54 protein-coding genes and 3 pseudogenes are annotated in these 54,171 nt (G+C 58.2%); 15 read left to right on the top strand and 42 right to left on the bottom strand.

The annotated features are described in order from the left end of the window. The first annotated feature begins 277 nt into the window (after positions 1–277). The 3 genes from C486_RS00715 to C486_RS00705 all read left to right on the top strand — a co-directional run bounded on the left by C486_RS00715 (position 278) and on the right by C486_RS00705 (position 3,923). Complete coding sequence (locus tag C486_RS00715) at positions 278–1,315, top strand: Cdc6/Cdc18 family protein (protein ID WP_008451878.1); 1,038 nt, start codon at positions 278–280, stop codon at positions 1,313–1,315. Between the two features lie 42 nt (positions 1,316–1,357). Next, complete coding sequence (locus C486_RS22085; RefSeq protein ID WP_008451874.1) at positions 1,358–1,828, top strand: DNA polymerase I; 471 nt, start codon at positions 1,358–1,360, stop codon at positions 1,826–1,828. Between the two features lie 700 nt (positions 1,829–2,528). Beyond that, positions 2,529–3,923: a Cdc6/Cdc18 family protein gene (locus C486_RS00705; RefSeq protein ID WP_008451872.1), complete on the top strand. Its 1,395-nt coding sequence runs from the start codon at positions 2,529–2,531 to the stop codon at positions 3,921–3,923. 131 nt (positions 3,924–4,054) lie between these two features. Here the strand turns inward: C486_RS00705 and C486_RS00700 are convergent, their stop codons facing one another. From C486_RS00700 to C486_RS00640, 13 genes are all read right to left on the bottom strand, one after another. Then, positions 4,055–4,378: a hypothetical protein gene (locus tag C486_RS00700; RefSeq protein ID WP_008451870.1), complete on the bottom strand. Its 324-nt coding sequence runs from the start codon at positions 4,376–4,378 to the stop codon at positions 4,055–4,057. 57 nt (positions 4,379–4,435) lie between these two features. Then, complete coding sequence (locus C486_RS00695) at positions 4,436–5,260, bottom strand: hypothetical protein (RefSeq protein WP_008451868.1); 825 nt, start codon at positions 5,258–5,260, stop codon at positions 4,436–4,438. A 112-nt stretch (positions 5,261–5,372) separates the two neighbouring features. Continuing rightward, positions 5,373–6,299: an ArdC-like ssDNA-binding domain-containing protein gene (locus C486_RS00690; protein WP_008451867.1), complete on the bottom strand. Its 927-nt coding sequence runs from the start codon at positions 6,297–6,299 to the stop codon at positions 5,373–5,375. A 405-nt stretch (positions 6,300–6,704) separates the two neighbouring features. Continuing rightward, positions 6,705–7,052, bottom strand: coding sequence for a hypothetical protein (locus C486_RS00685; protein ID WP_008451862.1), 348 nt, complete (start codon positions 7,050–7,052; stop codon positions 6,705–6,707). A 77-nt stretch (positions 7,053–7,129) separates the two neighbouring features. Next, positions 7,130–8,134, bottom strand: a complete 1,005-nt coding sequence (locus C486_RS00680) for a DUF6610 family protein (protein WP_008451859.1) — start codon at positions 8,132–8,134, stop codon at positions 7,130–7,132. Between the two features lie 181 nt (positions 8,135–8,315). Further along, a complete protein-coding gene (locus tag C486_RS00675; RefSeq protein WP_008451857.1) occupies positions 8,316–8,582 on the bottom strand; it encodes a hypothetical protein in 267 nt (88 codons plus the stop codon). 10 nt (positions 8,583–8,592) lie between these two features. Further along, a complete protein-coding gene (locus C486_RS00670; protein WP_008451855.1) occupies positions 8,593–9,012 on the bottom strand; it encodes a hypothetical protein in 420 nt (139 codons plus the stop codon). 160 nt (positions 9,013–9,172) lie between these two features. Beyond that, positions 9,173–9,538 (bottom strand): DUF7568 family protein, encoded by a 366-nt coding sequence (locus C486_RS00665; RefSeq protein WP_008451849.1) that lies wholly within the window; start codon positions 9,536–9,538, stop codon positions 9,173–9,175. A 2-nt stretch (positions 9,539–9,540) separates the two neighbouring features. Then, on the bottom strand, positions 9,541–9,840 hold the full coding sequence (locus C486_RS00660) for a hypothetical protein (protein WP_008451846.1): 300 nt from the start codon (positions 9,838–9,840) through the stop codon (positions 9,541–9,543). A gap of 54 nt (positions 9,841–9,894) precedes the next feature. Continuing rightward, complete coding sequence (locus C486_RS00655; RefSeq protein WP_008451844.1) at positions 9,895–10,116, bottom strand: hypothetical protein; 222 nt, start codon at positions 10,114–10,116, stop codon at positions 9,895–9,897. 48 nt (positions 10,117–10,164) lie between these two features. After that, positions 10,165–10,443 (bottom strand): DUF7389 domain-containing protein, encoded by a 279-nt coding sequence (locus C486_RS00650; RefSeq protein WP_008451842.1) that lies wholly within the window; start codon positions 10,441–10,443, stop codon positions 10,165–10,167. A 23-nt stretch (positions 10,444–10,466) separates the two neighbouring features. Continuing rightward, a complete protein-coding gene (locus C486_RS00645) occupies positions 10,467–10,868 on the bottom strand; it encodes a DUF6166 domain-containing protein (protein ID WP_008451840.1) in 402 nt (133 codons plus the stop codon). A gap of 80 nt (positions 10,869–10,948) precedes the next feature. Beyond that, positions 10,949–11,344 (bottom strand): DUF7567 family protein, encoded by a 396-nt coding sequence (locus tag C486_RS00640; RefSeq protein ID WP_008451835.1) that lies wholly within the window; start codon positions 11,342–11,344, stop codon positions 10,949–10,951. 341 nt (positions 11,345–11,685) lie between these two features. Here C486_RS00640 and C486_RS22545 point away from each other — a divergent pair, with 341 nt between their 5' ends. Together C486_RS22545 and C486_RS00635 are read left to right on the top strand one after the other, a co-directional pair. Next, positions 11,686–11,808, top strand: coding sequence for a hypothetical protein (locus tag C486_RS22545; protein WP_275039785.1), 123 nt, complete (start codon positions 11,686–11,688; stop codon positions 11,806–11,808). Positions 11,809–11,849: 41 nt separating this feature from the next. Next, positions 11,850–12,275, top strand: a complete 426-nt coding sequence (locus C486_RS00635; RefSeq protein WP_008451829.1) for a hypothetical protein — start codon at positions 11,850–11,852, stop codon at positions 12,273–12,275. A 38-nt stretch (positions 12,276–12,313) separates the two neighbouring features. Here C486_RS00635 and C486_RS00630 read toward each other — a convergent pair whose 3' ends face one another. From C486_RS00630 to C486_RS00575, 12 genes and pseudogenes are all read right to left on the bottom strand, one after another. Continuing rightward, entirely contained in the window at positions 12,314–12,679 is a 366-nt protein-coding gene (locus tag C486_RS00630; RefSeq protein WP_008451827.1) for a DUF7568 family protein, read from the bottom strand. A 3-nt stretch (positions 12,680–12,682) separates the two neighbouring features. Continuing rightward, entirely contained in the window at positions 12,683–13,174 is a 492-nt protein-coding gene (locus C486_RS00625) for a hypothetical protein (protein ID WP_008451825.1), read from the bottom strand. Positions 13,175–13,373: 199 nt separating this feature from the next. Next, on the bottom strand, positions 13,374–13,811 hold the full coding sequence (locus C486_RS00620; RefSeq protein ID WP_008451820.1) for a hypothetical protein: 438 nt from the start codon (positions 13,809–13,811) through the stop codon (positions 13,374–13,376). Between the two features lie 87 nt (positions 13,812–13,898). Next, positions 13,899–14,279 (bottom strand): hypothetical protein, encoded by a 381-nt coding sequence (locus tag C486_RS00615; RefSeq protein WP_008451818.1) that lies wholly within the window; start codon positions 14,277–14,279, stop codon positions 13,899–13,901. 93 nt (positions 14,280–14,372) lie between these two features. Beyond that, a complete protein-coding gene (locus C486_RS00610; RefSeq protein WP_008451816.1) occupies positions 14,373–14,561 on the bottom strand; it encodes a hypothetical protein in 189 nt (62 codons plus the stop codon). 135 nt (positions 14,562–14,696) lie between these two features. Continuing rightward, positions 14,697–15,572 (bottom strand): biosurfactant protein 1, encoded by an 876-nt coding sequence (locus tag C486_RS00605; RefSeq protein WP_008451815.1) that lies wholly within the window; start codon positions 15,570–15,572, stop codon positions 14,697–14,699. A 100-nt stretch (positions 15,573–15,672) separates the two neighbouring features. Further along, positions 15,673–16,599, bottom strand: coding sequence for a transcription initiation factor IIB (locus C486_RS00600; protein ID WP_008451813.1), 927 nt, complete (start codon positions 16,597–16,599; stop codon positions 15,673–15,675). Positions 16,600–16,824: 225 nt separating this feature from the next. Next, positions 16,825–17,688, bottom strand: a complete 864-nt coding sequence (locus C486_RS00595; RefSeq protein ID WP_008451811.1) for a hypothetical protein — start codon at positions 17,686–17,688, stop codon at positions 16,825–16,827. 681 nt (positions 17,689–18,369) lie between these two features. Then, a pseudogene (locus C486_RS22720) lies at positions 18,370–18,938 on the bottom strand (hypothetical protein). A 9-nt stretch (positions 18,939–18,947) separates the two neighbouring features. Further along, complete coding sequence (locus C486_RS00585) at positions 18,948–19,655, bottom strand: DUF7437 domain-containing protein (RefSeq protein ID WP_008451808.1); 708 nt, start codon at positions 19,653–19,655, stop codon at positions 18,948–18,950. A gap of 106 nt (positions 19,656–19,761) precedes the next feature. Beyond that, a complete protein-coding gene (locus C486_RS00580; protein WP_049909971.1) occupies positions 19,762–20,085 on the bottom strand; it encodes a DUF7558 family protein in 324 nt (107 codons plus the stop codon). Continuing rightward, positions 20,085–20,375, bottom strand: coding sequence for a hypothetical protein (locus C486_RS00575; RefSeq protein ID WP_008451806.1), 291 nt, complete (start codon positions 20,373–20,375; stop codon positions 20,085–20,087). Before C486_RS00575 ends, C486_RS00580 begins: the two co-directional genes overlap by 1 nt. Positions 20,376–20,752: 377 nt before the next feature. Between C486_RS00575 and C486_RS00570 the strand changes: the two genes are divergently transcribed. Continuing rightward, complete coding sequence (locus C486_RS00570; RefSeq protein WP_008451805.1) at positions 20,753–21,688, top strand: NAD-dependent epimerase/dehydratase family protein; 936 nt, start codon at positions 20,753–20,755, stop codon at positions 21,686–21,688. Positions 21,689–21,722: 34 nt separating this feature from the next. On the opposite strand, the gene C486_RS22540 is transcribed toward C486_RS00570, so the two are convergent. From C486_RS22540 to C486_RS19740, 15 genes and pseudogenes are all read right to left on the bottom strand, one after another. After that, positions 21,723–21,857, bottom strand: a complete 135-nt coding sequence (locus C486_RS22540) for a hypothetical protein (RefSeq protein ID WP_275039784.1) — start codon at positions 21,855–21,857, stop codon at positions 21,723–21,725. 127 nt (positions 21,858–21,984) lie between these two features. Further along, positions 21,985–23,337, bottom strand: a complete 1,353-nt coding sequence (locus C486_RS00565) for a phage NrS-1 polymerase family protein (protein ID WP_008451803.1) — start codon at positions 23,335–23,337, stop codon at positions 21,985–21,987. A 349-nt stretch (positions 23,338–23,686) separates the two neighbouring features. Continuing rightward, a complete protein-coding gene (locus tag C486_RS00560) occupies positions 23,687–28,006 on the bottom strand; it encodes a primase-like DNA-binding domain-containing protein (protein ID WP_008451800.1) in 4,320 nt (1,439 codons plus the stop codon). Then, positions 27,999–30,291, bottom strand: a pseudogene (locus tag C486_RS00555) (VirB4 family type IV secretion system protein). The gene C486_RS00560 and the pseudogene C486_RS00555 overlap by 8 nt, the downstream one beginning before the upstream one ends. Then, positions 30,284–31,405: a hypothetical protein gene (locus C486_RS00550; RefSeq protein ID WP_008451798.1), complete on the bottom strand. Its 1,122-nt coding sequence runs from the start codon at positions 31,403–31,405 to the stop codon at positions 30,284–30,286. Before C486_RS00550 ends, C486_RS00555 begins: the two are co-directional and overlap by 8 nt. Before the next feature lie 2 nt (positions 31,406–31,407). Next, positions 31,408–32,523 carry a hypothetical protein gene (locus C486_RS00545; protein WP_008451797.1) on the bottom strand — a complete coding sequence of 372 codons (1,116 nt, stop codon included), beginning with the start codon at positions 32,521–32,523 and terminating at the stop codon, positions 31,408–31,410. Beyond that, the gene (locus tag C486_RS00540; protein ID WP_049909969.1) at positions 32,516–33,361 is read right to left on the bottom strand and encodes a hypothetical protein; all 846 of its coding nucleotides are present in this window, start codon (positions 33,359–33,361) and stop codon (positions 32,516–32,518) included. Before C486_RS00540 ends, C486_RS00545 begins: the two co-directional genes overlap by 8 nt. 3 nt (positions 33,362–33,364) lie before the next feature. Beyond that, positions 33,365–35,101 (bottom strand): hypothetical protein, encoded by a 1,737-nt coding sequence (locus C486_RS00535; RefSeq protein WP_008451794.1) that lies wholly within the window; start codon positions 35,099–35,101, stop codon positions 33,365–33,367. Positions 35,102–35,127: 26 nt separating this feature from the next. Continuing rightward, positions 35,128–35,547, bottom strand: coding sequence for a hypothetical protein (locus C486_RS00530; protein WP_008451792.1), 420 nt, complete (start codon positions 35,545–35,547; stop codon positions 35,128–35,130). A 6-nt stretch (positions 35,548–35,553) separates the two neighbouring features. Then, positions 35,554–35,832 carry a hypothetical protein gene (locus C486_RS00525; RefSeq protein WP_008451791.1) on the bottom strand — a complete coding sequence of 93 codons (279 nt, stop codon included), beginning with the start codon at positions 35,830–35,832 and terminating at the stop codon, positions 35,554–35,556. 1,115 nt (positions 35,833–36,947) lie between these two features. Then, positions 36,948–38,120, bottom strand: a complete 1,173-nt coding sequence (locus C486_RS00520; RefSeq protein WP_008451789.1) for an ISH3 family transposase — start codon at positions 38,118–38,120, stop codon at positions 36,948–36,950. Between the two features lie 223 nt (positions 38,121–38,343). Then, the gene (locus C486_RS00515; protein WP_008451787.1) at positions 38,344–40,008 is read right to left on the bottom strand and encodes an O-antigen ligase family protein; all 1,665 of its coding nucleotides are present in this window, start codon (positions 40,006–40,008) and stop codon (positions 38,344–38,346) included. 1 nt (position 40,009) lies between these two features. Next, entirely contained in the window at positions 40,010–41,083 is a 1,074-nt protein-coding gene (locus C486_RS19745; protein WP_160164282.1) for a glycosyltransferase family 4 protein, read from the bottom strand. 72 nt (positions 41,084–41,155) lie between these two features. After that, positions 41,156–42,628, bottom strand: a complete 1,473-nt coding sequence (locus tag C486_RS00505; protein WP_008451777.1) for a lipopolysaccharide biosynthesis protein — start codon at positions 42,626–42,628, stop codon at positions 41,156–41,158. A gap of 60 nt (positions 42,629–42,688) precedes the next feature. Then, positions 42,689–43,324, bottom strand: a complete 636-nt coding sequence (locus C486_RS19740) for an IS6 family transposase (protein ID WP_008451775.1) — start codon at positions 43,322–43,324, stop codon at positions 42,689–42,691. 555 nt (positions 43,325–43,879) lie between these two features. Here C486_RS19740 and C486_RS00495 point away from each other — a divergent pair. The 9 genes from C486_RS00495 (at position 43,880) to C486_RS00450 (ending at position 52,333) form a co-directional block, all read left to right on the top strand. After that, positions 43,880–45,022, top strand: a complete 1,143-nt coding sequence (locus tag C486_RS00495) for a glycosyltransferase family 4 protein (protein ID WP_008451773.1) — start codon at positions 43,880–43,882, stop codon at positions 45,020–45,022. Positions 45,023–45,118: 96 nt separating this feature from the next. Next, positions 45,119–45,817 carry a glycosyltransferase gene (locus tag C486_RS22080; protein ID WP_193787463.1) on the top strand — a complete coding sequence of 233 codons (699 nt, stop codon included), beginning with the start codon at positions 45,119–45,121 and terminating at the stop codon, positions 45,815–45,817. Then, positions 45,817–47,013 carry a glycosyltransferase gene (locus C486_RS00485; protein ID WP_008451760.1) on the top strand — a complete coding sequence of 399 codons (1,197 nt, stop codon included), beginning with the start codon at positions 45,817–45,819 and terminating at the stop codon, positions 47,011–47,013. The genes C486_RS22080 and C486_RS00485 overlap by 1 nt, the downstream gene beginning before the upstream one ends. Positions 47,014–47,467: 454 nt before the next feature. After that, a complete protein-coding gene (locus C486_RS00475) occupies positions 47,468–48,766 on the top strand; it encodes a tyrosine-type recombinase/integrase (protein ID WP_008451756.1) in 1,299 nt (432 codons plus the stop codon). Between the two features lie 66 nt (positions 48,767–48,832). Then, positions 48,833–49,417, top strand: coding sequence for a DUF7437 domain-containing protein (locus tag C486_RS00470; protein WP_008451753.1), 585 nt, complete (start codon positions 48,833–48,835; stop codon positions 49,415–49,417). A 14-nt stretch (positions 49,418–49,431) separates the two neighbouring features. After that, positions 49,432–49,962 (top strand): hypothetical protein, encoded by a 531-nt coding sequence (locus C486_RS00465; RefSeq protein WP_049909963.1) that lies wholly within the window; start codon positions 49,432–49,434, stop codon positions 49,960–49,962. 12 nt (positions 49,963–49,974) lie between these two features. After that, positions 49,975–50,400 (top strand): winged helix-turn-helix domain-containing protein, encoded by a 426-nt coding sequence (locus C486_RS00460; RefSeq protein WP_008451751.1) that lies wholly within the window; start codon positions 49,975–49,977, stop codon positions 50,398–50,400. 518 nt (positions 50,401–50,918) lie between these two features. After that, complete coding sequence (locus tag C486_RS00455) at positions 50,919–51,788, top strand: ParA family protein (RefSeq protein ID WP_049909961.1); 870 nt, start codon at positions 50,919–50,921, stop codon at positions 51,786–51,788. Further along, positions 51,785–52,333 (top strand): hypothetical protein, encoded by a 549-nt coding sequence (locus tag C486_RS00450; RefSeq protein WP_008451749.1) that lies wholly within the window; start codon positions 51,785–51,787, stop codon positions 52,331–52,333. The genes C486_RS00455 and C486_RS00450 overlap by 4 nt, the downstream gene beginning before the upstream one ends. Before the next feature lie 76 nt (positions 52,334–52,409). On the opposite strand, the pseudogene C486_RS19730 reads toward C486_RS00450, so the two are convergent. Together C486_RS19730 and C486_RS00445 are read right to left on the bottom strand one after the other, a co-directional pair. After that, positions 52,410–52,616, bottom strand: a pseudogene (locus tag C486_RS19730) (hypothetical protein); the annotation flags it as partial. Continuing rightward, complete coding sequence (locus tag C486_RS00445; protein ID WP_008451748.1) at positions 52,616–54,061, bottom strand: hypothetical protein; 1,446 nt, start codon at positions 54,059–54,061, stop codon at positions 52,616–52,618. The pseudogene C486_RS19730 and the gene C486_RS00445, both read right to left, overlap by 1 nt. Between the last annotated feature and the right edge of the window lie 110 nt (positions 54,062–54,171).

The following is a 54,171-nucleotide window of genomic DNA, read 5'->3' as shown; positions in this document are numbered from 1 at the left end:
CCCATGCCTGGATCTACCACCATAATACAGATTTTCCGAGGACGTTTCCCGAAACGCGAACGCGTCATGTAGCCATCTCTTCTGATCGAAGCGCAGATGTCGCAGATTCTGGAAACCTCGAATTTCCGGAAAGATCCGGAAACAGATCTCTGTTATAGGGTGAAAAAGGGACATACACAACGTGAGGAAGCCAATCACGGAAGCGTGAGAATCAGTTTCCGGAAACAACCCGGTTACGTTTTTATAATTTGATGGAAAACCAGTCAATCACGCAAAGATGATCCGCGATGCTCGCGTCCTCCGGGCCGGGTTCGTTCCTCGCGAAGTCGAGCATCGCGACGCCGAAGTCAACCACCTTTCCAGCGTCCTCGAACCAATCACGAACGGGGAGCCCGCCGACACGGCTATCGTTACCGGACCCAGCAGGACTGGGAAAACGTGCATCTCGCAATTTGTCACCGAACGGCTCCGGGAAGAGGTCCTCGACGTCGAGACCACCTACGTCAACTGCTGGCGCAACTATACTCGATTCCGAACCCTCTATCAAATCCTCGACGATTTCGGTGCGACCATCGACATCCACCGCCAGTCGACACCCCACGACGAACTCGTCGACCGTCTCCAGCAGCACGACGGGCCTCGAACCGTCGTCATCCTCGACGAAGTCGACCAACTCGAAGACCCAAGCGTCATTTACGACCTCCACAGCCTCCAACAGTTCGCCATTATCTGTATCGCGAACAAGGAAGAGGAGCTGTTCAGCCGCGTCGACGACCGCCTCGTGAGCCGCCTGCGCTCCAGCGAACACGTCCGGATGGACAAGTACCACGACGAGCAACTCTTCGACATCCTGAGTGCCCGCGCGAAATGGGGCCTCGACGAGGACGTCATCACCGACAACCAGCTCTATCGCATCGCCGACGCGGCTGCCGGCGACGCCCGCCTCGCCATCGGCATCCTCCGAACGGCCGCCGGCAAGGCAGATCGCGAGAACTGCGAGCGAATTACTGACGACATCCTTCTAGATGCCGCCGAGGATGCCCGCGCCCAAATCAAGCAGAAGAGCCTCGACTCGCTCACTCCACACCAGTGCGTCGTTTACGACATCGTTCGCGAGCATGGCCCGGTCGGGCCGAGCGAGATCCACGAGCGCTATACCGAGGAGGTCGCTGATCCACGGACCAAGCGAACCGTTCGGGCTTATCTGTCAAAGATGACTCAATACAACCTCCTCGAAGCAGACGGATCCAGCCGAGATCGGGAATACACAGCCATCGACCAACCATCTCCCACACTCGCTGAGCAGGGTGATTAAGGAACTGATAGGTCGTGTATTGTTGCTGATCTCGACTTATCGTTGGCAATAGACGCAGAGACAGCCTCTCTGAGTCCTATCGGGAAATGTCTGGTTCTCAATCTGGAAGGGGCGGTAGTCATCATTGGAGATACGTCTTACCGCGTTGTTCCGGTCGGTGAAGAGTCAGACCAGCCGGAAAATGTCCGAGAACTTAGCGTCGACGAGATACGTGCTACACTCAACGAGCTTGCTGACAACGACGACTTTCAGTCAATCGTGAACATGCTCGCGACCAAGACCGAGCGTGAGCATCCCGGACAAGACATCGAGTACGTGGTAGTCAACGACAAGAGATCATCACGAGATCGTGTCGCCCTTGCTCACGAGGATGCGGGACAGTATCATCCATCGGACTATGAGACGGAACTAGTGCGAGCTGTCGAGAGTATCATCTCGCCTCTGGGATGGGATCGGTCGGATATTCGGCAACAGTTGGCAGATACACGACCGACGAAGATTACCTCGTTCTGACCAGACAGCTACAACAAGAGACGAGCTGGGGGCACACACCCCCCTCGTTCGGAATGAGATTATACCAACTATACCACCTGATTTGAAGCTGTGTCTCCACCTGTAGGGAGGGTCGTAATGTTGAATTCGTCGAGGATACTTTCTTGACATCCAATTTATCGGGAGATTTCGGGAGATAGAATAGCTACACTTCCAGTGTTAGGCGTATTCACGAATACTTCTAACTATTTCCGTATTTGACTTAATGAGCTTTTGGAGTTACTAGGTGATAAATCATAGTGATTCTAGAACAGTGAATTCAGAAGTCTGTACTGTCTTGCGGTTTGAGGAAGACGATTTATTCTAGTTAGGAACTACCTAGCTGATTACTGGAGGACCGCCTCCATACAGTCCATTAGGCGGCATCTCATTCCGAATCAGGGGGGTGTGTCCTTCGAACTACTATCTATACTATCTTGATGAGATCGAGAACTATTGGCGAGCAGTTCGATTGGCGAGCAGTTCGGTAAACGACTCACTCCGAATCAGGGGGGTGCGGTTACCGCAAGCTATGAATTCGAACAACAACTCATTCTGAACCGGGTATCTCCAAATATGGCGGACCATCCATCGATTATCCGATTCTCAGCACTCAAAACGCACGAATCTCATTCCGAATCAGGGGGTAACGACTAAGTAGGTGCCTTTCGAGGATGAATCTATGACGGACAACGAGGGACGAGACACAGGGGGTGACACACCGACCACGGAGCAACAGCTGGATGAGTTCGATACAACCAGGATGGACACCACGGCCTCTGAAAATGCCTCTACGACGGAGGAAATCCAACGACAGGAGCCGAGCGATCCAGCAAATGACCCATTGTTCGTCCGGGAGGGCGACGAAGACGGTTCTTCAAATCAAATCTGGGCAGATCGCGATCTACTCTCAATTGGAACTGTTCCCGGTCCGGACCGCATCGTCGGTCGAGACGCGGAAATCAACTCGGTTGCTGGAGAAATCCGTCACCTCGTACACGAATCCCAACCGAATCACGTCGTCATTTATGGCGAAACTGGAACTGGCAAATCACTTGTCAGCCGGCACGTATCTGACCGTCTCGTTGATACTGCCACCGCCCGGAACGTCCCCGCTGCAAGCATCTACGTTGAGTGTAAGAAGAATAATACCGAAACTCGAGTTGCGCGAACAATCGCTCGCGCCCTAAGCGACAAATCCGATTCGGGCATCGAAATTCCTCGCGTTGGGTTGGGATCCGCTGAATATTACGATTACGCCTACGACATCATCGACGAGTACTACGATGGGCTCATCGTCATCCTTGATGAAATCGATATGGTTGATGACGCCGAGGGACTCCTCCATGAACTCTCCCGAGCTCGAGAAGCCGGACATACTGATGCCTATATCGGGATCATCGCTATCAGCAACGACATCGACTTCGGACAGAAACTTAATGCACGCGTTCAGAGTTCGATGCGGACGACTGACTTCGTCTTTGAACCATACCAAAGCGATCAAATCGAGCAGATTCTGGAGTATCGACGAGATGCGTTCCAGGACGGTGTCGTACAAGATGGCGTCCTAACTGAGACTGCCGACCGATCGGCAGATGAACATGGTGATGCAAGAAAAGCAGTCGATGTCCTGCGGATTGCGGGTGACATTGCAGATGATGACGGCGCGGAGGTCGTTAGTACAGATCACGTCGATAAAGCAGTCAAGCGTGCAGAGATTAATCGAGTCAAGGAGACGATTGAGAGTACCTCACCGCAGTCTAAACTTGTCCTCTACACTCTCGGTCGCTTGACTGGCTCGGACAACCGCCGCTTCCGTACCTCTGATATCTACAGCCAATACGAGACAACCTGCGGTGACGTCGGAGCTGATTCTCTCTCGTATGATCGAGTGAGCCAGATCCTTAGTACGCTTGCGCTAATGGGAATTTCTGAGTCACACCAAATTGGGGGTGGACACAAGCAGGGTGTCTATCTGGAACATCAGCTCATTAAGGACAAAGACGTAGTGATGAAAGCAGTAGTCGAGAGCGACGAACGGCTTTCGGAACTCCACAACGGATCCTACGAGGGATAATCAAGTCCAAGCATTCGCGCTACTTGGAATCCTACTACTGAAGCTCATTCCGAACCAGGGGTGTGGAATCTTCTGGAAGATGAACAAGCTCATTCCGAATCAGGGGGGTGGTTGCAAGAAGACTAGACTTCCTAATCGTCTGGATTGACCGGCTCCTTATACTTTGAGCGCACTTTATCGCCATCCCGCCATTGCCAGTAGTAGTACCGGTTGTCGTTGATTTCCTTGATTGTGATCGTCGCCTTCGTGGGGACGTCGTCTGGAAGATTATCGGGACGTTCTTCGATATCGTCCTCGCCCGATTCCTTCTCAAGACGAGCCTCCCGTTCTCTGTGTTCGGCTAGCCCCTCAGCGTAGCGGGCTACGTCCCGAAGCTGTTCCGGCGGTGATTCGTTGAGGGTGTCGACTAATTTGGCTGGAAGTCCTGCCGGTGGGGTCGGTGGCTCGTAGGGCATCGGTTGTCGTCTTGTATTAACCAACAGAACCGATCAATCCATAGTTCTGTTGGTTAATCACGTCTGGTTCGACCCGGTTGGGAGTCGACCATCCGGGCGGGGGACCCGTCCTTGTTTGATTTCGTGGTCCACACGGCGGAGGTGTTTGCATCCGCCCTCGGGCGCTCGCTGCTGCCAGTCAGGGCAGGTACACGACTCGTCAACGACGTCGACTTCGTACCGGTTCCCTGACGTGGACTGCACATCGTAACGACCACCTTTCGAGAGGAGCGAGATGTCCATCGCTTCGTCGACGGCACGCTTCGTCCGTGGCTCGAGGTCGTCCTGGCCGACGCAGGCGTCGACGACCAGCCGGTCGCGGACGTCGCCCGTCCGGCCACCGTCCGGGGCGATGCCTTCAACAGGGCCAGTAAGCCGCTCGTGGAGCAGTTCCTGGACCGGATGGCCGTCTGGCCAAAGGTAGTGAACTTCGCGGCGCTCGCGATGATCGTAGGAGCCACAGGCTGCAGCGTTCCCAGCCCACACGCGCCACGAGCCGAGCGCAGCCATCACGTCGACGATTACGCGCGGGACGATTTCGTACTCATCAGGGTAGAAGATCCGGAAACGGGTACACTCCTCTCGCGGTGGGACGATATCCCACCACTCGACGTCGTCACCCCAGCTGTCGAACATCGCGTCATCCGCTCCATACCCGACGGTCACGCCGCCGATCTCGGGCACGTCCGCAGTCGTCTCGTCAGCTTCGCCTTCGAGCAGCCGAAGGACGGCGTACCGCAGATACTCGTGCGCTGGATGGTCCGTCGACCGGGCTATTTCGTCGTGCTGTTCTGCAACTCGTTCCGCTTCCTCGAGGACAGCGGATAGATACGGGTCACTCATGGTTCGTGGAGACTGAACTGCGCCTCCGCCCCTCGGCGGGCGCTGATAAACATTAACCAACGCCACACCGTCTCCCCGTTCGATTGTTGGTTAATGAGGGGGAATCGCGTGTTCAGCTCTCTTCAACCGTGCTGATGATCTCCTGTGCGGTCGAACTGATCCGTCCGAGACGCTCCTGGATACCCGCCGTATCGTCATCCTGCCACGCGGCGAGGTAGAACGCCGATCCGCTGGTGTCGAGCCCACAGTACCGCCCGACGATGTAGGCGACGGCTTCGGCCTCGACCTCACGTTTCGCTCGCTCGGTATCGTCGTCGACATCGACATGGAGCAATGCGTGAGCGTACTCGTGAATCAACGTCACGGCGAGATCGGCTTGATTCGGGCGCGCTTTCGCTTCGATGACGGGCTGGTTCTCGTGCGCTCGGTGTTTGCAGACGCCCATCGCGTCGCCCTGGTCCCACTCGGCAGCGTCGACGACACGCACGTCGACATCGAGCGCAGCCGCCGCATCGAGGAGCGCTGGCACCAGGTCGTCAGCGTCACCAGTCGCCTCGGTCTCCAATTCGGGTAGTGGTTCGCCCTCGGTCTGGGACACGTCGAAGACAGCTGTCGGTTTGAAGCCGACAAGGCCCTTGGACCACTCGTCAGGCGGTGTCTCGTCGTACTCACAGTCGCTTTGTTCGTGGTAGCTGGGCGAATTCTCACATTCCGGGCACTGCTTGGTGATGATCGGTGCCCAGATCCAGATCGCCTGTTCGCCCTCCTGGACGTGCCGGTCGAACTCGTTCCGCCAAGTGTTGTAGCCCGCGACCGTCGTCGCCTCGGGACACTGGAGCTTGATCAGCAGCGTGTTGCGATGGGAGTAGTCGTGGAATTGGGACTGGACATCCAGCCACTCCTGGAACTCCACGCTGGCTTTCGCCTCGTCGACGTCTGTGACGAGGTCGTCGATCCAGGCTTCGATGGTGCTGTGCATCTCGTCGTTCCGTGTGTCGGTCTCTTCGAAAGAGGCCGACGTGTCACTGGTCGTAGCCATGATTTGCAGGAATTCGGTGTACGGCGACTGCATCAGTTCAGGACGCGCCGCACCCCTCGGGGGCGCACAACAAACGACGGCGCGGCTGCGGGGTTTACAACGGGGTTGCTATCGAGGGATGGAATTTAACACCGCGTGCGTCACTACCGACAAATAGATGGGTCTCGTCAAGGCGCTTCGCGGGGTCGTTGGCACTCGCGCGTCCAGCCCGTCAACCCTGTACGAGTGCCGGCACTGCGGAACTACGCTCTCCGAGGACGCCGAAACGTGTCCGACCTGTGGTGGAGAGGACGTCGCCTGCTACCAGCTCTAAGTGAACCTCGTTCCGTCTGCATCACTCGTTGTCGGAACCGCTTCTATTGACTATTGTCCGGCCGGGTACCCCACAGTGTGAATGGGAACCGCTTACCGAAGCGATTCTGTTTCGTCAGCGAAGCCGACCGTGACGAGGTATTCGAGGAACGCGTCGAACTGGTTGACGTCACTCGGCGCGTCGGTCGCGAGGTGTCGCACCCATTCGATGGCCCACTGGAACGCGGGATCGGTCCCGCCCTCGCCGTGGATGTACCACCAGCGAGCCGCTTTCAGGACGACGAGCGGATTCGTCGGTGGCTGCTCGCCGGCGAGCCCACGCGTGATCGATTCGATCTCTTCGGGCACCTCGGCAGGATCGACCTCACTTGATTGAGTGTTCGATACGTCGACTGGAATGTCGTCGATCGAGACGTCGGTCTGACGCTGTCGTTGACTCACGGAAAATCACCTTCTCGGAGGACTGTCTGAATCGAGCCCTCGCCCTCTCTGGAGGGCGTGACAAACCGATCGGGGCGTCACGCAGGTGGGAGGTAAACGCTCTGCTCGCCGGCGATCTCCTCGAGGTTATTTCGATCGCGATGGGTGAAGTAGCAGTCGTAGCTGCAGTACCCACAGATCTCACCCGTGTCGTACTCGGCGACGAATGGACTGCGTCGATTCGTCCAAACGTTCGCCCCGCATTCAGTGCAAGCGGCCTGCTCGAGATCGGCTGGGGTCGGCCCCCCGTACTCGATGTGTAACCCCCCGTCCTGGGGTGTCGAGTCGGGCCAGACACCATAGGACTGCCAGAACTCACGGACGCGGGCGAGACTGTGGCGAACGGTCTTCCGAACGGTGACGTGGTCGGCGTCGCGACCGCTGTCGTCCCAGCCGTCGGCCGTCCAGAACTCGCCAAATTGTGCACCGCGATGCAGCCCGTTCCAGTCGAGACCGACGATGTCGGCCGGTGGCTCGTCCGTGAGCGTCGGTCGGGTCAATTGCTGGATGACGTCGAGCTGTTTGGGTGGACTGCCGCCGAGAATATGGACGCGACGCCCTCGCCAATCGCTCGGCTCGGAGAACTCGTGCGCCAACCGGTCGGCGTACCCCCGCGAATAGCCCAGGACGAGGTCGTCGGGAATCGCGTCGATCACCTCTCGGCACTTCGGGACGATGACGAGGTCCGCATCTGGGAAACTGCCCTGTATCTCGCGAGCAGCAGCAACGTAGTCGTCGACTTTGTCGACGTCGTAGGCGTCGCCGATCACGCCGACCCGTGGTTCGTACCCGAAAAAGCGTTCGACAAATCGCTCCAGATCGGGATTTCGGAAATCGTTGTCGAGCATTCCGACCGGGATCTCCAGATTCGTATACTGTTGTTGTTGGTAGCTACAGTCCTCGCGAAAGCCCGTAAGAAAGCCGAGTCGGTACGCATCGAGAGCAAACGGCGCTCGATGGAGGAACGCCACTCGGTCAGCCTGCCGAGCGGCCGTAATCTCGGTAGCGATGCTGCTGGAGGTCGTACTCGCTGTGAACGCCATATCGAATCACCCCGGAGCACGCGGAATCTCTCGCCCCGCGCCCGCTCTCGGGGCGCGATAAACCTCTGACAGCGGCACAATTAACCAACAATAGAGACAGCTACACCACTATTGTTGGTTAATCAGATCAGGGCAGTACAATCGTGTCGCTCAGAACGTTTCGACCGCGTTCACCGCTACCTCAGCGGTGGTATCGTGCCGCTCGTGGCTCGATCTGTCCTGCGTGGACGAGACTTGTCTGGGTATCTCCGTCGCTAGTGAGTAGATCGACGAGAGCGAACTGCCCGCAGGCGGTGAACGAACACTCGTCATCGAGACACCAGACGTCGGCATAGGCGATGTCGGTCTGCTCGCCAGCGTACACGGGGTTGCCGATTCCCAGCTGGGAGTCACAGTCGTCGCGGGGACAATTCGGCTCGATACGCGTGAATGTCGGTGTGTCGGTCATTGATCTTACCTCAGTACGGGGAATAGGTCGGCGCGATATCGCCGGTCAGGACGCTACTCTCGATGGCATCGGTCTCGCTGCCCTCGAGGTCGACGATTCGGTAGACGGCGTCACCGCTCCAGTCACAGTCCTCGCTGGAACACGTCGCACTTGCGTACGCGCCGTTCTCCTCGTCGAGATGGACGCTCAGGAGGTCGAGACGCTCGTGACAGCGCGGACAGTCTGCCGGCACCTGCGCGTAGCGGTAGCCCGTCGCGACCGTAATGTCGTCTTGGTCGGTCTCAACGCCGTGGCGTTCCTCGAGCTGGTCACGGACCGCTGTCTTGAGATCGTCGAGGAGCGCATGGCGTCCGTCTTCGTTGATGGGAAGATCGGCGCCGTCGACGGTGATCGTCAGTCGGGACGGTGTCGTCTGATTTGTATCGTTCATTCTGGTCTCCTCTACGGGCACAGATGTCTGCGCCCGCGCCCTTTTCGGGCGCTCAAAAACTACTTCGTGATTCGCTAGTGGTGGCTGAAGACTCGCTCATCGCCGGAGTATTCTAGCGGGAATCCACACTAGCAAGCACGTGCAGGCTCCGTTTGTCCGTTCACCGCTCAGAACCGTAGATGATTGCTGAGCGGCTTTCGTAGCCGCACTCCCGGCACTCGAACGACCGTTGGATCTTCGCTCCGTCAGCACTCTTCTGGCCGACGACGACCTCGTCGTTCGGGCACTCTGGACAGCGGAGCTCCGGCTGGGGGCGTTTTTCGAGTTCGTCCCGAAGCGATGAGCCTTCCTTCGTCGCGAAGCCGCGCGACCACACCGGATAGCCCTCGACGAGGATTGCAGCCCGCCATTTGTGGACGTACGACTCCGGCGCTCGGTGTAGTACCGCTCGAGCGTTGGTCTCTGTATGTCGGTACGCCAGGGTCGGTGTACGGCTCTCTCGCGTCCAATTTGTGAGTCGTGTCATGATTACTCCTCAAAGAGACAGCGATCAGCTGCGTCGTCGCCGGCGAGCGTCTGCTGGTCCTCGGCGGTATCAGCGAAGAGACTGGCCTGATCCCCCTTGCCTGAGTCCTCGACTTCGGGTCGGTCGTCGACGCCGAACTCACTCGCTTCCGGTCGATCAAGCCGCGAATCACGGTCACGATGATCCACGTCGGCACCGAAGTCCTCGAGTGAGGTTTCGACGTTCGTCTCAGTCACTTCGAGTTGGCCATCGTCACCGAATGCGGTCTGTCGCTGAATTTCGATCTCAGGTCGATCGCTCATTTGAATCGAGCCTCCACCCACCGAGGCTCCGATAAACAGCCCCCAGCTGTCGCGTCAGTCGTTCTGTGAGCGGATTTCGCTGGCCCGATTTTCGAGCCGGCGGAGGATCTGGACGCGCTGCTGGTTCGCGTTCTCGTAGGCGACGCAGGCTCGCAGCGTCTCCATATCAGAAATCGTCACGATGCCGGCGGTAATGAGTCGCGTGTTCGGTGGTTCGAGGCGTTGTTCCGGCGACAGTTCGCTTGCGTCAGTCGATTGAACGTCAGGATTGTTCACTGATAATCGCCTCCACCACTACTGAGGCGACGAAAAACAGCGCGCCCGCTACTCGTCTGCTTCCTCGGGTTGGATCTGACGGGCGTCCTCGGCGAGGTCGTGGATGTACTCCCGGAGGATTTCCATGTCCTCGCGGGCGTCTTCGAGCGTCTTGCCTTTCGCCTTCGCGATCACCTCGTCCTGGTCACGGGTATCGGTTCCCCGTTTGAGTTTCACGGTGAGGGAGACGCCGACGTCACTGCGCTCGATGTACTCCGTTCGTGTCGGCTGCTCACTGGATTCGGCCGATTCGACATCCGCACGAGATGGCTGGGTGTGTTCTGACATGGATTGCTCTCGATGATTGGTGCTTAGATGGTCGGTGCGACCGCCTCGTCAGGCGTTTCGTGAAGGACTGCGTCGATCTCGCTGGCAGTAAGTCGCCAGCGTCCCTCAGCCCCAGCGCAGTCCAGTTGGCTCACAACCTCGGTTTTGAGCTCTTGGTAATGGTCGAGGGCGAACGCTGCGTCGTCGGTGTAGTCGAGGAGAAGCGCGAGCGCGAGTTGCGCCGGGCCGCTGCCACCATATCCCCATTCGAAGCCCGAGGGACTGTGATTCACCAGCTCGAGACTCCGTTCCGGCGTGAGTCGTTCTTGGCCGGGGCGTTTCCCCACGATGGCGTCTCCTCGACGTCGATACCCGAGATAGACGACATCGCGGTTGCTCGGTGGGCGTATCTGTTCGATCGAGTGTGTGTCGTTGGTTCTACTCATCGGTTTGTTCGGGCGATGCTCGTTCGAGCACCCCCGCACCCCTCAGGGGGCGAGAAACAGCCACGGTGACTGCGTTCTCCCTACGCGAGGTGGGAGATCTCTGCCGGTTCGTCGATGTCGTCGAACTCGCCTCGTTCGACCGGCTCCCAATCGTCGCCGGGTTTTGGACTCCACCAGTCGATGTCGTAGGCGCCCGGTGCGCCGAGGATCTTCACCCGCGCCGACCCGTCGGGCAGGTCGCGACGCAATTTCTCGTCGACGTGGAGGTTCCACGTTGAGTGGGTGTCGAAGCAGGCGAGGACGGCCTCCTCGTAGCCGCGTGTCTCTCGGGACTCTTGGAGTTCGACCTGCGTGTTACAGTGCTTGCAGAACACGCCCTCGAAGGGGATGTGGCTGAATACCTCGTGCCCACAGACGGGACACCAGAGGTACTCGAACAGTGCTTCGCTGTGGCGGTCGATGACTTCTAGACTCATCTGTGGATCTGGCCCGATTGAGACGGGCCACCCATCCCGGCCCAGAAATAAACGCTACCGGTGCCGCTGAAAATAGATCCCTCTCTCAATTGCAAACTATCACGACTGTGTTGTACTGGGCGTTGGTCTGATAGTGATTACTGCGAATAGTTTCATCGAAGGTGTCGAAAGACGACGGTTCAGCGGTTCCAATCATGGATGCGGATCATCGCGGCGGTAAAGACTCGCAGTAATCACTATGAGTGGATGCGCGTACTTTTCAGGAATTTCGTCGTGAGGGATGTTGGTTGGTGCTGTACTGCCAGCAAAGGTTTATCAGACTACACTGTGTATGGTTTTGTATGTCCGCTCCCACGGCCGGAGAAGCAGGAGACGAAGACGGTAAGGAGTCTCCTGAAGCTGTATCTGCTGAGGAGGCACTTGAGATGCTGCCTGACGAAGACGAATTCGAGGCCGAATTCTAACACTCGCTTTTATTACTCCTGTTTGCTTGCTGTTCGTATAGATGGGCCGACGATATGTCGTGTTCTTTGAGCCAGCTCTAGCGAATCTTGATGCGATGGGGAATCATATGGCGACACGGCTGGAAAACCAAATCACGGATTTTCTTGATGCCTGGCGTCCCGAGGCCGCTTTTGCAAAACCGCTCCAGAGTGATCTGTGGCAGTTCAAATGGTCACCTAGAAATGGTAGCGGTGCGAGAGCGTTCTCTGGGTACTTTGCCGGTGACGAACACGACATCGCGCTTGTGCTGGTAACGTTCAAAAAGAAGAACGAGGACAAGTTCAATCTCCAGCAGTCGGGATTCAATTCTCGTGCGAAGTCATTAACCAGAACACTTGACAGTAAATCTCCTTCAGATATCGACACTTGGCTGGATGACCAGCGGAACAATCCTGAGAGAAAAGTTCTCGACGAAACCGATATTTAGCTACCACAGAGACATCACGGTAAAGACGGGTATGTCCGTCAGCGCTCGGCGCCGTACACGATCTTTGAGGACGCTTCGTACCCACAGTTTCGACACTCGAACCAGCGCTGGACCTTCGCACCGTCAGCCGATTTACCACCGACGACCACGTCGCCGTCCAGACACTCCGGACAACTCATCTCGGGAGCAGGTTGGTCGCGGAGAACGTTCCTGAACGCTTTTGCGTCCTTCGTCTCGTACCCTCGCGACCATACTGGGTAGCCGTCGACGAGAATCGCTCCACGCCATTTGTAGCGATAGGAGTCCGGTGCTCGATGCAGGACGGCCCGAGCGCCGGTCTCGGTGTTTCGATACTCGAGTGTGGGCGTGCGGCTCTCGCGCTGCCAGTTTGTGATTCGAGGCATCTGTTAGAAATGGACGTCGGCGGGCACGATCCAGAGCTCTTCACGCTCGTTGAGGATTCGGTCCAGCTGGTCGCGATGCCGAATGCCGCTCCCGTGTTCGTCGTACAGGAACACGGAAGGGCCGTCGTACGCGCCGACCTGGTGGAAGGCGTGCCGGGCGAGATCCTCGTCACGCATGATCTCTTCGTCGCTGAGTTCGTCGAGCGCCTCCTTCACGCGGTCGAGATTCCGCTGGAACTCGTCTTCAGTGGCCACCCACCCGCGTTCGAGCAACTCCTCGCCGTCATCGGAGTCCACAGGTGCCGCGACCGGCAGGTCACCCCAGCGGGCCGAGCCGGCGACCGACGACTCGTCATCGTCGAAGGTCACGTAGTAGTCGAAGACGGCGCCGGCGTGTGGCACGGTGCCGACGAGTCGATCGAACACCGTCTTTCCGGTGGCGAGTGCGTCGTCTTCTGTCGATGCCTCTACGAGCGTGTAAATGACCATGTGCATCGGTTGTCACCTCGAACTGCCGACGCCCCCTGACTGTCCGCTACCTCTCTCCTGGGTGCGCCGGCACCCATCGCCGGCGCTCGATAAACGCCGCCGGAAGCAGCACTCGTTAGCCGTCGTCTCGCTCCGATTCACTCNCTCCTGGGTGCGCCGGCACCCATCGCCGGCGCTCGATAAACGCCGCCGGAAGCAGCACTCGTTAGCCGTCGTCTCGCTCCGATTCACTCACCTCCTCGACGGTGATCGTCAGGTCCCCGGTTGCGTAGTCCGCCTCGAACGCAACCACGAACGCATCCGATTCGTCGGCGGCGTGGTAGGCCCGGTGGCGTTGGAGTGACCCCGTCGCCTTGAAGTGGAAGAACGCCGCTGCCGTGTACGGTTTGCTCGCGGTCTCGATCTGTGTTTCGACCGATGCCGGCAAGGCGATCTGCGGCGTGTCGTTGTCGATACTCGATGCGAAGGCTCGAGCTTCGTCAACGGTGGCCTGCGAATGCTTGGGCGTCTCACCGGTCAGGACGTTCACGGGTGTCTCTGTGTCGTCGGTGAACAGGACGTCTTCGTAGATTTGGGTCCCGAGGATCGCCTCGGGGCTTAGCTCACAGTCCTCGAACGGGTCGTCGGTAGATTGTTCGGACATGGTTTTACGACCGGCCCCCGCGAGGGGGGGCGCAGCCCTTCGGCCCCCGATAAACCCTCCTGGACACAGGCGGAGGCTGGCCAGCAGCTACCCGTCGATCGGCTCGAGGGAACTGAGGTCCGCGTGAAGGACCTCACCGTCGCGAACGACGTACCGTTTCGCCAGGACCGGGAACCGGCACTTCGTGAACCCAGCCGTCTGAATATCGAGTTCCTCGTCAGCTTCGAGGTAGTCGGCTAGTGCCTGTAGGAACTCGTAGGTCACGATTCCGCCCTCGTAGTCCGGGAGACCGTTCTCCCTGGCCTCGTACATCTCGAAGTCGTCGTGTCCCCAGATGGTGAGATCGCCCTCTTCGGTGACCTCCCAGTTGAGCGTCCCGAAGCAGTAGGTCTCGCAGAGCTCACGAACTGCCTGCGGATCCGATACGATCGCGCCGGTCGACGTTGTCGCCGCTTGTAGTGTCGCCATGTCTGGACCTCACGGGGTAGCCCCCGCACCCCCTTTCGGGGGCGAAAAAACACGTTCAGGAGTACCCCCTGTGACCGGGGACGGAGACGTCGGTTAGGAGTCTGCTCGGGCGTCTGCCCCGTCACCGTCGTCTGGTCGAGTGAGGAGACTCCCCTCCTCTAGGAGGGCTCTCGCTGTCTCGACTCGTTCCTGATCTGCATCGTCCAGTCGGTCGATATCCAATCGATTGAGGTTGCTGAGCACGCAATGCATCCGGTAGCCCTGTTTGAACTCTTGCTCCATCGGAAGCGCCTCACCGCTCGTCGGCGCAGATAGACGCCACGCTGCCACTCTCGCCGGTCTCGACGGCGGGCATCCGTTAACCAACAAACCTCGAAGACGCCCGGTCTGTGTTGGTTAACTCGTCTGGTTGCTGCGCTACTCGGGGGCGGGGCCGTAGCGAGCCGTTCCACACACCCGGCACTCCCAGATCGGCTGTCCCGTCCACGTCTCGTCAGGGATCGATTCGTGGGTCTCGAACTGATGATCGGTCGCTCTCCCACAGTCCTGACAGTCGAGACGGGCCGTCGTCGGAATCGACGACGGTCGGCTGTCCGAGTCACGCTTGCCTGTTGTCGCGGTGAGGGCGATCGCTGGGACCAGCCACAGCTCGTCGTCGGCGTCGTCGACGATTTCTCTGAGGCTCGCCTCGTCACGGATGCCGTTCCCTCGCTGGTCGTAGAGCCGTGTCGGTGCTTGCTGCTGGTGCTCGACCGCTTCCTGCCCGTGCCACCCTGTCCGGTCACGGGCAGCTGCGAGCAGCTGCTCACCCTTCGCTGAGTCACGCTGTACCGCAGCGGGGATCGAGGGCCATCGGTCGGCCAGTTGGCGCGCAGGCGGCTCGTCGAGATCGTAGACCAGGGTGTAATCGTCGACGGCAGGCTCCGCCTCGTTGGCGGTGAGGAGGTTCGCTGCGGCGCCGCCTTTCGCGACGGCGCCGTAGAACGTGGTCGACTCGACGACCAGATGGATGATGCCGAGAAGCGTCGTCTCCATCGACTCATCCGTCCCGGTGACGTCGTCACTGAGATTGTTGGTGAGACAGAACCGGCACTTCGACTGGCCGCCGGGGATCGATGCTCCACAGGACTCGCACTCGGGGGCAGCCGCTATCGGGTCGTCCGGATAGCTCGCGTCGACGCCACCAGATCGCTGCCGCCGGGGCTTGCTACTACTGGCGAGTTGGTCGTCGGGAACGTGGGTCGCTTCGCCGAGCGGCCGGAGGGCCTCGTAGTCGTCGTACTGGTCGGTCATAGAGTGGTCTGGCAGTAGCATGCTTCGTCTTCCGGTTTAAACAGTAGCTCGCACATCAATCAGCCTATAGATAGACAGCCGAAAATCAACAGCGTAGGTGTTACACAGCGAGTTTGTCCAGCGTGTCGCGGTGGGTCCGCACGGTGACTGGTGAGACGTTCGCAACGTCAGCGACGTTCGACTGGGTGAGCAATTGGCCTCGTTCGTGGCCGGCCTTGTACAGACAGGCTGCGGCGAACCCTGACGGCTGAACCCCAGTGGTTGCTCCGGTCGATTCGAATGCGTCCGCCAACTGCCGGGCCCGCTGGCGGATCTGATCGGAGACGTCGAGATCCGACGCCAACCGTGGAACGAACGCACTGGGCGTCACGGGCTGGGCCGGCAGGCCAAGTTCCGTATTCAGCGTTTTGTACGCGTTCGTCACCCGCGACTGCACGACTCGCGCTGAATCGGTGACATCGTCGAGAGTTTGCGGCCGCCCGTTGCACCGACACGCGCCGTAGACGCTCGCCGCAGCCATCGCTTCGATTGACCGCCCGCGGAGGAGGTCCTCGGTTTGAGCACTGCGGAAGAGCTGGCACGCCTGGTCACGGATCGACTCGGACAGCTCGAGCCTGCTCACGATCCGGCGGACTTCACTGAGCCCGTGAGCGAGGTTGCGCTCTGCCTTCGATTGAAACCGCCCACGAGATTGTTCACGTCGCATTCGAGCGAGTCGCTGTCGCTTCTGTCCGGAGAGTTCGTTTCCATTCGCGTCGGCCCCGCGCCCGATCTCCGTTGACAACCCCCGATCGTGCCGCGTCGCCGTCAGCGGAGCGCCCGTCCGCTCTCGTTCGTCTGCGTCGAATCCTCGCCACTCCGGCCCGTGGTCGATTTGATGCTCGTCGACGACGAGCCCACAGTCCTCGCAGACGGTTTCAACCGCATTGGTGGTGACCCGGCCATCGCACTCGGGACACTGATTCGACTCCGTGTCGGTCTGGACGTCTTCGTCGAACGACGTCTCGTAGATGTTTCTCGTTGCCATGGATACGCACGAGGGGACTCACGCGGATCGCGTCTCTCGGAACGCCCCTCACCCATCGAGGGGCACATACACATCACACGGTTCGGCGCTGACACCGTTGGGGCGCGGTGGCGAAAGCCCGGCCGCGCAACGGCGCACAGCGCCGTGAGCAGCCCGGACCGTGGAGGCGGTGGGAGGTGGCGGTGACGCGTACACACCAGCAAAAAAAGGGGCGCGTCGCCCCGGCTATTCCCACCAGCGGCCGCGCTCTGGGAATTCGATACGCGACCACCCGGTCAGCGCGATTGAGCACCGGCCTTCGTACCAATTCTTGGCTGCTGCCCGGAACCTGACCGTCTGCCCTTCACGCACAACTGTCTGCCCGGATTTCTCCCAGCAGGTGAACTTGATTTTCCCGCTATCATCCGCTATCAGCCCGACTTGCTGGATGCTTGAGGAGGAAGGCTCCCAGAGGGTCTCGATTGTTCCTTCGACCGTCACCTCACCGACCGCGATGTCCGGCACATCCGCAATGGGCACGACTGCTCCCGGCGTTGCCTTCAGTTCGTCTACCAACTCTAACACCGCCTTCGTGATGTCCTGACCGCGCTGCACCCGCTCGGCCAACTGCTTCGCGACGACCGCTCTCACCCAGCCGCCCTGCACTTCGTCGCTGATTCGCATCGCTTGCGTGTTCACCTCCGCAAGTTCGTCTTGCGTCAGCTCCTCCCGGGGATCCGTCCGCTCCACCGACGCCGGCTCGTCACGGCCACACAGCTCGCTGACGACCTCCCGTGTGCGCTGCTCGCGACCGTCCTGCGTCCCGAGTTCGGCCTGGGCACTGATGCGCTCCAGTTCGGCTTCCCGCGCCTGAATGCGCTCCTCCTGTTCGAGGGTGACGCCGTGAATCCGGTCCTCGCTCGTGTCTGCGATCCCGTCCGGGTGGTTCGCATCCACTTTCGCCTGCGTCTCCTCTTTGACCGTCGCCTCGAACTCCGGTGTCTCGTCGACGACCGGAAAGCCATCTTCATCGACTGCCTGCTCGTCCGCTTGTTCGAACGCCTGTTCATCGACCGAAACGACCTTGCGACTGGAGTTAGTACTGGACATTGGAACTTCACCAAGTTCTGAAGGCGCTCACGCGCCCGACACCGCGATGCTCCTACATCGCGGATTTCCTCGACGACACCGACCGACAGATCAATCTGCGCGCTCTCGCTCGCGCCTTCGCGAGCGCCCCCTGGGGCGCGAGCGAGAGCGCGCCCGAGGCGGCCGATCATCCAGCACCGCGCGCCGACCCGCCCGAAGCGAGCGGCCAGCGCATTCCCCGTTCGCCGCGACGCAACCACTGTCCGTCGCGGTCGGCGGAGCCGAGGTCCGGAGGACCCGAACGGGTGAAGCGCTGGCGTCGAGGGCACATCCATTTTAGCCCGGAACGGGCGCGGGCGGTGTGGAGAGCGCCCGCACGCCCGGAATGGTCGGTCGCGAGCGACGCGGAGGGCGGCAGCGGCGAGCGGGGCGAGCCGTTACGAATCAACTGGTCAACCGACGTCGACGCTCCGTGCTTCAGCCGCTACCTGGTGGACTCAGAAAGGGCGAGGCCGCCTCGGCCGTCCCCCGACTCCGCAAGCACCGAGGGACGAGGCGCGCAGCGTGGGGCGCGGGACGTCGAGCGGCCGAGGGCTTTCGGAATGAGGATCACTGCTCGGTCTAGATCAGCCGCATCGAGTCGCCCGGGTCGTCGCCGATGATGTCCGCCAAGCCGTAGACGAGGGGGTCATAGAACGCTTGTCATGGGTCAGTGTGAGGTAGGTGATTAGCTGGTCGAGTATGGAAAGAGTGTCTAAAACTGGTGGTGCTCTTAATAGAGATCGCTATACTGCGGACGTGTGAACTCTTCTATGACNCCCCTGCGCTCGAACGGCGTTCTCGATCCCCTTCCTGGCCGGCTGATCGTCTGTGAGGACAACAACCCCCGTTGTCGAGCGGTCTCTCACATACTGAATGACCAGCCCCGCAAGAATCGCGTCCGTCTTCTCGACGTCGTGTTCGGCTTTAGTCGTTTCACTCGCGATGGTCCGTCTGGCGATATCGCTCGCCGCGACAGCGTCTCCGTCTGTCGGTGATGGGGCATCGATGATCTCGGCCCATTCCTCGTCGAGTGCCGTCTGGACACGATCCGTCTCTGAGCCGCCGAGTTCGTCGATCACGCGCCGGGGGAGTTTGCAGACGACGCCGGCGTGCTGGATGGCTCGGCGAAATCGTTGGTACTGCGGATTCGAGGGCCGGCCGATCGCGTAGAAGATGTTCGCGTCGACGAGGACATCCTGGTCAGCGGATAATGGCGTGTCTCGACCCATTCGACGGACTCACCTGTCGGGGGCCGACGAGTCCGTCGGGGCGTTAGCCACGTCGTCGAGATCGGGGAGGTCCATCTCGTCATGGACATCCGGGAAGAGATACTCGAAGAACGGGTCGTGCTCCCGACCGACGGCCAGTGCCGGTTTGAGCGCGTAGATGATCATCATCGCTTCCGTTTCGCGAACGTCGATGTCGCTGGCGACCATTCGTTGGGTAGTGTTCCCGGCGAAGTGGAGCCCGGCGCCGCGCAACGCGGCGATGAGCTTCCCGAGGCCGTACCGGTCCATGAAGTACTCGACGTCCTCGTCGACCTCTTGGAGCGCGAGGGCGTGGAGCACGGTCGGCGTGATGACGATCGGGACGTACTGCTCGACGATGATGATCGGGTCCGCAGTCAGCTGCTGGGGACGCGTCGAGTCGTCGCGGTCGACGAGGCCGAGGTCGACCAGTCGGTCGACGTACGCGTAGGCCGTCGATTTCGAGAGGTCGAGCGCCTCCATAGCTTCCGGTGGGGCGACCGGGCCCCAGTAGCAGATGAAGACGTAGACGCGAGTGAGTGCTGGGCGGTTGAGCAGTTCCACGACTGTTTCGAGCCGGGGCGCGTTCTCGGCCAGCGTCTCCGGCTCGAGCGTCTCTTCGGTGAGGACGTCGATCGGTGGCGGGTCCAGCGTGTCGATCCCGCCATCCGGACGAATGTGCTCGCGATCAGGAGCCATAGTAGTTAGTTCGAAGTCCGTGTACTTCACACTATCGGTGCGGCGAGTGATGCACTGCTGGCCTCATGTGAACGGACACCGAGAGACGCTCCACCGAGTTGAACGGCTACTCGACAACGTGTAATTCGAAATCTCGCGTCCAGTACGTCGCAGGTCCGCCAGGACTACACCGCGCACAGAACTGGAGTGGTCCCTCGAGATGCCCGAGTTCGACGCGAAAGCGGGTTAGTGCCGCGAGGGCGTCGACGACGAGTCCACAGCTGTCGCAGGCGTGGTGATCGCGCTCCTCGGGACCGGGCTGTTCCTGGAGCGCACAATCGACGCAGATCGGGTACGTCACCCGGTCGTCTTTCCCCCAGGTATGCGCCTCGCCCATCTCTGCGCCGGGACGTACATCGCAGAATGCACACCCAGAGAGCGTCTGTTGCATCAGTCGTCCCCCGTATCGACATCGGTGGCGGCCCGCCAGCCGCGGTGGAACACGGCGAGTTGGGTGATCGAGTCGAAGGCCTCGCCACTGGGCTCGTGGACGAGGATTCGCTGGTCAGGGATCGGCCTCACCATATCGTCCTCGAGGAGATCATTCACGAGACGGCGGGCACTCCGCTCGTCAATGTCTGCCGTCGAGACCTGGGCCGCATCACGGTCCTGTGCAACGAGTTCGGCTTCGAGCCGCTCGTGATCGTCTGTCGTGTCGTCGAGGATATCGGGTCCAGTCATAGGAACTCAACTATGGCACGCGCTTCGAGCGCGCCTCACGCCTCCTGGTGCCGATAGACACACCTGCGGCGCGGGCAGGATGTCCCACGGCAGCCACCGTCCAGTTGGGCCCCTTCCTGGCTGGAAGGGAGTATGATGCCACCCTACCAGCCTACTGTGTGCAACCCTTGCTGTCAGTAATGCGAAATCCGCGTACGCCAATCGGGCCGGGCGAACGATACGTCGAGCAAATTGAGGCGTACGTTGACACGAGCCTCGCTGATGAGTATTTCACCTGACACGCCGATCACGCACCTCAAAGAGTAATTCACCACGGACAAATCAACCAGCCGGTACCGAACCGAAGCGCTAAACCGCCGTCCCGAGGACAACCATCTATGCAGAACCAACGCGTCCTCGTCACGGGCGGCGCGGGCTTCATCGGCTCGTCTCTTGCGAACCGCCTCGCGGCCGATAACGACGTAATCGCGGTCGACGATACCTACCTCGGCACGCCCGAGAACCTCGACGACGCGGTCGGATATGTTGAAGCCTCGGTGCTGGAGGATGATTTTCCGGCCGATGTCGACGTGGTCTTCCATCTCGCGGCGCTGTCCTCGCGAAATATGCATGAGTCGGATCCACAACGCGGCTGCCGGGTGAACGTCGAGGGATTTGTAAACACGGTCGAGCGCGCCCGGAAAGCGGGTTGTGAGACGGTCGTCTATGCCTCCACTTCCTCTATCTACGGGAGCCGCACGGAGCCCTCTCCTGAAAGTATGGACGTTGAAGTGCACACCGCCTACGAAGCGTCGAAGCTCGCACGCGAGCGCTATGCCGAGTATTACGCGAACCATCACGCTATGAACGTGGCCGGATTACGGTTCTTTTCCGTCTATCAGGGCTTCGGCGGGAACGAGGCGCACAAGGGCGAGTACGCGAACACGATCGCGCAGTTCGCGGACGCGATCGCTACCGGAGAGCCCCCGGAGCTATTCGGCGACGGTACCCAAACGCGTGATTTCACCCACGTTCGTGACGTCGCCCGCGCCTGCGAACTTGCTGCCGACCACGAGCTAACGGGCGTGTTCAACGTGGGGACGGAGGAGGCCTATAGTTTCAACGAGATGGTTGCGATGATCAACGACGCCCTCGGCACGGACGTCGATCCCAAGTATATCGAGTGTCCCTTCGACGATTACGTCCACGATACTATGGCTGATGCCTCAAAATTCCGGGAGGCTACCGGCTGGGAGCCCGAAATCGACTTTGAAGACGGGGTGGAGTTAGTCTGTCGGCCGTATCGAGAGGCGGACTCGCCGGTCAACGAGTAACGAACTCCGGTCGCTTCGCCGCGGATCCTGCCAGTCAGGCGAACAGCACCACGCCCAAGGTATCACACTCGGGACAGACCAACGCGTCCCGTCCTTTGTGTGCGTCGGCATCGAACAGTCGATCACAGTTCGGACATGAAATCTCGGGAAGCGACTCCAACGTGGTCATTGTTTCCTCTCCCACACACAGCCACGTAAGTGTTTTACGCTGATGGCGGGATTGTCACAGTTTTTCACAATATCTGATAACCCCGTACCCCTGACGAGGGTTAACGACGCTCCGTCGCTGCCGCACCTTACTCCGAACTTCCGCCGAATAACTGTGCCCATACGGATTGAGACTCCGACTTGCTACTACTTTCTCTCGCAGTACTGATTTCCTCCTCGTGGGGCTGCTCGGTCTCTCGGTCACGGGTTGCGAGTTCGTCGGTGAGCCGCTCGACCTCTGCTTCGAGAGTCTCGATCCGCTCCGTCTTCTGTTCGAGCGTCGCCTCGAGTTCGTCGACGCGCTCGCTCAGCAGTCGGTTCTTCTCGGCTAGATACGCACGACTCCGATCTGCGTCGTCAGGCGTACCGCCAGCTGTGACCTTGTCCGGGGGGCTGTGGGGATCCGCGGCGTCGTCTCCGGCGTCCGGATCGTAGAACTCCGAAGTGGCCGCAATCGCACGCTCGATGGTCTTCTCCCCGTATGTCGACCCGTCAGCGTAGTGGACCTCGTCCCATTTCTCCCGAAGCAATCCTGACTGGCGGAACAGCTGGTCCATCTGCGTTCGGTCGCCGCCGGTCCAGAACGCCAGCAGGCAACACAGCGCCATGTCGGCTTCCGACTGGCTGTCGTACCCGACGGTGTTCCCGTTCCAGAGCCGCTCGAACTTCTCGCCGTTCGACGCATTCGTTGCTTTCTCTAGGAGGTCATCGTCCTCGAGGTCGACGTCGACGTCGGCTGCACCGGTCGTCGATGACTCGTCGTCGACGCCACCGCGCTGCTCGGACTCGCCAACTGTGTCACGTGTGGTCTCCTGAACGTACTCACGGTGGATCGCTGTGAGCGCGTCCTGTCGACGTGCAACGTGCGTGGGTGTCCGCTCGACGTGGTCGCCAGTGACGGTGAAAAACCGCGCCGTATCGTACAGTTCGATACTCCCGCGACGGTTCCGCCCCTCCGGGAGTTCGCCGGTGATCAGGACGTGATAGCCGGTACCGGACGGTGACNTATCGTACAGTTCGATACTCCCGCGACGGTTCCGCCCCTCCGGGAGTTCGCCGGTGATCAGGACGTGATAGCCGGTACCGGACGGTGACACCTCCGTATAGGAGTCGAGTCGTGCGATGATGTCCTGTGCGGCGTCGTCGATGTCGCCGGTTTCGGGACCGCGACAGTCGTCCAGGTCGACGCCGACGATGGGGTCGTTGTCGGTAAACACGAACCCGACGCCATCGGCGTGCTCCGTCTCGGTGTACTCGAGTGCTGTCTCGAAACTCGCCCACGTCTGTGCCTCCGTCGACGACGCGAACCCGCCAGTCCCTGGCGTCACCGGAATCTTCGCCGGCTTGCCGTCCCGCTCCTCTTCGCGCCAGCACACCCACTGCTCGCGTTCGCGCAACGTCTCCGGAATCGCCTCCGACTCGTCGATACTACGCTCACTCATACTCGTATAGCACCCCGCATGGCTCTCACTGGCTCTGAGCCCACACAGAATTCACTCCGTTCCGCTCCTCGATCCAATCCCTTGGTCCCAACGGGGACCCCCCGTTCTATACTAGTTGGTTTTGGGTGGAACATCCGCTATATCTGGGTGAAAACCGCCGGACGTGAGGGGGTTCCACCCATTTCGGCCATCTCGTTGGTGTTCCACCTATTCGGGATTTGGGTGGAACATGCCGTTGTCGGGTGATTTTTGCCCTCCAAGTCCGATGGAGTGTGGTCATAATTTATTTTGGGTGGAACCCCTCTCGAATATTTGCATACTATCGGAAATTGGGACGTGTACTTCCATTTTAGGACTGAGGTTTTTCTTCAGAGCGAATGCGGACACCTGTGTAATGCCGCACGGGTTCTCCGTCGATTCGCTTTTTTGTAGATCCAACCTCAAGATGAGTATTGAGCTTCCGCGTGAACCAACTCTTATTCATCGGGTCGTCGATGCCATGTGCCTCTGCCCAGTCGTTGTAGAGGCCGAATACGTCATCTTTTGGCACGGCTTCATCCGTGTCTTTGACGAGATAATCGCCGACGAATGATTCGAACGAGGGAGGCGATGAATCTGTTTCCTCTTCCACTGAATCATCTAGCTGGCCGGCCTGACTATTTGGTTCTTCAGCGGCCGCTGATTCGGACGACGCCGGACGGAGAATTTCCTTGGGAAGTGCCGAGAGTGGCTGCCCTTCACCGTCTGCATACAGGACCGACTCTGCCTCATCATGAAGGATAACGATACCGTACGTTGAATGTGTGTACTCTGGTACGGGGATATCATTTTCAGGGATGAATGGGCGCTTTATCTGGACCCAGTCGTCCTCGAACGCCGATTTCGACTTGTAGATCTGTTGCTCACCGTGTTTGTACACGACGTACTCGTCGGCAGCGTGGTCGTAGCTGTAGATGGCTGGCACACGGTCCTTCGAGAGGTCCGCAAGCGATGAGAGGCGGATGTGTTCCGTCCCCCCGGTGTCACGAAGGACAATCTCGTCGCCATCACGCTGCCAGATGTTCTGGATCCCGTTCTCGCTGTCGTTCGCCGGTCGAACGGCCGTCACCCCGCCGTCTTCGGTCGCCCCGCCGTTGAACGTGATATTTGAATCGGCAGTGTAGAACCGAGTATCGCCATTCTGCAACTCTCGAACGGGTTGTGTGAGAATGCCATCGACACGCTCGGCCCACTCTGTTTCGTCTGTTCCGGGGCGAACAACGAACAGCGGGATATCTCCTGCTTCCTGGGCTTTCCGAAGATTCGTGAGCACTTTCGCGGGCTTCTCGGGTGTCGTCGTTTCGACTTCGATAGCGAATCGATCGGCAACATCGGGATGACTTGCCCTCGCGTCGGGTTTCTCGCTGCCATCCTGTGTGAGGATTGAGACGGTGAAGCCGAGTGCGGTGAGCTCTTCTTCGATCTGGCGGAGTGCGGCATCGTGGTCACTCCCACCGGCGGCCTGCACGCCACCAGTATCGGGCGTCGCAACCTCTTCGCCAGCGTCGGTCAATCGAATCCGGATCTCGTCGGCGTCGATATCGACGGTCGTATCGAGATGGTGTGACCGCTCGCGGATGTCTGCTAGCTCCTCATACGACGGCGGCTCGGCGTCGACCTCCTCAAAGAGCCGTCTGAGTTCCTCGTCAACCGCTTCGACAGCTACCCATCCGTTCTCCTCGCGGCCCCCCTCTCGAAGCTGGAGACTCCGGACCACCTTCGCTAGCGCAACGTCCAGGTCGTCGCTTTCGATACTGAGCACCTCGTCTAACTCCGCAGGCGTGCTCTCTGTGGACACAGCCGATTCCGCTGGCACCCCGTAGTCGTCACTGATGTCCTCATGTATCGAGGCGAGCGTCTCTGTGAACTGTTCTTCTTCACGCTCTGTCAGCGGGTATTCACTCTCAGGGTGGCCCGGTGGGATGTCGAGCGGTTTGAGACTGAACGGATACGGACCTGTTTCTCCGAACGTTGGACTCGGTACACTGGCGATCCACTCCCCACGGGGTAACGAGCGAATCCGGTTGGCGAAATCCGCCGGGTCCATATCCTCGTGGGCCATCGCCCGGGCCAGCTCTCGGTCGACGCTGATCTTGCTGACCAGTGACGTCCCGATATTGTTCAGCGCGTTCATGTAGACTTTCCGCCCACCCTCCGCTTCCAATTGTTCGGGGAACTGCATCGAGAGGCCGACAGAGAGCCGGAAGCCCCGCCCTTTCTCGAGCAGATCGTTCATAATGTCGGAGACAACGACCGAGGCGGCTTCGTCGACGAGGAGATTCACGACGTAGTCGTCGGGGTACTGGGTGAGGTCACGCTTGCGGTCTTTGAGCGCGTCGTCGAGATTCGTCAGGATCATCCCGGTCATAATCCGGGCGGCCTCGTCACGGAGATCGCCGAGGGCGAACAGAATGACTTGGTTATCGTCAAGCACCTCCCGGAAGTCGAACTGGTTCTCAGTATTGTTGAAGATACGGCGCAGGTGGGGGTTCTGTGAGATGTAGTTGAGCCGGTGTGTGACCCCTCCCATCACGTTGTCGAAGGTGGTCGAATCGTGTTGGAATTGCCGCCGGATCATGCGGGCGACCTCCTCGTCGCTCGACCGCGGTGCGTCCGCGAGATTCGGCTGTGGCGGGCCAGCTTCCCACAGCTGGTCGACGACGTGTTCGAGCTGGCGGTGAGCGAAGTAGTCCGTCGACTCACGGTACTGGCCGTTTTCACGGCCGTATTCCTCGTCGAACAGCGCGGTAATGAGCGTCTTGATGAGGGTTGGGGCGACCGTCGCTCGCTTGTATCGCTCCTCGTCCATGACGAGTTTCAGGATCTCCTCGTAGTGGTCGGCTTTCCGCCGGACGGCATCCTCACGTCGTCGGCCACTCTCTAGCGAGGGTTCGAGATCGAAGAAGGAGAAGCCGGGAAGCACGTCCGGAATCGGGAAGTGGACGACGTTCTCCTTGAGGTCGGTCATCCCAAACCGACGTGCGTGAGCCCGCATGTAGTTCTGGGCCATGTCGTCGTTTTTCGGGATGATGATGATGTTCGGGCCCTCGGTGGTATCGTACAGCGACAGCAAATCGTTGATCAGGGCTTTCGACTTGCCTGAGCCCGTGGTGCCGAACCGTCCGTAATGCATCGGCAGCAGTCGGGGCGGAATGCGTGTCGGGACATCTTCGGGATCGCCGGTGTCGTCGAGGGCGTAGCCGATGGCCACCCCCTCGCGGAACTCGCTCATGATGTCCTGATGTGGTCGTGCGAGCGGATTCCGACTCTGTTGTTCCGCACGTGTTCCGCGTGCGCCTTCGACGGAGAGTTGTTCCGAGGAGGGCACCACCACGAAGTTCGCCAGCTCGCGGCCATCCAGCACGAACTCCGGTCGGGTTTTCCCGCGGCCGGTCGTGAGTTCGCGGTCTAAGAGCCGGTGTAGCGCGGTTCGTGCGTGCTGCTCTTTCTTGGCCTGCCGCAATCCGTTGTCGCGCAGCCGCTCGGCCCGTATCTTGTAGCACGGCCCGTCAAGTGTATTGAAGACTGACCCGAGTGACTGTAAGCGCTTGTCGAGTGCCTCACGCTCGTCCTCGTCGGATGGGACGCCGAGAGCACGAATATTCGCCGTAAACGAGCGCTTCGCGTGTTTTGCCTCGATAGCGCCGACACGATCTGCTCGTGTGCCACGCAACTCCTCCCGGCTTCGGCTATTGGACCCATCGTCAGGCTCCAAGAGAGGTCCCAAAACCCGCTGCGGCCAGGTGTCCCGCCCATCGATGATGTCTTCCGTGCGAACGTCGGCATCGCCCTGCCAGCTATCTCGCTGCTGGAAGACGACTTGGAACGCCAGTGGTGCGCTCGCCTCCGTCAAGTCATCGACGAGCGACGCGAGCGCGCCACCGGGCTGGTCGACGGCTTCAGGACTATCGTCCCCATTGTCGCCAGTGAACGGCGCGAGTGAGGTCATCCAGTCCTGCTTTCGCGTTGCCGAGCCCTGCCACCGGATGCCGAGTGGGGAGACGGTATCAGTCGCTGGCCGAGCAAGGACGGTCCCTTCTGACGTTATCGTTGGTTTCGCCAGCGTTGTGACCGGCTTGTCCCTGGGAATCGCCGCTGGTGGGGCGAGTTCGAGGCCGGTGTCTCCGACTTTCACGATATGGTCGGTAGATAGGTCGGCGGCTGTTCCTCCATCTACGGCTGATTCGACGTCTGCCGGCTCGGCCTGACTGTCGTCGTCAGTTCCGAGGTCGTAGTGCTCGTCAGGACCGAATTCGTACTGGAGACCTCCTGACTCATACTGTTCGACGAATGCCTCACGGTCGAATTCGACAGGCTGGAGGAGTCGGGATGCGACATCGACCTCGACGTGTTCGATGTCGAACGTCTCGGGATAGATCGACCGGAGCCGCTTCTTGAGGGTATCCACGTGGTCGTCGGCGCCGTAGTAGAACTCGACGGGCTCGTCTGCACCCTCGCTGAGCGCGAGGAATTCGAATCGCGGCGGTGTCTCGCTATGGAAGGGATTCAGTTTGTCAGCCAGCCCTGTCGAATCCGTTGCAGTCAGTTTGTGAAGACTCTCTACTGCCTTCGGCAGACGTTCTTGGGCGAACTGTTCGGAGGTCGGCGTCACGCGAAGATACTCACGCATTGGTATCACTCTCTTCTGAACCGCCATCGGGTTCCGCTGGCAGCTGCTCGAGCGCTGTTTCTTCGGTGTCGGTCGCTCGGGCTTCGAGATCGTCCTGGAACGCCTGGATATCCGTGTCCACAGCGTCTTCACCAGTTCCGGGGAGCGAGGTTCGCCGTTGCTCGGTCGGCTCGAAGTCGATGACCTGCTTCTCCTTGGACATCGCTTGCACTTTGAGCCCGCGCCACTCGCCGTCGACACCGACCAGCGCCTCGGAAAAACCAGCGTCCTCGTTGCCGGGCACCGCGTCCTGGACGAACCGCATCTGGGCGTAGTTCAGGCCGAACTCGTCGGCCCATTCTTCGTCCATCCCGTCGAGGCGATGGAACTGCTTGACCGCACACTGATCGAGAATTGCTTCAGACTCAGCGTGCTCGAAGAACTCGTCGACGGTCTGGGTGACCAGCCGAATCGAGAGATCGTGGTGGCGATGATGCCGGAACACCGTCTCGAGGAACGCCAGACTCGCGGCGTCCTGCATGATGTAGCGGGCCTCGTCGATGTAGAACACCACCTCCTTGTCCGAGACTTTCGCCCGCTCATACACGAGCGAGATGAGTAACTGCATCGTCAGCGCCGTGCTGCTGTCCACGCTCCCCTCTTGCTGGGCCAGATCGAGATAGATGACTTTCTCGTCCCGGATGTCGAAGTCCGATTCCTGGCCGAGATTCCCGTGACGACCGTCGTCCTCGAAGGGACGAAGCTGATCGAGCAGCCACGTCGCGTCCTCCTTGATCTTCCCCGCTTCCTCGTCGGACCGCACGACGAACTCCTCGGGGTCGTCGATCATGTCCTCGAAAACGTCCATCATATCGCGGATGGTCGGGCTTGAGTTGCTGTGCGTGGTGATGTCGTCGGTAATCCCCTTACCCTTGTAGGCGCGCTTGAGCCCGAGTTCGAGTGTCGTCCGCCGGTCGCCAAGCGAGATACCACGGAGCGCGAAGAAGTTCGTGAGGAAGCTCATCGCGTCGTCGAGCTTCTCGTTGAACGGACTCGCGTCCTCACCCATCGCCCGCTGGACGNGCGAAGAAGTTCGTGAGGAAGCTCATCGCGTCGTCGAGCTTCTCGTTGAACGGACTCGCGTCCTCACCCATCGCCCGCTGGACGTGCTCAGGCGTTTCTCGGATCTCCAGCGGGTTTAGTCCGAGTGTCCCGCCGACCGTGATGCGTTTGGCGTCGAGGGCTTCGGCGACGCCGGCCCAGTTGTTCAGCGGTTCGAGGATGATGCCGATGCGGTCTTTGCTCTGCTCCATCGACCGGATGAAGTTCTGCTTCGAACTGAACGACTTCCCCGAGCCCGTGTCACCGACCGTGAACATCGCGTACCCGTTATCCCGAGCGAACGGGTCGATGACCACGGGGCTCTGGTTGTCCTTGTGGATGCCGAACTCGACGCCACCCTCCTCGAGGATCGTCGCGTTGTGCGGCGAGGACAGTAACGCGCCGACGGCGCCGCCGAGCGCAATCGACGTGCGCCCGAACTCGTTGTCGCCGATCGGCGCCGCGGATTGGAGGGCGAGGTCTTGGCGACAGATGGCGGTCTTCGGCGTGAGGTTTGCTGGGTCGTCACGGAGCGCACTCTTGACCGTCTGGACGGCGTCCCGGAGGGCGTCTTTCTCGTCGGCCCGCACCGTGATGAACATCCCCTGGTCGAAGACGTTCGCACCGTTCTCGACGGCCGTGTACGTCGCTGCGGCTTCGTTGGCGCGCTCTTGGAGATAGGCACTCCGGATACTCTGTTCGAGATCAGCATCCACCTGGAGGTCGTCAGCGATGTCCTGCAGTTCGTTCCGGGCTCGCTCCTGATTTTTCGGCGTGATGTGGGCGGTGAGGTCAAACTCGACGTCGGTCAGCTCGAAGAGCTCGCTCAGATATCCGTCGTTGGGGTAGTCAGCATAGTTAGCGATGTACAGCGTCGTTGTCCACTGCTCGCCGACCCGTGCGGCTCGTGTTTCCCACTCGACAGCTCCGGGCGCGGTCACCGTCTTGTGTGACTCGGAGATGTCATCGAGGAGCTGACGTTCGGCATCGCCGTCCTCGAGCGTCTCCTCGTCGAGGACATCCGAGAAATCCACGGTTGGTTCATCATCTGCAGTGAAGCGGTCCCAGAGATGCTTACTGCCGACACCGAGAACGAGACCCACCACGAGAGCAAGTACTGCACCCTCCGCTGGTGTCAGGTTCTGGAGCCACTCGGTGATGGGGGCGAGCGCGCCTCCACCTGTCTGGAGGATCAGGTCACGCATCGTGTGGATCCTCCCGGCGCGAATGGCCGATGATCGATTGGTCGCGAACGACACGTTCTGCCTCGTCGTAGTCGTGTTCGCGGCCGTTCCAGAAGTCCATATTCAGAACGAACAGCTCAACCGTACTGAGCCGGCGCGCGGACCACCCCGACGCCTGCTGGATGAACTCGGATCGTACGTCGTTGACGCGGCTGTCGAGTTTCTCGAACATCTGGGCACGGCGTTCGACGTCGGTGAGGTTCTCGCGGCGGGTGACGAACGGGTTGAACAGGAAGCCGATGACGGGGAACTGCGTCAGTTTCTCGGCCGGCGTCCCTTCGTCACGGTAACGGTCGTACACTTCTATCGGGCTGACTTCAACGCCGATGTAGTACCGCACCTGCTGGATGCCGCGGTCACGCATCTCTTTGGGCCGCGTCTCCCGGTACTCCTCGAGGAGCTCTTTGAAGATCGGGTTCTCCGTGACATCCTCGTCGTTCAGGCGGTCCTCAATGGTCTCGGTAATCTGCTCGACGGGGAACGAGCGAGTGGTGGCGTGGAGTTTGAGCTTCGAGTCGAGTTCCTTGTTGGCGAATTCTTCGCCGGCGTCCTGGAGTTGCGCCCAGTCGTCGGACATGGCGAAATCCATGTTCGCCGGGTCGATCTCGATGAACGCCTCCATCGTGCCATCGTCTCGTTGGATCGTGCTAGCGCCCGGCCACGCTCGCTCGATGTTCGTGAGGTCCTGCGTTCGTTCGTCCGGTTTGAAGGGCGTGTAGTTCGCAAGTCCGCCCTCGTTTCGCTCCGTTTCGTTCGTACTACTGTCGGCTTCGGTGGGCGCATTGAACGTGATATGGGGGCGTTTGACGTACCGATAGACGTCTTTCGTCCACGTCCAGGCGTTCAGATGAGCTGGGGAGACGTAGATGACGGCGACGCCAAAGCCGAGCCCACCAGCGACGAACGGGAGGGCGAGCGATTCGATGCCGGTGAGGCCCGCGGTAAACAACCCAATGATGGGGAAGGCGATGAGCATGCCGACGTCACCTTCCTCGATATTGAGATACGGGATTTGGCTCTCCTCACCGAATTGGTCCATAATGCGCCGTGCAGCCGCGTCTTGATCTGCTGACATTGTTAGTGGATCCCTCGATCAAACTCCATCCCGCGTTCGTCACTCGTCGAGTCCGCTGTCGCTCCACCGGGATCATTCTCCGTTCGGCGGTACGACGGCGTACCATCTTCCTCGCCACCTTGCCCACCGCGGGCAGCCGCTTTTTGCGCGACGGCGTGGCCGGCGGCTGCTTTCGGCCCCCACCGTGCTGCGGTCGTCGCGACGCCAGAGCCCGCGATGTATCCACCGGCAGCTACGCCACCAATTAGGGCTGCGCCTTTCGTCGCACCGCCGACGACTTTGGCCGTCAACGGCGTCGCGTATTTGAACGTCTTCCACGTGATAAAGAGTGCAACCAGTGGAAGGGACGCAGCGACGAGATACTTGAGGAACGCTGTTCCAGGTGTAAGCGTCCCGCCTGAGTAGATCAAGTCGTATCCCTTGAGAACCATCGCAGCTGGGAGCGGGAGTACAGCCAACGGGACAAACCGTTTGCAGAACCCCATTGCGATATCGGATACGACCGGAATGTTTCCGTATGCCACTGCAATAGCAACCGGCATCCCGTACAGGTAGACATAGATCAGAATCATCCGGATGTAGAACAGCGCCTCAAGAGCCCACATTGCTATTCCGCCGACGATGGCGAACAATAGCCCTAGTCCGGGATTTGTAATGGCTGCTCCCAAGAACTCAATCATTGCTGAGGATACGGAGGAAAGCTCCGGCATCAAAGCGATAGTGAACCCATCAACGAGGTAGAGTGCAAGAGTTCCAACCCAATACCACGTAATGATTAGAAACGCTCCAACCCAGGCTGTCTTCTTCGTTTTCCGGGCTTCGTAGGCACTTCCAATATTGAAGATTCGAATCGTGTGACGCCCCTGAACGCTCATCACGAGGAGCAAGAGTGCGATCAGCATAATTTCGCCGCCGACGAGAGCATCTTGGATCGCCGACCAGGGTGCGTTGGTCGGGTCACCGAAGACAAAGGGTCCGTTCGTCTGCGGAGTCGGGGTTCCAAATATTCCCTCAGTCAGAGTGTTATATCCCGATCTGAGACCGTCCATGAACAGCTCGGTGAACCACTCAACGACGTCCTTGGCACCCTCAACGAAGACGTCAATGAGATCAACCATCGTCAGTCCCCGTGATCGTGACCGTACAGTCAGTCATCTCGTCGGAACCAGAGTACTGGATATTGTAGGTACTCGTGACTCGATTGCCACTGACTCGGGTCTCGACGATAACCGTGAACTGGCCGCTGTTACCATCTGGAGAACCCCCCATTCCGTCCTCACTCTCTGAACCGAAGGGGAACGAGTTACTGAACAAATCAGTCGTCTCGCCAGGGGAGACTACAACCTGATCAGTTTCATGCATCCCACTACCTCTGGGATTCTCAATTGGATTGGGGGCGTCTCCGGAGAAGATCAGTTCCGTTACCGCGTCCGGGCCACTCCCCGAGTTCTCTACCGTGACGAATGCCTCGCCATTCTTTATCCGGTTCGTCTCGGACTCACCATAGACTTCATCCCACGGCTTATCTGGATTGTTTCGGTAGAGTCCAACGTCGCGAATCTGAAGCTCTGGTCGAATCGCTGTGGAACTCTCTGTAATGGTCTCCCCTTCGTCCAGTGCGGTCACTTGGTACTCGCCAGGTGTATACGCGGTGCCGATCTCGAACGAGACCTGTTGCGCACCTGCAGCTACGTCACGCTGTCCGAACAGCTCGCCATTCGGTTGGATGAGGTTGACTTGATCGATGTCGACGTCTGCGGAGAGTTCGACGACGAGTGTAGTCCCCTCGACAGCGATACGCGTGAGCGGGCTGTTGCCATCTGAAGAGGACGTTCCGTCACTAGACGGCTCAGACCCGCCATTGTCGTTCAGACAGCCAGCGACGCCCACGAGCGCTGCGCCAGCGACTGTTTGGAGGGCGGTTCGCCGACTGATGTGTGGGTGGTTTCTGGTCATCGGCTATGGATTCCGCTGGAAGATGTCTTCTGGACCGAGCATTCGGAGGAGCCGCTGGCCTGCGTAGAACATCACGAAGAATGGGATAAGCTGCCAGCCGACCTCGACGATAAAGGCGAACCAGCCGTCGATGGTTCCGAGCGGATGCCAGCGAGCAGTAGCCGTCTCACTCACATACGCGGGGTTGTGCCCGAGCCACGAGCCCGGATGGTATCGAGCTGTGTAGATCCCCGGTTCGTCAATCGTCACAATCGCCACTCCGCATGCGTTGGTCTCGACGCGCTGCTCCGCGACGGTGATGTAGCCGTTTCGGGTGGTCCCGCCGATCGGATACTGTCGACCGGTATCGCTGAGAACGATTGGTACGCCGGTTTCGTTGTCCCGGAGTTCGATGCGGAGCGTGGCCTGGCTTTCGTTCTGCTGGAGAACCTCGGCAGTCAGATTACTCCGCCGAAGGTTCCGCTCTGAGCCGGCGTCTGGCTCCACAATCGAAGCGTTCACGCCCCGGACGATCCCGCCAACCTGAAGCGCGTCGCGATCGACGGTCTCGGCGCGAACAGCGACACCATACGTCGTCGTGTAGGACTGATTGACGATGTCGATATTGATGTTTTCGCCGAGAGTCTCGACGGGGGAGGGGCGGTCTGTCCCCCACGTATCGATGATCTCGGGCCCGTCACGAACGGGCTCGGCACGCGGCCCGATTCGCGATGGATACGCGTGAACGTACACGGGTATTGCGTCGGATTCGACTGCCGTACTGCTTGTTCGACCCGACCGGACGAGCCTGTCCCAGTTCGTGTTCCGAGCGGTGTAGAACCGCCAGATGCCACGCACCCGTGCATCGCCATCCTCGGTGAGCGTGTATCCTTGCCACGGCCGGGACTGGAACATAGCGACACCAGCGTCACCATTTGGATACTCGGCGTTGTAGGCGGACATCGACAGGTCGTAGATCTCGACGTCGATTCCATCCGAGACGGTGAGCGACTCGGTTTGGTACGTGACCTCGACGTCGGTCTCGTCGCCGTGATTGATTCGAGTGGTCTTCTTCAGCCGGGTATGGATCTCCGCTTCAAGCGTGAGATTCGCGCTCCAGTCATCCTCGATCTGGTAGTCGAGTGCTGGTGTATGGGACCCGTCCTGCGTCCGGATGGTCTCGCTGTCCTTCTTCAGCCGGACTTCTTCGATCTCGTGCTCCGTGAGCGACCACTCGATGGTCATGTTCCCCGAGGAACTGCCATTGGGGACACGAACGCGATAATCGACGAAGCCCCGCATCGTCCCGTTCGGTGCGATGTAGAGCGGCGTGTCACCCGACTCCAGGTGACCCCGCGTCGACGGCTGGGCTGCGAACACCGTAGCGTGGGCATCCTCGATGAAGACGCCGTCCTCGAGGTCCGCGTGGGGCGGATGCACGGAGGTATCCGCGCCGCCAGCACCGATATCCCCGAAGTCGTTTCGCGTCCACGTCGCAGCAGTCTCCGGCGGGCGCGTGAACGTGATGTCTGTCCCGTTCGCGAGCTGGTGCATCGCCGTCCGGTTCTCGCCGTATCGCTGCTGATACTCCTCCTGGTTGATGTAGCTGTCCGCGTCCCGCGACCACAACGTCGCCGACTCGTTCTCGGTGAGCCCGTTCCCCTCTGTCCCCGGCCGGGGTGGGTCCGCTGTGACGATACCCGTGACTAAGCTCGTCACGAACAGCGCGACCATGAGCACGGAGAGCTCTCGGTGGGACATGGGGGAGTTCGAGGGGCGGAAGTCGCCTACCAGGGCGCGAGGTCGACACACTGCGCCAGCGGGAGGTTCATCATCGATCCGGCAACGGTATAGAGCGGGCCAAGGGCAACCAGGATGACAGCGGACTTTAGCGCCGAGCGTTTGTGCCGCTTGAGTGCCTTCTTTTGCTCGGGCGTGATCGAGAACATCTCGATAAGGGAGTCGGCCTGCCACACGACTACGAGGCCAACAATACCCAGCGCCGTGGTAAGCTGGAAGAAGCCCTCGATCATACTCGGGAGGTTGTCTGCGCTACAGACGGCGTTACTTTGGGCGGCCACGGGTTGCACAGCGAACAGGCTCAGGAACACGACTGTGAGCGCTCCCTGCCGCGATATCTTGCCGGTCAGCTGTGACTCGGGCTCGATGCTACGCTCAGGGTCGGAGGGGGTCGTGTCCTGTGACATAGTTGGTTACTCGTCAGTGACGTCTCCAGTTGACAGCTGGCGCTGCTGGTCTTCGACGAGCGACTGGAGATCAGCGAATCGGTTGGTGTCTTCAGCGATCTCGTCGAGTGTGTACCCCTGCTCGTGGGCCCGGTCGAGGAGGTCGCGGAGTTCGTCCGGGTCGACATCGCGAACGTCCATCTCCTCGCGGAGGGCGCGACGGTAGAGAGCGGAGGCGTTGATATGATTGTTCCACATCAGGTACAAGTCATCGATGGCCTCGATGGTGACTGACCTCGTAATCATACATTCGGGTGTGGGCATGCACCGATTGAGTCTCGGTACACATTGGCATGGTAATGGGATGAATCCTAAATGCTTTCTGGCTACTAAATATCGTTATAATATAGAGTAAATTATGATCGAATTGTTTGGTTCTCGAAAAATGGTGTCGGTCTTGTGTAGAAACGTGGAATCAGATCGTTTGGTTATATGCTGCACCGATTCAAGTGAGCTGACTGAAAGGCAGATCGTCAAGAAGTGGACGGTTGGTCACCGAGAGTGCCGATTTCGGAGCCTAATAATCCAGATACGATCTGAAAACTAGCTCAGAATTCTGAGGGTAAAAGGCTTCTACTACCGATTCACAGAAAAGTAAAATCGACGAACGGCGATTATATATGCATAGTCAAAACCGACGATACAGAACACATACCGGTCGATATCACGCATTAGTGATTCACTCAATATAAATTACAGTAAAAATACAGTAAATCTTAGACTCGTTTAAATCGACGTGCACTTGGTGCACGTTGCACTCAGTGCGTTATTTCACTCTCGGAGATTAATCTGCAAACGTTTTCTAGGTCATTACGCTCCGAGATCGTCGAGGCCATCCTCACAGCATTCGTTCAATCCGAGTCAAATCACGCTGAGCGAGTAAGAGAGATCATAATTCGGAAACGAAAAGGTACACTTGGTTCTATTGAATCCGATGACAGTGTAGGATTCAGGCCTAATTGTTGCAGGTCGTTTGGGCGCGGGTCTTGACCCAATTCGCTACTATCACTGGCTAAGTTCAACGAACCACGTTCATACACCGTCTCAAGGTACCGAAAAACTAGCTCTGATCTGGACGAATTCGCCCCCCTTTGCAGATTCAATAGAGCCGGTACACTCTAAACAACTCAAATATCGTGCACCGAGTACACAACTTTCTAAGCGAGTTACTCTCTATAATCGGTAGTTCCCATCGTTCCTGATTGCTGACTCGATTTCTGAAGCAAAACAAATGCGACCAGTGCAGCCGGTCCAGTGAGTCAAAGCGAGACGGCATTCTCACTCCTGTGAGAGCGCTGTCTCTCCAGCCAAGACGCGAAGCTACCGCTCGCTCGGAGGACTGACGCTGGACGCGGGCGGTTTCAGCCCGCGTCCAGCTGGCTGTAGGTCGCCGGGATACCGACGCTGTTGGTCGGAACTTCCCACGTGCGGCGTAGCGTTTCGTCCAGAGAGTGGTCGATGAACTCCCGAAACAGCTCGAAGCGGAACCAGACGGGCAGTGCTCGTCCGCCGCGTCGCGGCGTGGCGAGCACGCCCCATCGTACGATGAGCCACAGATTCCGCAACAGGAAACCGACTAGTACGAACAACAACCGCACGACTGGATCAGTTGTACTCGTACGCGCACGCGCTTCCCGCATCGTTCGGAAGGCTGTCTCGATGGCTGAACGTTTCTGGTAGATGGCTTCGACTTCCTTCGGCGTGCGATCGGCCAGATCGCACGCCACGTATGCCCGGACGAGCAAGCCGTGTTTCCCTCGGTTGCCCTGTTGGTAGGAGACACAGACCGCGAGCGGGAAGCGCAGTTCCCGCTCGCTCCCCTCGTACATCACGTATTCCGTCCAGTAGGAGACTGCCGTATCCAGTTTTTCGGCCATCTGTTTCCCGCGACGGATGGTTGGAAGAGCGACTGGTGCGGCTGCATCCAGTCGCTTGATCGACGTACCGTCGTAGAATCCACGGTCGGCAAGGAGTCCGGCCACGCTAAACGGAAGGGCCGCGACGTGGTCGAGCAGGCGCTCGACCGCGTCGCTCTTTGGCTCGTCACCACGAACGGGTGTAACCGCGACGATGAGCGGTTTTGCTTGACAGAGGACGAATCCAGCGAGGTAGCGGTGGCACTGGGAGGTGCCATCGCGTGGCTTCGTGTGGCAGAGTTCGCCGGTTTCGGCGTGCGGACAGCCGTGGTAGTGGATGTCGACGAAGTCAAGGCAGATGATCCTCGGGACGGGGCCGAGGATCATCGCCGCCTGCTGAACGAAGAGGTCGTTGACGATGGCTTCCAGTTCGGCAGGTGGGACGGTGTGCAGCTGTGCGAGTGTGTAGTCGTCGGAGTACGTTCCGCGAGTGCTGTCGGTGACGGCCTTGATCGACTTTTGATCGACAGCAGCTTGGAGGAGTGTCTGCCGGATGACCCTGGAGTCGAAGCCGCAGCCTTCGACTCCAGGGATGGGGGCCTCCGAGAGGAGTTCAAGCGCTAAGGTTTCAAGGTCAGCAGCCGTAAGAACACTGTCTGGTTGATAGAGGAATCTCATAATCCCTCAACCAGACGTTCTCCGAGAATCTAACCTCGTCAGTCGTGGCTATCCCCTGACTTGATGGGAACTACCGATAATAGTAAAAATCCCGACTAAAGTGTGTGAATACTTCTATGACACGCTCACCCTTACATCACCTCCAGCCAGAGTGCAATGATGAGCAACAACAACAATAGGAGCACGACAATAGCGGCCTTGTTGTTCGAAAACGCGCGAACATTTATGAACCCTTCCCGGGGGATCGTTTCGTTCTGCTGATTCTCGTGTATTCTCCGAGCACGGCCCCAGCTAACATCCAAAACGGGATCAGTGACGACAGTTTGATTAACGGCAAAATATCCCAAAACCCAAACGACAGATAACCGACTATACCACAGAATATACCGACAGATAGCAACCCGTATTCGCCGATATCCGTACAGAGCTTCCCTACATTCCAGAGAATCGAGACGAGTGCCGCAATATAAAGAAGAAAACCGGGCAACCCCGTCCCTGATAGTACGGAGATATGAATATTGTGAATCGGATACGACTGAGAAAGGCCATACTGCGTGGAGAAATAGGTGAAATTCGCGCCCCCGATTCCGAATAACGGATGCTTGAAGAACAGATCGAGCCCGCCGATGTACTGCTGGAGCCGAATCCCGAGACTAGTCAAGTCGAAGTACGGAATCGACAAACTATCTATCGTTTTTCTGATGGCGGCGCCTTGAGATGCTCCCGCGGCGCTGCCCGGATCAGCGGAGTTCGTATGAGCACTACCCGTAGTGATTGATGACCTGCCGAACGCTGAAGACGGGTAAAACAGGACCACGAGCGATACGACTGTTGTCACTATAGCTGACACCATCTTTTCCACATAGGCTTCGACGGTGAGAAGGGGCCGCGTGTCCGTCTTCGAGATTCTCTCGCGGATCGCATTTCGTGACGCATAGAGGTACAGAACACCCAGCAAGAGAAGTGTAACGATGAGTCCCCCTCGGGCCGCGTCGCTCGCGGAAGCACGCAAAACTCCCATCATGACGAACGCGGCTATCAACAGTCCCGCCCGTTCCGCTCTCTTAGCGTGAACGGCCATTATGACCGTTATCGGGACAATCAGGATAATGAGGCTCGCCAGATTGAACGACATCCCGGTAAATCCGGCAACGTGGGTCCCAGTACTGAACGTCCCGAACGGCCCGAGCGAAAGCGTCGAAAGAAGCTTGTTCTCACCTTCCCCGAGCGTGGTGAGACCGAAGCTCGTCCCGTTGACGAACTGTAAAACAGCAAACAGGCTCTGTGCGAACACCGTTCCCACGAAGACCTGCAGGACCGTTCGAAAGGCCAAAATCCGCTGTTGGACCGTATAGCGGAGCAACGCGAAGGTAACGAGCGCCTGGGCCATGAACAACGAGAAATAAAGCGCCGTGTCGAATCGGGCCGTCGTACCGAACACGGCGGCGAGTACCGACCAACCGACGAACGCTGCAAAGATCCCCTCGGCTCGCGTTGCCCCGTCCAGTAGCTTCCGTGGTCCTGTCGCAAGCACCAGTACCGCTGACAGTACGAGTGGGAGCTGTACTAACCATAGCTGCGGCCCGAAATGGCCGGGAAACGACGTCAGGTACTCGTGGCTCGCCAGCGGAACGTTCGCTGCAAAAGGCGAGGTGACAACGAGTCCGATGATCGAACCGGCCAACAACCGCCGGACCAGGATCACGAGGATACCGTAGATTCCACCAATAGCAACCACGAAGATGAGCGCCGGGACACCGAGAACAATCGAGAGAACCGGCGTGAGGAACGTGAGTCCGACGATCAGCCCCGTGGCTAGTAAGAGCGCCTCATCACGGTTCGAGTAGCCGGTTTCAATCTGTGGAAGGAACTCTATCCCGCAGTACATATCAACGAAGTGTTTGCTCTACAGTTTCGCGTATGGTTCTTTTGAATCGCTTTCGCCCGAAGCGTTCCTCGATATCGCCAAGCTGGTCTCGGAGTTCGCGCCGGAGTTCAGGATCGGAGAGAACGTGATCGATCTTTTCGACCGCTTCGTCCGCCGACTCGTACAGTAGTTCCTCGCGCTCGTGGACGATCTCGCGCTGGCCGCCACCGTTCGGAACGAACGGGATCGTTCCGCCGGCTGCCAACTCCCCGACCGCCATCCCGAAATGCTCGTGATCCATACCATGAATACCGTATTTATGTGTTGATATTAACTCGACCAGTCGCTTCCGACTGACTTCCCCCTCGATGTGGACGCCTTCAGTCTGTTTAGCTTTCCGTGTCACTTGTTTCGCATATGACTTATCCAAGGGAGGTCCAACGACGTGGAGGTGCGTATCGTGGCCCCTTTCATTCAATCGTTTCACGATCTCTATCGACCGCAAGATGTTCTTGCCGGGTACGACCCGCCCGACCGTGACGAATCCGTTTTCGCGTTCGTTCCACTTTGTGCTGATGAATTCGGAGGTGTCCACCGGAGGATATACTACCTCCGGCTTCACGCCGTATGCCTGATCGGTGACGTTTGCCGTCCATTCCGAGTTCGCAAGAAGCGTGTGCGAACGGATGTTCTCGTAATCGAAACCAGAGATTTCTTTACATAATCTATCGTAAATTTTGTAGATGCTGTTGTTATGGCTGCTCTCGTCGTGCCCCATCCATCTCCTAAACTGTGGCAGATGAATATATTGGATAGATCTTGTACTGCACGTAAACTCGTTAAACGTTCCGATAATTAGATCGAAGTAATTACTTCGCTTGTTCACTAAGCGAGATGCCATTGAGTTTTTGAGTACGTGCATTCTCTCTCCAGACTTTTCATGAACGTACGGGGCAAGGGTCCCCATTGTTTTGACGTTCACATTGCTCGTGTCTACGTTCGTATTGTAATAATTATTTACCTCTTCGAAATCAGGGTGAGTAAGAGTGAGTAACGTCACGTCGTGTTTTTTCTGAAGGGTTTCTAGAATGGTCATACATACGCCCTCACCACCACCCTTGTCCCTCAAATTAGGGTGTGCAACGGCAATTCGCTTCGACTCGGACATTTAGTTATTTCTGAGTAGTGCCGAGACGGCTGTTAACTCGTTCGGTTCGAATTCGTCCAGTGCGTAAAGCACCGCACCATACAACACCACTCCGCCGCCGGCGACGGCGATGGCACGGGGCGTCGTGTACGCCGAGAACGCATAGAGCGCCGCTCCCGGAACAACCATCACGGCCCCGCCGATAGCGGTGTTACGAACAGTTCGGAGAGGAAACCGCCATCGAATGCTCCACAGCGAGGTCACGTAGGCAAACACGGCATAGGCCCCGAAGCTCACCAGCGTCGCAACCGCCGCCCCGAGATAGCCATACAGGCTTATCAGCGGAACGTTCAATACGACGTTCAAAACGACAGCGACGCTCACACCGAGAAACATCAGCCTCGTTCGCTCCTGGATCTCCAGGCCTTTGTGGCCGATCATCGAGATGTTCCAGAGGAACAGTCCGGCAGCGACGATCGGAATGAGAACGTAGCCCTCCTGGTACTCCGTCGCAAGCAAGATCGTGCTCAGCGGCTTGCTCACCACGCCGGCGAATATCGTCGCGGCGACACCGATGATCAGGAAATACCGCGTGAAATCGGTCATGAGACCTTCCCCCTCGCTCCCGTTTTCGCCGTCCCATTTGTTCATCAGTATCGGATGGATAGTCTGAATGAGCGGCGTGAACGCGAGGAGCAGTCCTCGATTGACGAGGTTGTAGTTTGAAGAATAAATCCCGACAGCGCTGCTTCCCCGGATGAACTCGATGAGAACTCGGTCAGCGAAATTGAGCAACGTCAACCCGAGCAGCCAGCCAATCATCGGGAATCCGTATCGGAGAAAACGGGCCGCCAGTGTGGACTGGATACGAGGTGAGAACCGCATTACGTCCGAACAGTACGCCATTACGGCGACAGTAACCGTTGTTGCGACCGCGCCGCCCCAGATCCACCCCACGATATCGTCGAAAACGATCACGGCGAGCAAAAGCGCAAACGCGAGTTTCCCTACCGACCGGAATATCTTGTATGTCGCAACCGATCTTGACTGAAGTCGTACTTGGAGAAGAGAGCGGAACGTGTTGAACAGTCCTTGTGCGATCACCAACGCTCCCACTGCGGGATAGAACGCTCGATATTCGCCGAGTGCATCACCGAATAGCACATATCCAACGGTCACGAAAAACGCTATGAGCAGACAACAGCCGACGAGTATGGTGACGACGTTTCCGACTAATTCATCTGCATCGATCTGTGGCTCGAAGCGCAGGATCGCTTGATCCAACCAACCAAACGTGAACGTGCTGAACACCGCGACGAACGTCATCGCCAGCGCGTACTGTCCGTATGCAGCAGGCGGAAAGATTCTAGTAAATATCGTGAGCGCAGCAACACCGAGTAACGCCGGAACGAACTCGGCAATCGAATAGAGCCCGAAATCCTGTGAGAATCGCTGGAAGACATCTTCTATTTTGCTCGCCCTAGACTCTCCCATTCAAAACGAGTATATTGTCGACCGGTGTAATAACGTTCCGACCTGCTCTGACGGTAGTGTTCAGATAAGCTGGTTCCATGCGAAGGCGAACGAGCGTAACCACTCGCCAGCAGTTTCTCGACTTGCGTTGCTAAAACAGTTCGAGAAACAGGTAGTTCTCCGTTTTACCTCTCGGAAGACACGTTCAACGCTATTCCGATTACCGTGTTTTTCGTATCGGTGATCGAGGCCGTGTCGGGAACAAGCGTCTTGGAGTGGTGCGGCGCCATCAACGAGAAACACGGCGTCGTCAACGTCGTGTTTCTCGCGGAGTTCGGCAAAGAATGCATGAGCGAAACCGTTGGTTCGGACAGGTTCAAGCTTTGTATGCAGCAAATTGTTTGTCTCTGGATCGACAGCAGCGTACAGCCAATACTGCTCGTCGTTCAGTCGGATCACAGTCTCGTCAACAGCAACGTGATCCGGACTTCGACCCTCTTCCGGCTGTAGATCGGCCTTGTGAACCCAGTTGTGGACGGTAGATCGGGCGCGATCAACACCGAACTTATCGAGAATAGAGACGGTATTCGAAAGTGAAAGTCTCCGCAGGTGCAGCTGAATACCCAGCTCCATAAACTGCTTTGGTGTTGCTTCTCGCTCCACAAAGCCTAACTCGATCTCGTTCAAACAGCCATTGAGGCGGTCGTTTTCGGGCATAGACACTCAGAAAACGAACCGCCTCACTCTTCATCCTTATCTGAACACCGCCCCCTATCAGTGCCGAAAATCATCTTCGCCATCTCATCAGGGCGGTTCGAGTACGATTCACCCAGAGTCAGCATCTACTGGTCGAGATTGTTCGGTTGTCGATGTGATCGACTGAGTTTTCAGATCGCGTCGAGATCATTATAGAAACTCGCCTGACGAGCCGGTCTGCTTAGAGGTAGGTAGCAATCAAGAGCACGCGTTCGAAGACGCTTGCAAACATCGGCCTTTGACCCCCATTCTTACCCCCATGCGCTGGGGACTTAGCAGGTTCGCTCTTGTGGCGGAGATTGTTGGTAGCGAACTGCCGTATCGGTCTGGGTCCGTTGGACCGCCCTTAGGAACGGCGGCACCCCTGTTTGGCCCTGTCCAGAGCGAGTCTCAGCTACGTCGAAATCGCTCGGAGGCTCTCCACCAACAATCCGCTACCCAAGAGCGTAGCAGGTTTTCATCCCATCAAGAGCGTCATCGAAAGTGAAAAAATAGTGTCCACGATTTAGAGACTATATGAAGATCTCCATGCTTGACCCATCAGCGTTCACCCCGCCGTACGACCACCACCTCTGTGAGGGGCTAGCGACGATCGGCTGTGATCTTTCGCTCTACACCACCCGATCGGACTTCAATGAATGGGATAACGACACGACATATGATCGGGTCGAATTCTTCTACCGGCGCACCAACGTGCTCTACAAGAACCGGGACCGACTCCCTGGTCGGATAGCGGTTAAGGGATTAGAGCACGTTGCGGACATGATGCGATTTGTCCGCGAGGTACAGTCACTTGACCCCGATGTCGTCCACGTCCAGTGGGCGCCGGTGCCAGTCGTCGACCGGTGGTTTTTTTCTGCGCTTGCTAAGGTCGCTCCACTCGTGTTCACTGTTCACGACACCACACCGTTCCACGGCGCGAGCACGTCGCGGTTGCAACTGCTAGGAGGAGATGCCATCTACGAGCCCTTTGATCACCTCATCGTCCACACAGAGAGCTCCAAGAATGAGCTGATCGACCGGGGTATCTCGCCAGACGACGTCTCAATCGTCCCGCACGGCGTCCTTGAGTACCCAGGTGCGGCCACTGATGGTGGCATGAACGGCGACAATCGCACGATCCTATTTTTCGGAACGATCAAGCCATATAAGAATATTGACACACTGCTTGAGGCCTTCGCAGCGCTGCCGGCAGAGGCCCGAGAGACTACCAACCTCCATATTGCTGGAACCCCTAAAATGGACATCGAACCGCTCCGTCACCGAGCGGCCGACCTGGGAATTGACTCATCTGTCCGCTGGGACCTTCGGTTTGTTCCGGACGCCGAGGTCCCAACCCTCTTCGGCGCCGCCGATCTCGTCGTATTCCCGTACGACGACATTGACCAGAGCGGCGCTCTGCTGACCGCGCTCCAGTACGAGACCCCGATCGTGGCGACCGACATTGCCGGGTTCGCGGAGGTGCTAACCGACGGGAAACACGGTTTCTTGATCCCGCCGGATGCCCCGAAGGAGCTCGCGAACGCGGTGCACCGCGTTCTCACTGACCCCGACTTGGCTAGCCGTATGAGTGAAAATATTGGCGACCTAACCGATACAATCCCATCTTGGATAGAGATTGCAGATCGAACGAGTGATGTCTACCAGGCAGTCGTATGAGTAGAAACCGGCGTGGTTTCCGGTGAACTCCCGCCGGAGAATGCCATTCGCGTGAGACTACCAGAATTAAGTATGTAATGGACTCAAACAGGAGGTATGGATACAACCGTTTCAATCGTAATGACGACATATGCTGGAGATAACCAATCCGAATTACGGGACTGCTTTACTAGTTTATTAGAACAAGAGCGACAACCCGATGAAGCCATTATTGTACGGGGAGATAATCTTCCATCTGAACTGGTCGAAGTGATTACTGAGTTTGAAGTGAACGCACCCTTTTCTGTACACGATATTGCGATTGATGAGCAGGGACGAGGACATGCTCGAAGGGTTGGTGTGGAACAAGCAACCTCAGAGTTCATTGCTATTATGGATGCGGATGATATAGCGTGTCCAAATCGGTTGAGTAGACAATTAGAATATTTCGAGGCAAACCCATCTACCGACGTTGTTGGGGGATATATTGGAGGATTTGAAACGGATCCTAATGAAATTACAGCGTATCCATCGGTCTACGAAGGATTCGGCATCCCGCCGTTGGAAGCGATGCAATCCGGGACACCTGTCGTGACTTCTGACCGGTCGTCACTTCCAGAGGTAGTCGGCAACGCCGGGATCACCGCCGACCCCACTGACCCCGACGCGATCGCTTCCGGGATCAGCCGCGTACTCCGCGACGAAGCATTCGCCACACGGCAGCGAGAACGCGGACTCGAACGGGCGACGCAGTTCTCGTGGGACGAAACGGCGAGTACCATTCGTGATACGGTCGTCGAGGTGTCGAAGAACTGATGGCCCGTATTCTCTCTCTGTGTTCGCGCCTTCCGTACCCGCTGACGGGTGGTGCGAAACTACGGATGTTCTACACCGCTCGCGAGCTGGCGCGAGAGCACGATGTCGAACTTCTCGTCGTCGACGAAGCGCCGGTCGACCAGTCGGCCGTCGAAGCGCTCGAACGCATCTTCGACGCGGTACACGTCTTCACGTATCCCGCTCACCGGTTCTACGTGAATACGATTCCCGGAGTCGTCTCCCGGCGCCCTCTACAGACCCACTACTACCGGTTCGGGGCAGTCGATGAGTGGCTCGACAAGCACGAAGACCGATTCGACCTCCTCTACTGTAACCACGTCCGTATGACCGAGTACGCCCGCGGCCGAGAGACGCCACACGTCGTTGACCTCGTGGACGCCATTTCGCGCAACTACCGTGAAGCGTCGCGCGATTCGACTGGAATCTGGCGGTTCATCTACCCGGTTGAGTGGCGCCGCCTCAAACGATATGAGAGAAGCGTCGCGCAGTCCTTCGCCCACTCCTTCATTATTACCGACGAGGACCGCGACTTCGTCACCGACGGCGAGTCGTTCCCGACGCTCTCGGTTCTCCCGAACGGGGTGAAACCCGAGCTACTCGACCACACACCGGGCGGATACGATCCCGTCGAGCGTGATCCAACTCTGGTCTTCCTCGGAAAGATGGATTACTTCCCGAACGAAGACGCAGCGGCGTATTTCGCGACCGAGATTCTCCCCACGATCCGTGGAGAGTATCCTGAGGTCGAGTTCCTCGTCGTCGGTTCGAGCCCGAGCGACCGCGTTCGAGCGCTCGGCGACGAACCAAGGGTGACAGTCACCGGGTTCGTCGAAGACCCTCGCGACTACTTGGAGCGCGCCGACGTCGTCGTCACACCGATGCGCCACGGCGCTGGAATGCAGAACAAAGTCCTCGAGGCGATGGCGCTCGCCCGTCCCGTCGTCACCACGTCCCTCGCACGTGAAGGCATCGACGCCGTCGACGACGAACACCTTGTCGTCGCCGACGGTGCCGATGCGTTCGCAGACGAGACGACCGAACTACTCGATAGCCGCGCGGACCGTCGTCGACTCGGAGCAAACGCGCGCGACCTCGTCACTTCGAAGTACACGTGGAGTCGGGTCGGTCAGAACCTCCGAGAAGCGGTTGCCGGAGTTCTCGAACGGCCCACGTAGCGCCCATTTCTCACTCCCGTGACCTGAACGTGGTGTCGACCGTCATCACGTTCAACGCCCGCCTATACACCCGCACGCCGTTGACAACCCCTTCAGCACGTACGCGCCCCGGGTCGGACCCGCGGAGACGTATTCGGTCGCCCCAATCGGCTTCTCCGCCGGTGAACCGCTGGCTGGCGACTTCCATCCCGTTCACGGAGAAAATCACCGGGGACGGGAGCCTACCCGAAAATATATAGCAATATAGCATTTATGGGATGTTTAGAAGTTTTTTGTGGTTTCATCGGTGTTCACACAGACTCCAGCAGTCAGTGAGTCCCCAAAACCTATACGGCTACTGGAAGAAACGCGCTACTACCCGAACATGCCGGTCTTAGAATCCCGAACTCGCACAGCGAGCCGTCTACGCCGCGTCTCAGCACAGCGGAACACATGAAGCGGTGGTGTGTCCCCTGTGAGTGACGCGACGACGCCGACGACAACCCCCGACTGGGACGGCGTCGACGACGTCTCCTGGACGCTACTCGACCGCGAGGAACTCGTCGACGCCTACTGGGCGGTCGTCGCTCCAGCGATGGAAGCTGACGGACTCGATCCCGACCAAGAAAAGCCGACCCATAGCTGGCTCCGCGACCACGACTTCCGGCCGCTCCTCTACGCCCTGCGGGAGTATCACGACATGACGTTCGGCGAGTTCTGGCACGAAGCACTCGAGCTCGACACCGAAGAAGCGGGCTACGACTGGGCGACCGCCCACGATCGGACTATCGAAGCACTCGAATCCTTTCTCGATTCTCGTCGAGAGCGAAAAGGACTCGCCGACTCGTCGATCGACACGCTCCGCTACCGATTGAATCGCTACGTCGCCGCCTACTGCGACGAGAACGACACAGACGACCTGGTGACGCCCGTCGCTCGCGATAGCGATGTCCCGGCCTATAAGGCGGTCGACGCATGCTGGGCAGCATTCGACCACCTACACGACGACCTCGATGGCGGCCAGACCAAACGTCGAATCCACCTCGTTGTCTCGAATTGGTACGCCCATCTGGTCCGGCGCAAATGGGCCGCCGTCAATCCCGCCGATGGCCTCAACGAGGAGTTCGACTGGTCGAATGGGCACGAGGACGATGCCGACACGCCGTGTCTCGCCACTGAGCACGTCCGCGCACTCTACCAGACAGCAGACGGTCCAGAAGACCGCCTCTTGGTCCTCGCACTGTGTGCGTGGGGGCTTCGTCCGAATGAGGTTGCTCGCCTCCATACCCGCCAGTTCGTCCTCGATGTCTCCGATGATGAAGTTCCGTACATCGCATTCGAAGAGCGCAAGAACGGGCCCGGCCAGGTGTCGCTGCTCTACGGCCGGGAGGTCCTCGAGGAGCGGCTCGCGGGGTTCGCCGATCACGACGACTGGAACGGCTATCTGTTTCCCTCGCCACACGCCTCGATCGGCCCGATCTCACGGTGGACGGTCTGGAACCGGTTTACACAACTAGCTGACCGAGCAGGCCTCCCTGACGAGATCGACGGCGTGTCCCCTGCGCCGAAGATGGGACGGCGGTACTGGTACGACGCGTACGCTGCGTCGCTCAACGTCGTCCTCGGCAGTCTTGATGAGATCGCTGCCGAACAGGGAAGCGCCAGCGCCGACGTCGTCCTCCAGAACTATCTCTCAGATTCGCGGGCCCGGAAGCTCCGTCGGGAGTACATGCGCGAACAGCTAGCTGCCGCGTTCGAACCGACCGACGAGTAGCACCTCTACACCCTGGCTCCGATTACAACCCAAGCGTTATTACCCAATACACGAATCATGTATTGTATGTCGAAAGCGACGGGGGACCCTGAACGCGCCATCAATGGCTTCATGTCAGTGGCACAGTTGCTCGAAGAGCCACGGCTCGCCCGCCTCTATACGTATATTCTCCGAGAGGGTGAAGTAACAATTGATGAAATCGTTGCCGACATCGATATGCCCCGCACGACCGCGTACGCAGATACGGGATCGCTCGTCGACCTCGGAGTGCTCACGCGGGATGAAGAGCAGAAAACGCATACCTACACAGCCATCCCAATCACGCTCACTGCAAATCTTGATGGCAACACGTACACGATTACCCCCACTCTCATCGAGGCAATCGGCCGGTCGCCCCAGGATCAGGATCTTGACCTACTGATCGAGAAATACGGCATCGGGAAACTCGCTGCAGCACTTACGTACGCGATTCCGTATGTCGAGGGAGGCATGACTGAACGCCTCGCAGCGCGCGAACTCGGCCTCCAACCCGCGTTCGGGATTGCGGTACTCCAAGCACTCCGCGAAGTGATTCTCGAAATGCGGGAGTACGATCCCTATTTCGACCAGATTCGAAATGCGCATGACAAGCCGGTCGACGAGGAAGCGTAGAAGTCCTCTCACACATGGACGGGACAAACGAGTCGATACCCGAGAACGCTGTATGGGTTGCTGATTCAGGCGTTTTCATTGCGTGTGGCCGCCAGCAGCGGAACAAGTACACAGCACTAGAACGGTTCGCCCAGCGGAACGAGATTACGTTCGTGATTCCACGGCGAGTGTACGAGGAACTTGGCGGTGCGCCAGATCGCAGTACGCCCGGCCAGACACCAGTTAACAGCGCGATTAGCAATGAATGGGTAACCGTCGCTGATGAACTAGACTATACGAATCCGACGGTGTCAAGCGTTATGGACGATGTGCGTAGCTTCATTGCACGTGAGTCGAACCGTTCCGAGGACAACATCGAGAAAGCGGATACCGCACTCGGTGGTGTCGCAGCTCACCTCTTGGACAGCGAGAATACCTCCGCTATCTGTGTCCTCACGACGGACGACGATGCAGGGAACGGCGTCGTGACTGCAATCGAAGCCCACGGATTTGATGGCCAAATTACGTTCAAAGACGGATTTGAACTGATCTCAGAAATTACGTAGTACCAACTTACCATGGTCACAGACGAACGCCGACAAGACCGAGACAATGAGGATGCCGATGAGGGGGCGGCATTGTCCGCCGGCGAGGCTCGGCTTCGGGACGAGTTCTTTGCGGGCCCGCGTATCGCCACGTTCGAGGACCACCTCGACCAGCTCGACGCGATCGCCAATTCGACCCGGTTCATGATTTGCTATCTTCTCTACGAAGACGGCGACACGACGTACAATGAGCTGAACGACGCGACTGACAAGGTTGGAAACGCGCTCAATTACCACCTTGATACGCTTCAGACCGCAGGTCTCATCACGCAGTCGAAACAGCGCGTCGACGGCCAGGAACGGTCTATCTATTCACTCTCGATCCTCGGCCAGAAGCTCATCGAACCCATGATCGAATTAATCGTCGAAGAAGGCGATCTCGCCGAACAGTACACGTAACCGCCTCACCAGTCTTCTACAGGATTTCGGGTATCTGTTCTCTTGCGGTAATCTTCGATATAGCGATACTGCGAGTCTCTAGTAACGGTATCAAGTGAGACATCACGACAAAGAGTGTACCAAATTAACCAACAAACCCACTGCGCTCGACGGCTAATGTTGGTTAATAGCAAGGTCACCCTCGTCATCAGATCAGCAACACAGACGTTATTTCTGATATTAGAAACGCAAGTAATGTAGTTACCGTTGAAAATACACACATCATAGGAAGCATTTCTAACGTTAGAGATATAAGCGATAACGGCAATGAGGCGGGCGTTACCCGTTTCCAACATTAGAAACGTCTCTATCATCAGTGCCATCAGAAACGTCTACAATTGACTTCTTCGATAATACAGAAATCGCTTGAAATGAGCAGCAGCGTGGTGAAGACTCTATTTCTAACGTTAGAAACTCCGCCCTATGTCTGACGTAGATTTTTAACGTTAGAAACACCAGTACTGTCTGAGGCGTTAGCAATGGCAGACACAAACCCAGAGGTTATCGCAGTCTCGTTTCAGAAAGGAGGGACCGGAAAGACGTTTACAGCGATGAACCTCGCAGGAGGACTCGCCGCAAGAGGGTTTGAAGTTCTCCTGATCGACATGGACCCCCAGGGGACGCTTACTGCAAATCTCGGACATCGAGAATTGTTCGACGATCACGACGAACTCTCACTCGACGAAGTACTGCTCGACGTGAACAAATGGGACCAGATCACCGACCTCGTAATCGAGCACGACGAGTTCGATTTAATCCCCGCAAACTCGACATACACAGGAAACAAGACCCCGTTGGATTCTGCTGACGCCGGAGAGAAACGACTCGGGAAGATACTCACGCGACTGGAAACAGACTATCACTATATCGTCTGTGACTGTCCACCCGATTTCTCCGCCTTTGCAAAGAATGCCGTCACCGCTGGTGAAAATGTGGTTGTCCCGATGGTGCCACGATCGGAGATGGTTCACTCAACGAACCTCCTGTTCGATATGTACGACACCCTTGGGATGATGCACGATCTCGACATCGAGTATCTCGCCTTCACGATGACGTACACCTCAACAAAGGAAACGAAGCAAATGCGCGAGGTACTAGACTGGTTCGACGAAACCTTTGGTGAGAACGGAGTGAAAATCGACGATCGCGCCGCGTTTGATCGAGCAAAATGGGAAGCTGGCTCAATCTATGTCCACGAGGAGTCACTCCAAAACGACCAGTTCCCTCAATTCGATACAGTGGTCAAGCGTGTGTTAGATCAAACGTCACCGCCTGATTTCAACGGCGACGTCGAGGAGATGCGTCAGAAAACCACCGATGAAATCCGATCACGGGAGATCGAAGCATGAGTGACCTCGAAGACGAAATGGAGCGAACGAAAGAGCGTGCAGCTGCGTTCGGCGTGAGTGGTGAGACGGACGACAAGGACGAGGAAGACGAGAGTGAAAGCGTCGCCGAGCAATCCACTACTGAAGAAGGAGATGAGAGATCAGAAGCAGAGGAAGCATTAGAAACGTCAGAAATATCCCCAACAGTAGAAGGAGACCGTACGCCAGAAATAGAAGAGAGAGACGGGTCAGCGGAACCAGAGCAGACTGGCGAAGATGTACCGTCAGATGTTGAAGGGGAATCCAAGTCAACTGCTGACAACGCTACCACGAGTAGCGAGGAATCGTCTCGTGGTCGTCTCGTCGACGAATACGACAATGTGAATATCTACATTCCGCCTGAGCTGAAGCGGGATCTCAACGATCTCTTCAAACTCATGGATCTTGAGTACTCCCGATCGAAAAGCGATGATTTAGAGAAGCACTGGGATTTCTATCCGGCGGTCATTCGAACAGTGCTTGAGAATGAAGAGGACCTCCGAGCTGAACTCGGAATTGACGAGTAACTTATATCCCGACATCTACCCCCACTTCACTATCGAAATTCCTACTCGCTTGATTGCACGGATCGTTTATACCCCAATTTGATCGAATCTCCTTCACTGTGATCGTGGCCTTCGAGGGGACATCGTCTGGGACGTCCTCAGGTTGCTCCTCGACCTGGTCCCCCTCGTCCTCGTGTTCAGCAAGGCGTGCTTCGCGTTCCCGATACTCGGCAAGTTCCACGGCGTAACGACCGGTATGCCGGAGTAGGTCGGGTGAACATTCATCTAGCCTCTCAACGACGTCTAGTACTGGGAAACGATTGCAGCAAGGACATCCGTCGCCTCAGGAACTCTATCGAGCGGAGTCCCGGCGACGTGGCGCCATGTCCCACCAGTGAATCGCGAGTGATCGTAGATCTCGAGGGCACCGCGCTGGGAAAGCGCCGTCGCAAAGGCCCCGACCCTCTCCGGAAGACGACCGCGCACATACACGTGGAGCCCTGTCCCACTCTGACTCACCTCCGTGTATCCGTCAAGCGAATCTACGAGAGTTGCCACTTCGCCTGATACCTCGCCCGTCTCTGGATCCCGAACATCATCGAAATCCACGAACGAGAGCGGAGGATCTGGTGGATCATGTGGGAGGAGAACCGCTGGATGTACGGCCTCGGGAAGATCCTCACCATCGGGGAACGGCCACGCACGATGTATCTCTCGAAGCGGAAGATCCGCTACCATCTTCGCTTTTTGGAAGCCTCGACGCGGATTCACATCTTTTGAAGCGGCCCATTCACACGGATACATTGTGTCCGCCTGCCATGGCGCGAGAGCGACTTTCGACCGACCATCCCAGACTACCCAGATATCCAAGTCACGCAATGCCGCCGGGATATGGTAGCGATCCATGTCCAAAATACGTGTATCGTTCGAATCAGGGACATCAAGCAAATCTCTTGCTTCCGCTTCGGTAGAAGCGGTCTGTCCAGCCGCATCATCTACGCCAGTCTCGACAGCCTTCTCTCCCACGCAACTCCCATCTTCAAACGTATCGAAAGCTGGCTCACCAGATCCGTCCGACATTGGACGCACTGAGTCCGGGAAAGCCAACGATTCTTCTTGGCAAAAGTAGCAGCCGCATTTCTCAAGTGGGATTTCGGTCTCGGCTGTCGCGATGCCGTGCGTCCAGATCTGGTTGCGAATCCGCTTTGCTTTCGTGACTAAGCGCTCATATCGTGATTCGTCGAACTGGATGACTGACGAGTCAGCGTCTGAACGTGGCCACTCCCGAATGTCACTAAGATCGTTTTTCGAAACGTACACGAGTTTTCCACGCTCAACTCCCAATCCTTGCATGTAGATGTGGAGCTGGTCGAGATGGCGGTCAATAGGTGGGGAGAATTTGTACCAGCCATTCCGTACCTTCAGCGCGTACACAATTTCGTCGGTGGGATCATACAGCGTACACCGACCGAGAAATCGGACAGGACCCTCGTCTATGTTCAAGCTTACTTCGGTCTCCAGTGTTGGATTACGATCGCTGAGTTGCTGCTCGAAGTAGTTTTGGATTAGGCGCGACGCGCGATACTTGCCCCAGTACGTTTCGGATTTCGAGAGTCCGAGCTTGTTCACGTACAGCTGACGGGGGCAGAAGCCAATATGGGCTGCAAAAAACGTCTCCGGATCACGCTCATAGAGGTCGCTAGTATCGGCAGCAAGTATCGATGAGATCTGCTCCTCGAACTCGATCATAGTGGCATGGCAATATCGCACTACGTGCGTCGTCCTAAAGTGCGAATCCGGGTCGTTTCCGAGTTTCAACAATACGGTGTCGAGGGGCTCCCATGCCTGGATCTACCACC

The sequence above is a fragment of the Natrinema gari JCM 14663 genome (assembly GCF_000337175.1).
Taxonomy (GTDB): Archaea; Halobacteriota; Halobacteria; order Halobacteriales; family Natrialbaceae; genus Natrinema; species Natrinema gari.
Note: the sequence above shows the minus strand (reverse complement) of the source record. Positions and strands in the feature narration are given on the sequence as shown.

Bases quoted from the DNA above. Each gene is read 5' to 3' on its own strand.
- C486_RS00585 (WP_008451808.1), bottom strand. From the start codon at position 19,655: ATGGCTCCTGATCGCGAGCACATTCGTCCGGATGGCGGGATCGACACG.
- C486_RS00545 (WP_008451797.1), bottom strand. From the start codon at position 32,523: ATGGTTGATCTCATTGACGTCTTCGTTGAGGGTGCCAAGGACGTCGTT.
- C486_RS00460 (WP_008451751.1), top strand. From the start codon at position 49,975: ATGGTCACAGACGAACGCCGACAAGACCGAGACAATGAGGATGCCGAT.
- C486_RS00455 (WP_049909961.1), top strand. From the start codon at position 50,919: ATGGCAGACACAAACCCAGAGGTTATCGCAGTCTCGTTTCAGAAAGGA.
- C486_RS00610 (WP_008451816.1), bottom strand. From the start codon at position 14,561: ATGGAGCAAGAGTTCAAACAGGGCTACCGGATGCATTGCGTGCTCAGC.
- C486_RS00535 (WP_008451794.1), bottom strand. From the start codon at position 35,101: ATGTCCCACCGAGAGCTCTCCGTGCTCATGGTCGCGCTGTTCGTGACG.
- C486_RS19740 (WP_008451775.1), bottom strand. From the start codon at position 43,324: ATGCCCGAAAACGACCGCCTCAATGGCTGTTTGAACGAGATCGAGTTA.
- C486_RS22080 (WP_193787463.1), top strand. From the start codon at position 45,119: ATGGATACAACCGTTTCAATCGTAATGACGACATATGCTGGAGATAAC.
- C486_RS00505 (WP_008451777.1), bottom strand. From the start codon at position 42,628: ATGGGAGAGTCTAGGGCGAGCAAAATAGAAGATGTCTTCCAGCGATTC.
- C486_RS00665 (WP_008451849.1), bottom strand. From the start codon at position 9,538: ATGACACGACTCACAAATTGGACGCGAGAGAGCCGTACACCGACCCTG.
- C486_RS00525 (WP_008451791.1), bottom strand. From the start codon at position 35,832: ATGATTACGAGGTCAGTCACCATCGAGGCCATCGATGACTTGTACCTG.
- C486_RS00620 (WP_008451820.1), bottom strand. From the start codon at position 13,811: ATGTCCGAACAATCTACCGACGACCCGTTCGAGGACTGTGAGCTAAGC.
- C486_RS00530 (WP_008451792.1), bottom strand. From the start codon at position 35,547: ATGTCACAGGACACGACCCCCTCCGACCCTGAGCGTAGCATCGAGCCC.
- C486_RS00465 (WP_049909963.1), top strand. From the start codon at position 49,432: ATGGACGGGACAAACGAGTCGATACCCGAGAACGCTGTATGGGTTGCT.
- C486_RS00690 (WP_008451867.1), bottom strand. From the start codon at position 6,299: ATGGCTACGACCAGTGACACGTCGGCCTCTTTCGAAGAGACCGACACA.
- C486_RS00695 (WP_008451868.1), bottom strand. From the start codon at position 5,260: ATGAGTGACCCGTATCTATCCGCTGTCCTCGAGGAAGCGGAACGAGTT.
- C486_RS00715 (WP_008451878.1), top strand. From the start codon at position 278: ATGATCCGCGATGCTCGCGTCCTCCGGGCCGGGTTCGTTCCTCGCGAA.
- C486_RS00675 (WP_008451857.1), bottom strand. From the start codon at position 8,582: ATGACCGACACACCGACATTCACGCGTATCGAGCCGAATTGTCCCCGC.
- C486_RS00560 (WP_008451800.1), bottom strand. From the start codon at position 28,006: ATGCGTGAGTATCTTCGCGTGACGCCGACCTCCGAACAGTTCGCCCAA.
- C486_RS00670 (WP_008451855.1), bottom strand. From the start codon at position 9,012: ATGAACGATACAAATCAGACGACACCGTCCCGACTGACGATCACCGTC.
- C486_RS00470 (WP_008451753.1), top strand. From the start codon at position 48,833: ATGTCGAAAGCGACGGGGGACCCTGAACGCGCCATCAATGGCTTCATG.
- C486_RS00450 (WP_008451749.1), top strand. From the start codon at position 51,785: ATGAGTGACCTCGAAGACGAAATGGAGCGAACGAAAGAGCGTGCAGCT.
- C486_RS00680 (WP_008451859.1), bottom strand. From the start codon at position 8,134: ATGGCGTTCACAGCGAGTACGACCTCCAGCAGCATCGCTACCGAGATT.
- C486_RS00550 (WP_008451798.1), bottom strand. From the start codon at position 31,405: ATGTCAGCAGATCAAGACGCGGCTGCACGGCGCATTATGGACCAATTC.
- C486_RS00580 (WP_049909971.1), bottom strand. From the start codon at position 20,085: ATGCAACAGACGCTCTCTGGGTGTGCATTCTGCGATGTACGTCCCGGC.
- C486_RS00660 (WP_008451846.1), bottom strand. From the start codon at position 9,840: ATGAGCGATCGACCTGAGATCGAAATTCAGCGACAGACCGCATTCGGT.
- C486_RS00615 (WP_008451818.1), bottom strand. From the start codon at position 14,279: ATGGCGACACTACAAGCGGCGACAACGTCGACCGGCGCGATCGTATCG.
- C486_RS00605 (WP_008451815.1), bottom strand. From the start codon at position 15,572: ATGACCGACCAGTACGACGACTACGAGGCCCTCCGGCCGCTCGGCGAA.
- C486_RS00645 (WP_008451840.1), bottom strand. From the start codon at position 10,868: ATGAGTAGAACCAACGACACACACTCGATCGAACAGATACGCCCACCG.
- C486_RS00640 (WP_008451835.1), bottom strand. From the start codon at position 11,344: ATGAGTCTAGAAGTCATCGACCGCCACAGCGAAGCACTGTTCGAGTAC.
- C486_RS00705 (WP_008451872.1), top strand. From the start codon at position 2,529: ATGACGGACAACGAGGGACGAGACACAGGGGGTGACACACCGACCACG.
- C486_RS00600 (WP_008451813.1), bottom strand. From the start codon at position 16,599: ATGGCAACGAGAAACATCTACGAGACGTCGTTCGACGAAGACGTCCAG.
- C486_RS00635 (WP_008451829.1), top strand. From the start codon at position 11,850: ATGGGCCGACGATATGTCGTGTTCTTTGAGCCAGCTCTAGCGAATCTT.
- C486_RS00595 (WP_008451811.1), bottom strand. From the start codon at position 17,688: ATGTCCAGTACTAACTCCAGTCGCAAGGTCGTTTCGGTCGATGAACAG.
- C486_RS00630 (WP_008451827.1), bottom strand. From the start codon at position 12,679: ATGCCTCGAATCACAAACTGGCAGCGCGAGAGCCGCACGCCCACACTC.
- C486_RS00650 (WP_008451842.1), bottom strand. From the start codon at position 10,443: ATGTCAGAACACACCCAGCCATCTCGTGCGGATGTCGAATCGGCCGAA.
- C486_RS00700 (WP_008451870.1), bottom strand. From the start codon at position 4,378: ATGCCCTACGAGCCACCGACCCCACCGGCAGGACTTCCAGCCAAATTA.
- C486_RS00495 (WP_008451773.1), top strand. From the start codon at position 43,880: ATGAAGATCTCCATGCTTGACCCATCAGCGTTCACCCCGCCGTACGAC.
- C486_RS00485 (WP_008451760.1), top strand. From the start codon at position 45,817: ATGGCCCGTATTCTCTCTCTGTGTTCGCGCCTTCCGTACCCGCTGACG.
- C486_RS00570 (WP_008451805.1), top strand. From the start codon at position 20,753: ATGCAGAACCAACGCGTCCTCGTCACGGGCGGCGCGGGCTTCATCGGC.
- C486_RS22545 (WP_275039785.1), top strand. From the start codon at position 11,686: ATGTCCGCTCCCACGGCCGGAGAAGCAGGAGACGAAGACGGTAAGGAG.
- C486_RS00520 (WP_008451789.1), bottom strand. From the start codon at position 38,120: ATGAGATTCCTCTATCAACCAGACAGTGTTCTTACGGCTGCTGACCTT.
- C486_RS22540 (WP_275039784.1), bottom strand. From the start codon at position 21,857: ATGACCACGTTGGAGTCGCTTCCCGAGATTTCATGTCCGAACTGTGAT.
- C486_RS00625 (WP_008451825.1), bottom strand. From the start codon at position 13,174: ATGCACATGGTCATTTACACGCTCGTAGAGGCATCGACAGAAGACGAC.
- C486_RS00540 (WP_049909969.1), bottom strand. From the start codon at position 33,361: ATGACCAGAAACCACCCACACATCAGTCGGCGAACCGCCCTCCAAACA.
- C486_RS00445 (WP_008451748.1), bottom strand. From the start codon at position 54,061: ATGATCGAGTTCGAGGAGCAGATCTCATCGATACTTGCTGCCGATACT.
- C486_RS00575 (WP_008451806.1), bottom strand. From the start codon at position 20,375: ATGACTGGACCCGATATCCTCGACGACACGACAGACGATCACGAGCGG.
- C486_RS00515 (WP_008451787.1), bottom strand. From the start codon at position 40,008: ATGTACTGCGGGATAGAGTTCCTTCCACAGATTGAAACCGGCTACTCG.
- C486_RS19745 (WP_160164282.1), bottom strand. From the start codon at position 41,083: ATGACCATTCTAGAAACCCTTCAGAAAAAACACGACGTGACGTTACTC.